This window comes from Pseudomonas sp. CBS (assembly GCF_024734645.1).
In the GTDB taxonomy this organism is placed as follows: domain Bacteria; phylum Pseudomonadota; class Gammaproteobacteria; order Pseudomonadales; family Pseudomonadaceae; genus Aquipseudomonas.
On the sequence record NZ_CP102929.1, the window covers coordinates 4,867,019 to 4,924,541 of the forward strand.

Here is a 57,523-nt window from a genome sequence, read left to right on the forward strand (position 1 = left end):
CTCAACGGCGCCCACAGGGTGAGGGCGGCGGCGAGCAGGCCGTTACACAGGAAAAACACACTCCACACCACGGTGACCTTTCGGGTGTACACAACGGCTTTTTCGGGCAGTTGCGGCTCGGTCATGCGTGCCAGGCGCTCAACCATCGGCGGCCCGTATTTCAGGCTCAAGCCGAACAGGGCCAGCATGAACGCGCTGACCAGGCTCGGGTACCAGCGCAGCATCTGCGGGTTATCGAACCAGGCGAGCAACAGGCAAAAGACGATGATCGCCGCCGCCATCCAGCGGCTGCCCGGGCGCCTGGCGCCGGTCAGGGCGCGCAACAGCCACAGGCTGCCCAGCAGCAGGCCAAATTGCCACGGGGCAAAATGTTCCGTGCCGTAATACACCGCAAAAGGGTACAGCAGCCCCGCCAGCAACAGGCCAAGGCCGATCAGCCGGCTCATGCGGCCGGTTGAACCAGACGGTACACCGCCTCAACCACGTCGTTCACGGTGCGCACGGCCTTGAACTCTTCGGCAGCGATTTTCTTGCCGGTCTGGCGCTTGATGTGGTCGATCAGGTCCACTGCATCAATGCTGTCGATTTCCAGGTCCTGGTACAGGTTGGCGTCAAGCGTGACGCGTTCCGGTTCCAGTTCAAACAGTTCCACCAGGGCGTCGCGCAAGGTGTTGAAAATATCGTCACGAGTTTGCATGGTACGGTCTCAAGCTGCCTGTCGGGCCGTGACGAACGCCGCGAGGCTGGCCACGTTGGTGAAGTGATTACGGGTGTCCTTGGCGTCGGCATCGATCTTGATGCCGTACTTTTTCTGGATCGCCAGGCCCAATTCCAGGGCGTCGACTGAATCCAGGCCAAGGCCTTCGCCGAACAGGGTTTGCTCGTTGCCGATGTCGCTCTCGCTGATGTCCTCCAGGCCCAGGGCCTCGATGATCAGCGTTTTTATGTCGTGCTCAAGGCTGTGTGGGTTGCTCATCTTCGGCGAGCTCCTTAATAAAATACTGGTGCAGGTAATCGTTGAGCTTGCGTGAAGCCTGGGGCGCGGGCCCTTGTGCGGCAAACGCCTGTGGTTCTATATCGGCACCCACGCGCAAACTGAAGTGAAAGCGGCGATTCGGGATGCGATACCAGGGTTCGGCCTTGGTCAGGGTGGTGGGGCTGACCTTGATCACTACCGGAGTGATGATGCTCGCACCGCGCAGGGCAATGGCGGCGGCGCCGCGATGAAAGGTCGGTGCCTGGCCCGGTGAGGTGCGGGTGCCTTCCGGGAAAATGATCAGGGTCTGGCCGTCTCGCAGGGCATCGGCAGCGGCATCGAGCATGTCGGCGCTGCCATCGTTGCTGATGTAGCCGGCGTCGCGCACCGGGCCCCGGGTGAACGGGTTCTGCCACAGGCTCTGCTTGACCACGCAGTTGGTCTGGCGCATCTGGGCGATCAGGAACACCACGTCCACCAGCGATGGGTGGTTGGCGATGATCATCTGACCCGGGCGGCCGAGCTTTTCTGCGCCTTCGACGCTGTAGGTCAGGATGCCCAGGCGCATCATCATGCGGATAAACAGCCAGAACAGGCAGCTGATGGTGTGGCGGGCGCGTCGCTGATGCTGTTTGGCATCACCCGGCAGGCAACTGAGCAGCGGGAACACCAGCACACGCAGGCACAGGCCGCCGAGGCCAAACAGGGCGAAGGCGGTGGCAGTGGCGAACAGGCGCCAGTAGTAGGCCTTCCGGGGCTTTTCGGTCAGGGCTTGCGTTGCCAGTTCCATACTCGGTTCTTCCAGGCATGTTGGCAGGCGCCCTGTTCGTTCAGCAGGGTGCGCAGCAGGTTCAGGGCGTGGGGCCACTGGGCTTTGGTGGTGGGTTGGACAGCGGCTGTATTCAGTTCCAGCTGCCACTCGTCGCCCGGTGTCAGCAGCAGGCCGAGGGCGTAGGGGAAGGGCACGTCATCGATCCAGCGCGCATAGGTTTCGGGCGGCTGTTCCTCGGTAATGATCAGCAATACAGCCGGTGCGCCTTCATTCAGAAGGGCGGCGGCCTCGAGCATGCCGTGTTCCAGGCCGTCGCCGGCAGCGGCGAGGGCGGTCATTTCGCTGGTTTCATTGCGCAGGATCGACCACAGGCCAATCACCGCGTTGTGCACCGACAGGCTGAACTGGGTCGGCGACAGTGGCTCGTCGTTGGCCAGGTCGCTGAGAATCTCGAGGGTGCGCGGGGTTTCGCCGTGACGGGAGACAAACACCAGCGGAAGTTGTTGCAAACCTTCGGCCAGGGGCCAGCCCACGCTGAAGGCCATGCGCGCCAGGCGGCTCAGGCGTCGGCGCTGCATGGCCGGCAGGAACGACACGTCGGGGGCCGACTCGCTTCGGGGGAGCACGGTCGGCTGCTGGCACCAGGTGCGCCAGTCGTCCGCGCTTTCGAGCCCGGGAGCCCAGGCACGCCATTGGGCAATGTTGAAATTGATCACTGAGAAGTTATCCCGCCCCTGCGGGCTTCCTTGTGCGGCCATTGGCCCCGAATACCGGGACAGGGAGCAATCGCCGAGTGGCGCGCATTATCCCGGTGCTGCAGGGTTCTAGCAAACTTTGGTAAAGAATTGTTCACGACTGATTACAAATTCGTTGAAATGAATTACTGATTGTCCGTCGTGGGGGTGGGGCACCGGGTGTCAGGTATTTCCTACTTTGTCAGGTTGGTGGGAAATTCTTGTGCGAGATAGAGCCTCTGATGCTGTAGTACAGAAGCGAACGAGGTAGCGAACCGGCGCTTTTGCCCTCTACACTCGGTCATTCATTGATACACGGAGGTTTTTCCATGCGGCGCGTGGTGTTCAACCAAAAAGGCGGTGTTGGCAAGTCCAGCATTGCCTGCAACCTGGCGGCGGTCAGCGCCAGCGAAGGCTATCGAACCCTGTTGGTGGACCTCGATGCCCAGGCCAATTCAACCCAGTACCTCACCGGGCTGACCGGCGACGATATCCCTATGGGAATCGCCGATTTCTTCAAGCAAACCCTGTCTTCCGGGCCGTTTTCGAAGAAGAACCAGGTGGATATCTACGAAACCCCGTTCGACAACCTGCACGTCATCACCGCCACCGCGGAACTGGCCGACTTGCAGCCCAAGCTCGAGGCCAAGCACAAGATCAACAAGCTGCGAAAGCTGCTGGATGAATTGAGCGAAGACTACGACCGGATCTACCTGGATACCCCGCCGGCGTTGAACTTTTATGCCGTTTCAGCGCTGATTGCCGCTGATCGCGTGTTGATCCCCTTCGATTGCGACAGCTTCTCCCGCCAGGCGCTGTATGGCCTGCTGGCAGAGATTGAAGAATTGAAGGAAGACCACAACGAAGGGCTGGAAGTGGAAGGGATCGTGGTCAACCAGTTCCAGGCCCGGGCGAGCCTGCCGCAGCAGATGCTGGATGAATTGATTGCCGAAGGGTTGCCGGTACTGCCGGTGTACCTGACCAGCTCGGTGCGCATGCGTGAATCGCACCAGGCGAACATGCCGCTGATCCACCTGGACCCACGGCACAAGCTGACACAGCAATTTGTGGAGTTGCATAACCTGCTGGAAAACGCGTGATCCAGCAGTCGTTCGCCCCCTGTAGGAGCGAGCTTGCTCGCGAAAGACGTCAACGATTACGCGGGCTGCCTGGATGAACGCGGCGCTCTCGGGTTCTTCGCGAGCAAGCTCGCTCCTACAAATAGCCTATCGTCTTGCGCCGTTGCCTACAGTTACGCCAGAATCCGCCGGCTTGTGCGTCTGGATGGGCGTCTCTAAGGTTGCTCGGTCGCTGAATTCTCAGTGATCGGGTTTAGTAGCCCGAGTGTTTGTCGTTAAGTGCATAAGCTTCATCTTTCAGGCGCTGAGTCTGTGCTTGATGGTAGCTGTGCGTAGGGCGTCTTCGGGCGCGCCGGCTTCGACATTTCCCGGTCTACTAACCTGCGTACAGCTGCCACCCTAATTCGTTTAGTAGCGATCAGATGGCGGCTCCAATCAGGAATGTCGACCATGTTTAAAGCTACTCCAAATCCCCCGTCGTACCTTTTTACAGTCAGCCCCGGCCAAGCCACCGAAACCCTGATCCTCAACACCTACGAAACCTTCTCCTCAGTCACCACCCTCTTGCTCGACCTTTCCGACGACCTCACCGGCAAGCAGCGCGATGTCGCGTTGGCCATTCATGAGTTGAGCGAATTGGGCGTATTGCTGATGGGGCAAGTGATGGACCGGGGTGTCCCGTTACCTCAAACGCCCTGACTGCGCAGCCAGCTCATCAACTGCGGCAACGGAAAAGCTCCGCTCTGACGCGCCACTTCCCGGCCATTCTTGAACAGGATCAGGCTGGGAATCGAGCGAATCCCCAACTGAGCGGATAACTGCTGATTGGCCTCGCTATCGAGCTTGGCCAATCGGCACTTCCCGGCCAACTGCCCGGCGGCCTGCTCAAACACCGGCGCAAACGACTTGCACGGCCCACACCATTCGGCCCACACATCCACCAACAGGGGTAAATCGCCTTTGATCTGGCTGGCGTAATCGCCCTGTTTCAGCTCAAAGGGTTTGCTCAGCAGCACCGGTTGCTTGCAGCGCCCGCACTTCGGCGCATCGCCCAGGCGTTCATTGGGGATGCGGTTAAGACCGTTGCAGTGGGGGCAGGGAATTACTAGAGAGTCGGACATGCTGGGCTCCGTGAAAGTGGCCAATGGGTTCTATTTGGAGCCGGGAAGGGTGTTTATCAAGGTTCGACGCCAGTGACGTACGCGTTCACATTTTTGGTGGTGACTTCTATCGCGGCGTATCTAGGCTGTTGAAGGGTGCTTGGAATTGCGCCACTGGTCCGCCAAGGAATATCGCAGATTGCGATATTTTTTCGGCAAGACTAACCTTCATAGCAAGATGCGATAAGGATGTTGCATGCGAGTGATCAGCGAAAAAAGGATATGGGAAGCGAAAGAAAGATGGCCGCATTCAGCCACGGCACTGGATGAGTGGTATCGCAGAATGAAACGCAACAGTCCCGCCGACTTTGCGTCGATGAAAGGAATGTTCCCTGCAACAGACAAAGTCGGGCAGTTCCATGTGTTTGACATCGGGGGCAATAAGCTGAGGTTGATTGCCTTCGTGCATTACCAAGTACAACGAATTTATATCAAGTACCTGTTCGATCACCGTGAATATGAGCAAGGTAAATGGAAGGAGAAAATCAGATGAGCGCACTCATCAAGCAGGCTGCCGAACACTGGCAATTTGTTTCGCCATTGCTGCGCAAGCCAAGAAACGAGGCGGACTACGATACCTTGGTCAGCGCCCTCGACGAATTGCTGGACCTGATAGGCGAAGATGAATCCAGCCCGCTCATGAGCCTGGTGGATATCCTCAGTGACTGGATCGAGGCCTACGATCTCGAGCACCGGCCGATGCCCGTTGCCAGTGGCGTTGAAGTGCTACGTTCAATGATGCGAGAGCATGGCTTAACCCAAAGTGATCTCCCGGGCGTTGGTGCGCAGTCGGTTGTCTCTGAAGTACTTAGTGGCAAACGCCAGCTCAACCTGCGGCAGATTCGTTGGCTGGCGGAGCGCTTTGGGGTTTCAGTGGAGACCTTTATCTAGGTCGCGCTATGAAGAACAACTAATCTCCAAATGCTTCCCCCAATCCGGCGGCCGCTGGGCGTATGGTTCCATCCCCGGCTGCTCTTCAAACGGTTTGGTCAGCACTTCATGCAGCCGGCGCACTTCGCTGTAATCCCCAAGCTCTGCCGCCTGGATGGCGTTCTGCGCCAAATAGTTGCGCAGGATATAAAGCGGATTCACCCCATGCATCCGCTCACGTCGCTGTTCTTCTGTGCCGCTGGCGTCGCGCTCCACACGGGCTTTGTACAGGTCCGCCCACTCATCAAACCCCTTGAGGTCGACAAAGTCGTCGCGCAACCGCGCCACGGCCAACGCGGCTGATTCATCCCCCAGCCGGCGGAAGAACAGGGTGTAGTCGACGCCGCTGTTCTGCATCAGTTGCAGCAGGCGCTCCACCAGTTTTTGATCGTCATCTTCGGCGGTGGTGAGGCCCAACCGGCGGCGCATCAGGTCCAGGTAGTGGGCCTGGAACAACGGCAGATACAGCCCCAGCGTTTCCCGCAACGCCTCGACGCTGATAAACGGCGTCAACGCCTGGGCCAGTGCGCTCAGGTTCCACTGCCCGATCGGCACCTGGTTGCTGAAGGAATAACGCCCTTCATGATCCGAATGGTTGCAGACGAACTGCGCATCGAAATCGTCCAGAAACGCAAACGGTCCGAAGTCGAAGGTAATGCCGAGGATCGACATGTTGTCGGTGTTCATCACTCCATGGCAGAAGCCATAGGCCTGCCATTTGGCGATCAACTCGGCATTACGCTCGACAATTTCTCGGAACATCGCCAGGTACGGCTCCGGCTGTTCCATGCATTCGGGGAAGTGCAGGGACAGCACGTGCTCCGCCAATTGCTTCTGCAATTCGGGCTTTTTGGTGTAGTAGAAATATTCGAAATGCCCAAAGCGCACGTGGCTGTGGGCCAGGCGCAGCACCATGGCGGCGCGCTCCTGTTTCTCGCGCCATACCGGCGTGGTGGAACCGATTACACACAGTGCACGGCTGCTGGGAATGCCCAGTGCATGCAACGCTTCGGACGCCAGAAACTCGCGAATCGACGACCGCAGCACCGCCCGCCCATCGCCCATGCGCGAATACGGGGTTTGCCCGGCGCCCTTGAGGTGCAGGTCCCAATGTTCGCCGGCTTCGTTGTAAACCTCGCCCAGCAGCAATCCACGTCCATCACCCAGTTGCGGGTTGTAGGAGCCAAACTGATGCCCGGAATAGATCATCGCTCGCGGCTCGGCCTCGGCCCATAGCTTGTGCCCGCCGAACAGCTCGGCAAATACCGGCGTTTCGGCCACGGCAGGCTCGAGATCCAGCAGCGCCATGGCCGCTTCGCTCGCGACCACTAAACGCGGTTCGTCGATGGGTTCGGGCAGCACGTGGGTTGAGAAGCCGTCGCCCAGGCGGGCGAAGCGGTTGTCGAAGGTCAGTTCGTCGAGGGCTTTCAACGGCCATCTCCCAGCAGAATGTCCGACCATTCTGCTGGGGATAGCGCGTTTAGTCGAGTTTGGCGGGCGGCGGCTCGGGCAGGTCCTGGTCCTTGGCGAGGGGCAGGATGGTTTTGTTTTCTTCTTCTACCGGAACCAGTTTGTATTCCTGGCCATGCAGGTTCTTCAAGTACACCTCCATCTGCCGGAACGAGATGTTGATGTGCTCTTTCTTGAACTCGCGATTGATGAAGCGGTTGACCTCATCGATCACCGGGTTGCGGTCGCCCAGGTCGCGTACGTGCATGCGCAGTTCGTGGTCCAGGGTGCTCTCGCCGAAGTTGAGGAAGTACACATGGGGTTCCGGGTCTTTCAGCACGCGGGGGTTTTCCCGGGCGGCCTTGAGCAGCAATTCCTTCACCCGATCCAGGTCCGAGCCGTAGTCCACGCCCAGTTTCAGGGTGACCCGGGTGATGGTGTCGGTCAGCGACCAGTTGATCAATTGCCCGGTGATGAACGTCTTGTTCGGGACAATGATGTCCTTGCGGTCGAAGTCGGTGATGGTGGTGGCGCGGATGCGGATCTTGCTCACCGTGCCCGACAGGTTGCCGATGGTGATGGTGTCGCCGATCCGTACCGGGCGCTCGAACAGGATCATGATGCCGGAGATGAAGTTGGCGAAGATTTCCTGCATCCCGAAGCCCAATCCCACCGAGAGCGCGGCCACCAGCCATTGCAACTTGTCCCAGCTCACGCCGAGGGTCGACAGGGTGGAAACAAAGCCCACACCGGCAATCACGTAGGACAGCAAGGTGGTGGTGGCGTAGGCGCTGCCCTGGGCCAGGTCCAGTTTCGACAACACCAATACTTCCAATAACCCGGGCAGGTTGCGCGCCAGGGCAAAGGTAATGCCGATGATAATCAGCGCCCCCAGCAAGTCGCCGATGCTGATGGGCACCATGCTGATATTGGCGCCGGTGCCGCTGGTGTATTCGTAGAGGGTGACGTTGTCCAGGTAGGAAAATACCGAGATCAAGTCAGACCACACCCAATACAGCGCGGCGATAAAGCCGCCGAGCAGCGCCAGGCGAATCAGGCGCATCGACTGTTCGTTGACCTGTTCGATGTCCAGGGTCGGTTCTTCGATCACCGCTTCGCCATCACCCGCCTCCTTGGCGGCCTGGCGTTTGGCCAGGGCTCGCGCGTAGGCCAGGCGCCGTGCGGCAACCCCCAGGCCACGGACGAAGGTGGCTTCGATCACCAGCCAGAACATCAGCAGGTACAGGGTGTTGATCAACCGGTCGCTGAGCTTGAGGGCGGTGTAGTAGTAGCCAAAGCACACGGCAATAAACAGCGCGACCGGCAGCGCGGTAAACATCAGGCCGACGGCTTTGCGAAACAGCGAGGCTTTTTCATGGGTCGGGCTATTGAGCAGCAGGCGCCCGAGCAGCCACGCCATCAGTGCGTAGCAGGTCAGTACCACGCCGATGCCCAGTACGTCGTCTGCCAGTGCCGCTGGCTGATGCTCGGCGATGGCCACCACGGCCACCAGTGCCAGCACCACCAGCCCGAGCTTGCGTATCCAGCCCTGGAGGAATTCCACCTGGGGTTTTTCCCAACGGAAATGCAGTTCGGCGACGCCGCCGGGCGCGAGGATCCGATAGGCGGTGTAGAACACCAGCCATGCCTGGGCGATCTGCAGCAAGGCGGCGCCGAGGTTGGCGTTTTGCCCGCGGGCATCGATCTGCAACGCATAACCGCACAGTGCCAGGCCCAGGGCCACCGGCATTGCCAGGGCGATATTCACCAGGATCGCCACCGGCGTGTGCCATTGGCTGTCGCGTTTGAAGTGGCCGATGTCCTGGTGGATTTTTTTCAGGCGCTCATACAGGTAGCTACGACGCCACAGCAGCGCGCCGATCAACAGCAGCAGGGGCAGGAACAGCAGCGGGCGCTGGGTCAGGCCGTCATACAGTTCGCTGACGCTGGAAGCCCAAGGCAAGGTGGTGACCTGCTTGCTCAGGTGCGCCGGTACGGTTTCCAGCCATTCGGTGTCCAGCGGCTTGTTGCTGGGAATCCAGAACATCTGCTCGTCGAGGGTCGCCCGCAACGTGCTGGCGGTACTCAGCAGTTGTTTCTGGTTCAGTTGCAGGGTGATGGATTCGTTGAGCAGTGCGCTCAGCTCGCGGCTGAGGCGCTCCAGCAAGTCGCTGCGGGTGATCGCCAGTTCCAGCAGGGTGCGGCGCAGTTGGGGTGTGATCTGGTCGGCCGGTTGACTGGCCAGCAGGTTTTCGACGTAGGTGCTCGGGGTGCTGATCAGTTCGCGCTGTTGATTGACCTCGAACTGGTACAGGCGAATGTTGGCGATGTCATCTGCCAGGTCGCGGTCCACGGTCAGGCGCGGGAGGGCCTGCTTCTGTTTGTAGAGGATCTTGGACAGCAGCAGGCTGCCCTTGAGTACGTTGATCTGTTCGTCCAGCGCCGAGTCGCTTTGGGTCACGCTGTCCAGTTGCTGCTTGGTTTGCAGGTTTTTCTGGGTCAGTTCGTTGAGCCGGTCGGTGCTTTTGAGCAGGTAGTCGGACAGTTTCAGGTTGGCGGCGCTTTCCGTGGCAAGCAGGCTGCTGCCACCGGCCTTTTGGGCTTCGATGGACTGCTGGGTCACGGTTTCCTGGGACTGGGCCAGGCGTTTCTGGTTGATCAGGGTTTGCAGGTCCTGGATTTCCTGCTCCAGGCGCGCGGTTTTTTCCAGGACCAGATCGTGTTGGCTGTTGCCCAGGTCTTGCAGTTGGCTGTTGCCGGCCAGCTCCTGGCGGCGCAATGGAATCAGCGCATTGAGGGCGGCCAGCTCGGCGTTCAACTGGTTGCGCTGGTCGCCACTGAGGGCCTTGCCATTGTCTTTGCCGGCCTTGAGGATCGAGTTGATCTGCTGGATGCGCGTCTGGCTGCTGCTGATTTCGGTCTGGGCGCGTTCCGGGCGGGTCTGGGCGGCGATGCTCAGGCTGTTGGCGTCGGCCAGTTCCTTTTGCAGGTCGCCTTGCTGGGTGGTGCGTTGCACGAGCAGTTGTTCAAGCTGCGGCACCGGCAAGGTGGCGTAGCGTTGGGCGACCGGAATCACCTTGGTAGCTTTGAGCCGGGTCAGCTCGCGCTGGTTCTCGGCGCTCTGGCGCGGCGCGTTTTCCAACTGGCGCTTGAGGTCGACCAGGCGCTGTTGGTAATCCTGCTGGTTGCCGAGGAAGGTGAGGGTCTGCTGCAGGATGCTTTGCAGCGCTTTCATGTCGGCGTCGGGCAGCTTGCGGTCTGGCAGCTTGTCCAGGGTTTGCTGGACGGAGTCGATGCTGGGCGGGTCGGCAGCGTGTACGGTGCCGACGCAGAGAGTCAGGCCAAGCAGGGCAGTAGCGAGAAAAGTGCGCAGGGTTGTCATAGAGACCGGTCGAGCAAGGTGATAAATAGGGGGCGTCCCGACATCGACTGGCGCGCCGTCGCCCCGCAGTTTAGAGGAAGAGTCCGGGGCCCGGGCGACTTCCTTCGGGGAATCTGACGCCGACTTTGCCGATCTTGTTCCCGTCCATGACCGCGACGGTCCAAATGGTGTTGTTCCATTCCACCTGGTCGCCGACCACGGGTGCCCCGCCGACTTTCTGGGTGATGAAACGACTCAGTGGCATGTCCGGGTCGATGCCCTCGAGCTTGAGCCCGTACAGCGCCGAAACCGCGCCCAGCTGGGCGTCGCCTTCCAGAACGAAGTCGCCGAAGAAGCGCAGGTCGAGGCCCCGTTGTGGTGCCTGGCTGAACAGTTTGCCGAGGGCCGGCAAGTTGTGTTCATGGCCGATCACACACAGCAAATCATCGACCTCCAGCACCGTACTACCCGACGGATGGAGCAGTTGCTGGCCACGAAACAGTGCAGCGATCCGTGTGCCTTCGGGCATTTTCAGCTCCCGAAGGGCGGCGCCGATGCACCATTTCTCGGCGCCCAGGCGGTAGACGAACAGCTCCCACTCGCTGGTGACGTGTACTTCCAGGGCCGCCCGGGAGATTGGCGCAGGCTCGGGCGGTACTGTCACCTTCAACAGTTTGGCGACCCATGGCAGGCTCGTACCTTGCACCAGCAGCGACACCAGCACGATAAAGAACGCCAGGTTGAAGTACAGCTGTGCGTGGGGCAGGCCAGCCATCAGCGGGAACACCGCCAGAATGATCGGGACCGCGCCGCGCAGGCCGACCCAGGCGATAAAGGCTTTCTCTCGACCGTGGAAGGCCTTGAACGGCAGCAGGCCGACGATCACCGACAGTGGCCGTGCGAAGAGAATCATCCACAGCGCCAGGCCCAGGGCTGGCAGCGCGATGGGCAGCAGATCGTGGGGCGTGACCAGCAGGCCCAGCACCAGGAACATGCCGATCTGCGCGAGCCAGGCCATGCCGTCGAGCATATGCAAAATGCCATGCCGGCTGCGCACCGGGCGGTTGCCGATCACCAAACCGCACAGGTACACCGCGAGGAAGCCGCTGCCGTGCAAGGCGTTGGTCAGGGCAAACACGAACAGGCCGCCGGAAATCACCAGGATCGGGTACAGGCCGTTGGCCAGGTTGATCCGGTTGACCATCTGCAGCATCAACCAGCCGCCGCCCAGGCCAATGATGCCGCCGATGCCGAACTCGCGGATCAGGTGGCCCAGCAGGCTCCAGTGCAGGCCGGTCTGGCCGCTGGCGAGCATGTCGATCAGGGTGACGGTGAGGAACACCGCCATCGGGTCGTTGCTGCCGGATTCGATCTCCAGGCTGGCGGTGACCCGTTCGTTCAGGCCCTTGCCGCCCAGCAGCGAGAACACCGCCGCGGCGTCCGTGGAGCCGACGATGGCGCCGATCAGCAGGCCTTGAATGATGTTGAGGTTGAACAGCCAGGCGGCTGCCATGCCGGTGAGACCGGTGGTGATCAGTACCCCGACCGTCGCCAATGACAGCGCGGGCCAGAGAGCCACGCGAAAACTCGCCACCCGTGTTCGCAAGCCGCCATCGAGCAGGATCACCGCCAGGGCGAGGTTGCCCACGAGGTAGGCGGTCGGGTAGTTGTCGAAGATGATGCCGCCGCCGTCGACGCCGGCGATCATGCCCACGGCCAGGATGATCACCAGGATCGGGATGCCCAGGCGGGACGAAAGAGAACTCACCAGAATGCTCGCACCTACCAGCAACGCGCCGATCAAGAACAGGCTGTTGATGGTCGTCGCATTCAAAGGCAGTACTCCATGAGCGGGAAAGACGAGGCGCAAACTGACCATGCAGTCTGCGTGCCAGCGATTCTAACCTGTTGAATTGCTGTGCTGTCAAAAAGGTTTTGAATGGCTGGCGCATATTCAATGTGAGAGCGGGCTTGCTCGCGAATGCGGTGTGTCAGTCGCCTTATGCACAGCTGATCCACCGCTTTCGCGAGCAAGCCCGCTCCCACATTTAGAGCCTGAACCGCCCCACCATCCCGTTCAAATCCACCGCCAATCGCGACAGCTCGCCGCTCGCCGCACTGGTTTGGCTGGCGCCGGTTGCCGATTGCACCGACAAATCACGAATGTTCACCAGGTTGCGATCCACTTCCCGCGCCACCTGCGCCTGCTCTTCAGCGGCACTGGCGATCACCAGGTTGCGCTCGTTGATTTCAACGATGGCGGTATTGATGGTATCCAGCGACATCCCCGCACCCTTGGCGATATTCAGCGTCGACTCTGCGCGTTCGGTGCTGTTACGCATTGAATTCACCGCATGCTCGGTACCGGCCTGAATGCTGCCGATCATCCGCTCGATCTCGCTGGTGGACTGCTGGGTGCGATGGGCCAGGGCCCGCACTTCATCCGCCACCACCGCAAAACCACGCCCGGCTTCACCGGCACGCGCCGCTTCAATCGCCGCGTTCAAGGCCAGCAGGTTGGTCTGGTCGGCCAGGCCACGAATCACGTCCAGCACCTTGCCGATGTCCCGGGACTCTTCCGCCAGGTTGCCGATCAAGGTCGCGGTGGCTTGCACGTCACTGCTCATGCGCTCGATGGCGCCGACGGTTTCCTGCACAAGGTCACGGCCATCGCCGGCCGAGGAGGTGGCGTTTTTCGAAGCTTCGGAGGTGCTGACCGCGTTGCGGGCCACTTCTTCAACCGCACTGGTCATCTCGTTCACCGCCGTGGCGGCTTGTTCGATTTCGTTGTTTTGCTGGGTCAGGCCACGGGCGCTTTCGTCGGTCACGGCGTTCAGCTCTTCCGCTGCGGAAGCCAGCTGGGTGGCCGAGCCGGCGATGCGTTGCAAAGTGTCCTTCAACTTGTCCTGCATCTTGGCCATCGCCAACAGCAGTCGGCCGGCTTCGTCGTTGCCTTCGACCTTGATCGGACGCGTCAGGTTACCTTCGGCAATTTCTTCGGCGGCGTCCAGGGCCTGGGCGATCGGCAGGGTGATGCTGCGGGTCAGCAACCAGGCGAACAGCATGGTCAGCGCCGTGGCCAGGATCAGCAGGATCACCACCAGCTCAAACGCCATGTCGTACTGGTCGGCGGCTTGCTGGTTGGTGGCGGTGGCCATCTTGTTATTGATGTCCAGCAGGCGGTTCAGCACGGCGTTGACCTGCTCCGAGTTGCTCAGCAGTTCGGTGTTCAGCAGGGTGCGCAACTCGTCCATCTGATTGGCCCGGGACAGGCTCTTCATGCGCTCTTCGATCTGGTGGTACTGGCCCAAAAGACGCACGTACTCGTCATAGGCAGCACGCTCTTCGCTGCTGTCGATCAGCTTCTCGTAGACCGCCTGGGCGGTACGAATCTGCTGATTGCGCACATCAAACGCTTCGAGGGTCTTTTGCTGGACGTCGGGCTCGCGGTTGGTCAGCAGGCGATAGGACAGCACCCGCAGGCGCAGGGTCAGCTGGGTGAACTCGTCCAGGGCGCGAATGCTCGGCACGCTGCTCAGGGTGATGTCTTCCGTCGCCGCGCGAATCTTGCTCATCTGGTTCAACGCGAACACGCCGAGAAACAACATCAGCGCGCCAATCAACGCGAAGCCGAGGAAGGCCCCGCGGCGCGATATTCATATTACGAAGAGACATGCTGTGATCCTGGGGAGAAGCGCGATCCATGCGGGGTTTGGGCGGGGTGTCCATGACCTATCGGTCATACGACTAAAGTCTTGAGGGGGTGCGCGCTTTTGTCGCAGAGCGGGACGGTCCGACGGGATTCAGGAACCAGATGCCATAAATGCAGTCACTAAGGCTCGAAAGCGTGGCCTGCCCTGTAAAATCAAGGCCCCGCGCCGGGGATAACCCTGGCATCCGAGGTGATTTTTCTTTATCGTCACCGCCCTTTGAAAAAGCCCGAGAAATCAAAATGTTAGAAGCATCCCTCAGCCAATTGGAACAACTGGTCAGTGACTTGGTACAGCAGAATCAGGATCTGCTGGGCACCAACGAATCCCTCAAGGCCGAACTGGCTCGCGCCAAGGATGAAAACGACAGCCTGCAACTGAACCTGATGGAACAGGAAGAGAAGCAGGGCGCCACTGCAGCTCGTATCCAGGCGTTGGTTGAGCGTGTGAGCGCAGGTCCTGTCAGCGCATGAATGAAGGGATAAAGGTCGTTTCGATTCTCGGTGAGGATTACTCGATCAAGGCTCCGGAAGGGGAAGACAACACCCTGATGAGCGCCGTGACGATGCTCAAGGCATCCCTGGCCACCACCAAGAAAAAGTACCCGACGCTGATCGGTGACAAGCTATTGGTGCTGGCGGCGCTGAACCTGTGCGCCGAGCAGATCGAAATGCAAAAGCACCACCAGCAGGAACTCGACCGTTACCAAGAGCAAGTCAGCGCCACGGTCGAAGTGATTTCCAAGGCGATCGGACAGCCTTAGAACCACTCATCCTGCATCCCCAGGCACGTGTCATCGCGTGCCTCGAGAATCGCCAGTTCATGATGGCAGCCCGGTATTTCCCACGTCAGGAAGTACCGGGCGGCCTGGAGCTTGCCCTTATAGAAGGCGACATCGGCTGCATTGCCCTTGGCCAGCCCTTCCTCGGCGCGAATCGCCTGTTCCAGCCAGCGCCAGCCAATCACCGTATGCCCGAACACTTTCAGGTACAGCGCCGAATTCGCCAGGCTGCTGTTGACCTTGCCTTGGGCGAGATCCGTCAGCAGGCCGAGGGTGACTGCTTGCAGGCGCGTTACCAGTTGTTCCAGCGGTTCCCGCAAGGCAGTCAGTGATGGGTATGCCTGTGCCCGCGCGCCGGTCTCGGCGATCAGGCGGATCAGTTGTTTCAAGCCCGCACCGCCGTTCTGCGCCAGCTTGCGCCCGAGCAAATCCAGCGACTGAATGCCGTGGGTGCCTTCATGGATCGGGTTCAGGCGGTTGTCGCGGTAGTACTGTTCCACCGGGTATTCACGGGTGTAGCCGTGGCCGCCGAGGATCTGGATCGCCAGTTCGTTGGCTTTAAGGCAAAACTCCGACGGCCAGGATTTGACGATAGGCGTCAGCAGGTCCAGCAGTTCGTGGGCCTGTTTGCGCGCCGCTTCGGTTTCCAGGGTGGTGGTGTCATCGAACAGGCGTGCGGCGTACAGACCAAGGTCGAAGGCACCTTCCACGTAGGCTTTTTGGGTCAACAGCATGCGCTTGATGTCGGCGTGCTGGATGATCGACACCGGCGCAGTGTTCGGGTCCTTGCTGTCCGGCAGGCGGCCTTGCGGACGCTCGCGGGCGTATTCCAGGGAGTACAGGTAGCCGGCGTAACCGAGCATCACCGCGCCCATGCCCACGCCGATCCGCGCTTCGTTCATCATCTGGAACATGCAGCTCAGGCCTTGGTGCGGTTTGCCCACCAGGTAGCCGACACACTCGCCGTTATCGCCGAAATTCAACGCGGTGGAGGTTGTGCCGCGCCAACCCATCTTGTGAAACAGCCCGGCCAGCAGCACATCGTTGCGCTTGCCCAGGCTGCCGTCGTCGTTGACCAGGAATTTGGGCACGATAAACAGCGAAATGCCCTTCACCCCGGCAGGCGCGTCCGGCAGCTTGGCCAGCACCATGTGCACGATGTTTTCCGACAGCGGGTGATCGCCGCCGGAGATGAAGATCTTGTTGCCCTTGAGGCGATAGCTGCCGTCAGTTGCCGGCTCTGCGCGGCTACGAATATCAGACAGCGACGAACCCGCGTGGGGCTCGGTCAAGGCCATGGTGCCGAAGAAGCGGCCTTCGATCATGGGTTGCAGGAAGCGTTGTTTCTGCTCCTCGGTGCCGAAGCTCTCGATCAGGTTGGCGGCGCCCATGGTCAGGAACGGGTAGGACGTGGATGCGGCGTTGGCCGACTGGAAGTGGGCGAAACACGCCTGGGAGAGCAGGGTGGGCAGTTGCATGCCGCCGGCTTCGAAGCTGCGGGCAGCGTTGAGAAAGCCGGCTTCAAGGAAGGCATCCACCGCCGGTTTCACTTCAGGAATCAGAATCGCCTGACCGTTCTCGTAGCGGGGTTCATTCTCGTCGCCTTTGCGGTTATGCGGGGCGAAAAACTTCTCGGCAATGCTGCGGGCGGTGCCGATGGCGGCGTCGAAGGTTTCACGGTTGTGTTCGGCAAACCGCTCGCGCTGGGTCAGGCCCTCGGCATCGAGGACTTCGTACAGCTCGAAAGCCAGATTGCGGGAACTGAGCAGCGTCTCGGACATGGCGGCTTACCTGTGTGGGAATGGGCCGAGTCTAAGTGCGCAAATAGAGGCTGGATAGCAAGATTGATCTGGGTGATGGAGGGGCAAAACGCGGCTCGAAGGTGGAACGCGGTCAATGTGGGAGCGGGCTTGCTCGCGAATGCGGTGGATGAGTCAGTACATCCGGTGACTGACACTCCGCATTCGCGAGCAAGCCCGCTCCCACATTTTGACCGCGTTTCTTCAGTTAGCCGATGGTCATCAGGCTGGCGTTGCCACCCGCCGCAGCGGTGTTGACGCTCAACGCCCGCTCGATCACCAGACGCTCCAGGGCAATCCCGGTTTCGCCCGAAGACAAACCGTGAACCCCGACAATCGCCCCGCCACGCTTGGCCACTTGCTGGCAAACCCCGCGCAGTTGGTCGGAATCGCCGTGATGCAGCACGGCATCAAATACGGTTTCATCCTTGGTCCAGTCAGCCACCAGCTTGACCTTCGCCTGAAGCTCCTTCGGCAAACGTGCGAACACGGCCTTGGTCAATTCAGTTTCCGGCCATACCGCCGAGCCGCCGACTGCGAGTACCGCTGCCAGTTGCGTCAGCAGGTCGCCTTCCACTTCCGCCAGGCACAACACGTGCTCGCGGGGCAGGATGGCGTAGCTGTTGCGCTCGCCGGTCGGGCCGGCCAGTTGGCGGGTGATACCGCTTTGGGATTGCGCGGCGAACTGCACGCACAGGGCGCTCAAGTCGCTGAGCTTGTTGCTGTCGGCCCAGGCTTGCAGGGCAGTCAGAGGCTTGCTCATGGCATCCCGCAGGCGAACATCCGGTGCTGTCACAGCATCACCGCGCACGAAGGATTGCTCGATGGCATCCGTAGGGCGGGTCGACAGCAGGCGGTACAGGTACAGCGGACCGCCGGCTTTAGGGCCGGTACCCGACAAACCTTCGCCGCCGAACGGCTGCACGCCCACCACGGCACCCACAATGTTGCGGTTAACGTAGACGTTACCGGCGTGGACGTTGTCGATCACCTTGGCGATCGTCTCGTCGATACGGGTGTGCACGCCCAGGGTCAGGCCGTAGCCGGAGGCGTTGATCTGGCCGATAAGCTGGTCGATCTCTTTGCGCTTGTAGCGCACCACGTGCAGCACCGGGCCGAAGATCTCCCGTTGCAGTTCGTCGAAGCTTTCCAGTTCGATCAGGGTTGGCATCACGAACGTGCCGCGCTTGATCTCTTCGCTATCGGCAATCGCGACCTGGTAAACGTTGCGGCCTTTGTCGCGCATGGCCTGGATATGTTTCTCGATGCCAGCCTTGGCTTCGGCGTCGATCACCGGGCCAATGTCCACCGACAGGCGCTCCGGGTTGCCGAGGCGGCATTCAGCCATGGCACCTTTAAGCATTTCGATGACACGATCAGCAGAATCTTCCTGCAAGCACAGCACGCGCAGGGCCGAGCAACGTTGGCCGGCACTGTCGAAGGCCGAGGACACTACGTCGATCACCACTTGTTCGGTGAGTGCCGAGGAGTCGACGATCATCGCGTTCTGGCCACCGGTTTCGGCGATCAGCGGAATCGGACGACCCTGTGCATCCAGGCGGCCGGCGACACTGCGTTGCAGCAGACGCGCGACTTCGGTGGAGCCGGTGAACATCACGCCCTTGACGCGATCATCACCCACCAGGCGAGCACCGACGGTTTCGCCCTGGCCCGGCAGCAGTTGCAGCACGCCTTCCGGAATCCCGGCTTCCAGCAACAGGCGCACGGCTTGTGCGGCCACCAATGGTGTTTGCTCGGCAGGCTTGGCCAGCACCGGGTTACCGGCGGCCAGTGCAGCAGCGACCTGGCCACTGAAGATCGCCAGCGGGAAGTTCCACGGACTGATGCACACCACCGGGCCCAGCGGGCGGTGGGCATCGTTGGTGAAATCGTTGCGGGCCTGCACTGCGTAGTAACGCAGGAAGTCCACGGCTTCGCGCACTTCGGCGATGGCGTTGGCGAAGGTCTTGCCGGCTTCACGGGCCAGCAGGCCCATCAGTGGCTGGATCTCGCCTTCCATCAGGTCGGCGGCACGTTCCAGGATCGCGGCGCGTTCGGCGGGCGGGGTGGCCTGCCAGATTGGCGCAGCGTTCAGGGCGCACTGGATCGCGTTGTCGACGTCTTCGACAGTTGCTTCCTGTACGTGGCCGACCACGTCACGCAGATCGGACGGGTTCAACACCGGTGCGGCCGCTTCGTTGCTGGAAGCGCAACCGAGCATCGGCGCGGCTTTCCAGTTGTTGTGAGCGGTGGCCAGCAAGGCGCAGGACAGCGACGCCAGACGGTGTTCGTTGGCCAGGTCGATACCGGCGGAGTTGGCGCGCTCGGCACCATACAGGTCGCGGGGCAACGGGATACGCGGGTGCGGCAGGCCGAAGCCGCCTTCCTGCGTCGCCATCTGCTCGATGCTGGCCACTGGATCGGCCACCAGCTCCTGGATCGAGATGGATTGGTCGGCGATGCGGTTGACGAACGAAGTGTTGGCGCCGTTTTCCAGCAGACGACGTACCAGGTAAGCCAGCAGCGTTTCGTGAGTGCCGACCGGTGCGTACACGCGGCACGGACGGTTCAGCTTGCCTTCGGAGACCTTGCCTACAACCTGCTCGTACAGAGGTTCGCCCATGCCGTGCAGGCATTGGAACTCGTACTGGCCGGGGTAATAGTTCTGACCGGCAATATGGTAAATCGCCGACAAGGTGTGAGCGTTGTGGGTAGCGAACTGCGGGTAGATAACTTCCGGAACCGAGAGCAGTTTGCGTGCACAGGCAATGTAGGAAACGTCGGTGTACACCTTGCGGGTGTACACCGGATAGCCTTCCAGGCCTTCGACCTGGGCGCGCTTGATTTCGCTGTCCCAGTACGCGCCTTTTACCAGGCGGATCATCAGGCGATGGCGGCTGCGGCGTGCCAGGTCGATCACGTAGTCGATCACATACGGGCAACGCTTCTGGTAAGCCTGGATCACGAAGCCGATACCGTTCCAGCCCGTCAGTTGCGGCTCGAAGCACAGGCGTTCCAGCAGGTCGAGCGACAGCTCCAGGCGATCGGCTTCTTCGGCGTCGATGTTCAAACCGATGTCGTATTGCTTGGCCAGCAGGGTCAGCGACAGCAGGCGCGGGTACAGCTCGTCCATCACGCGCTCGTACTGCGCACGGCTGTAACGCGGGTGCAGGGCCGAAAGCTTGATGGAGATGCCCGGACCTTCATAAATCCCACGACCGTGGGATGCTTTGCCGATCGAGTGGATGGCTTGTTCGTACGAGGCCAGGTACTTCTGGGCGTCGTGTTCGGTGAGTGCGGCCTCACCGAGCATGTCGTAGGAATAGCGGAAACCCTTGGCTTCGAACTTGCTCGCGTTGGCCAGGGCTTCAGCGATGGTTTCGCCGGTGACGAACTGCTCGCCCATCAGGCGCATGGCCATGTCGACGCCCTTGCGGATCATCGGCTCGCCGCTTTTGCCAATGATGCGGCTCAGGGACGACGTCAGGCCGGCTTCGTTATGGGTGGCGACCAGTTTGCCGGTCAGCAGCAAGCCCCAAGTGGCGGCGTTGACGAACAGCGACGGGCTGTTGCCCAAGTGCGGGTGCCAGTTGCCGGTGCTGATCTTGTCGCGGATCAGTGCGTCGCGGGTGCCTTTGTCGGGGATGCGCAGCAGCGCTTCGGCGAGGCACATCAGCGCTACGCCTTCCTGGGACGACAGGGAAAATTCTTGCAGCAAGCCCTGGACGATGCCTGCACGGCCGCCGGCGCTTTTCTGATTGCGCAGTTTCTCGGCAATCGAAGAGGCGAGCTTGTTGGTGGCTTCAGCCATTGCCGCGGGCAGACGGGCCTGCTCGATCAGCATCGGTACCACTTCCGGTTCCGGGCGACGGTAAGCGGCGGTGATCGACGCGCGCAGTACCGATTGCGGCAGGATGCTCTCGGCGAACTCCAGGAAGCACTGGTGGGCGTGGTCGGTCTGGACCTCGCCGGCTTCTTCTGCGTCCTTGCTGCCCAGGCCGTTGAGCTCGGCCAGGGTTGCACCACCCTCGAGTTTCTCCAGGTAATTGAAAATCGCCTGCTTGATCAGCCAGTGCGGCGTGCGATCAATGGAGGTCGCGGCCGCCTTCAGGCGCTCGCGGGTCGGGTCGTCAAGTTTGACCCCAAGGGTGGTCGTAGCCATCTTTTTATCCTCATGGGTGCCACTACTGCGTGGCATCAGCTGGCGGCAAGATTAGCTTCGCGCCGTGAGAGGTGCAACCGGGTGCAACCCTTTTTATCCATGAAATTTTTGATGCTGATCGGGAAAAATTATCGGCGCAGCCGAATCGGCTGTGCCTTGGTGCATTTGCTTCTGACTTTGGCTGCGCTTGCTCCGAAAAGGAGCAAAAAAACGGTGTTTTTCGCAAAAAACATCAAGGTGCAACTTATTCTCAAGAAACTGGTTGCACCTTATTTGCTTTGTTGAATAGCATTCGCGCCCAAGGTGCAACCTCTTACGGACGGTTCATCGGCTGATGGCTTTCCTGGGGAAACGTCAGTCATAAATGCGCGGCGCCAGGCTTCGTCTATCCACTAGCTAAGTGGGTGGCCGTCCGGACAGACCGCCGCTACATAAAAACAATGCCAGGGCGTAACTCAATGAGCGTAAGTAATCCTACCCTGATCACATTTGTGATCTATATCGCTGCCATGGTGCTGATCGGCTTCATGGCCTATCGCTCCACCAACAACCTTTCCGACTACATCCTCGGCGGTCGCAGCCTCGGCAGCGTGGTCACCGCGCTCTCGGCCGGCGCCTCGGACATGAGCGGCTGGTTGCTGATGGGCTTGCCCGGCGCGATCTACATGTCTGGCCTGTCGGAAAGCTGGATCGCCATCGGCCTGATCGTCGGTGCCTATCTGAACTGGCTGTTTGTTGCCGGTCGCCTGCGAGTGCAGACCGAGCACAACGGCGACGCCCTGACCCTGCCGGATTACTTCTCCAGCCGTTTCGAAGATAAAAGCGGCCTGCTGCGGATCATCTCTGCGGTGGTGATCCTGGTGTTCTTCACCATCTACTGCGCTTCCGGCATCGTTGCCGGCGCCCGCCTGTTTGAAAGCACCTTCGGCATGTCCTACGAGACTGCGCTGTGGGCCGGTGCTGCCGCGACGATCGCCTACACCTTCGTGGGTGGTTTCCTGGCGGTGAGCTGGACTGACACCGTACAAGCCACGCTGATGATCTTCGCCCTGCTGCTCACGCCGATCATCGTGCTGCTGGCCACCGGTGGCGTCGACACCACCTTCCTGGCGATCGAAGCGCAGAACCCTGACAACTTCAACATGCTGAAAAACACCACCTTCATCGGCATCATTTCGCTGATGGGCTGGGGCCTGGGTTACTTCGGTCAGCCGCACATCCTCGCGCGTTTCATGGCGGCGGATTCGGTGAAATCGATTGCCAATGCCCGTCGCATCTCCATGACCTGGATGATCCTGTGCCTGGGCGGCACCGTAGCGGTGGGCTTCTTCGGTATCGCCTACTTCTCGGCGCACCCGGAAGTCGCCGGTCCCGTGACCGAGAACCACGAGCGTGTGTTCATCGAACTGGCCAAGCTGCTCTTCAACCCATGGATTGCCGGTGTGCTGCTGTCGGCCATCCTGGCTGCCGTGATGAGTACCCTGAGCTGCCAGTTGCTGGTGTGCTCCAGCGCCCTGACCGAAGACTTCTACAAAACCTTCCTGCGTAAAAACGCCTCCCAGGTCGAGCTGGTATGGGTAGGTCGTGCCATGGTGCTGTTGGTGGCGCTGATCGCCATCGCCATGGCCGCCAACCCGGAAAACCGCGTACTGGGCCTGGTGAGCTACGCCTGGGCCGGTTTCGGTGCTGCGTTCGGTCCTGTGGTGCTGATCTCGGTCCTGTGGAAAGGCATGACGCGTAATGGCGCACTGGCCGGCATCCTGGTGGGGGCGATCACCGTGATCGTGTGGAAGCACTTCAACCTGTTGGGCCTGTACGAAATCATCCCGGGCTTCATCTTTGCCAGCCTGGCGATCTACTTCGTGAGCAAGATGGGCGCTCCGACGGCTGGCATGCTTCAGCGGTTTGACGCGGCCGAGGCGGATTACAACCTCAACAAGTAATCGGCGGGGGCTTGAATGCCCGCTGAAGTGAAAACGGCCCGCATCTTTTTTGGATGACGGGCCTTTTCTATGGGGTTAAAAAATCGCAGTTTTTACAGTTTCAGGTAGTAGCAAAGGTAGAAGGTTAACGCCGATATTATCCACAGCAGTCCGAAAATAGCTGTGCAGTGAAGTAGGCATTTCATGCCTTTCGGAAAGTCTCGTACTTGCTGTACATCGATGATGCCGCGTCTTGCGTTTCGTTTGGTAAACATGAGTGCCGCATAGACCGCGCTGAGTCTTAGCATTCTGCCTCGCGGTGAGCTTCCCCAGAAGTCACTATGGAATTCCACAAGGCGACACTTGTTTAGATGGCGCTCCATTACCTCAAGTTTTCGGTACGCAAGGAAAAATCCGAAAGTGCCGTAAGCAATCATCAACAAGGAGGAGCCTATTAGTATCAGGTCTTTCAAGGGTTGCTGGAGGACGTAGTCAATGTTCATACAATAGATCTCCCATTTCTTCGCCAGCCATCCCAAGCAGACTTCCTCCGGCAGCTCCCCCTACACCGCCAGCTATCAATAGGCAGCCTAATGACCCAGGACCTGTTGTGGGAGCCAATACGAGAAAGCACTGGCAACCATATCTCGCGTTTTGTTTTCACAGGTTCAGATGATCACTGAAGTAAACGGCTATCCAGCCTGTCACCCCGGTTATGCCAAAAAAGCTCATCCCGCTGAAGATGGCTTTCAGGCCGCGCGGAAAAGCTTGGACCTGCCGCAAGTCAATAGCGCCGCGTCTTGCGTTCCATCCTGGCAGCGCAATGGCCACATGGACGACGCATAGTCTGATCATTCGCCCTCGCAGGGAGTTGGCCCAGAAGCGTCGATGGGCGGCTACCAAGCGGCAGTTATCCAAAAGGCCCTCCATGAACTCCAGTTTTCGGTAGGCCAGGAATACACCGATAATGACGCAAGCAATGACTGCAAGGCACGAGCCCATCGCTAGCTGGGTTTTCACTGGAAGATTGAGAAAGTAGTCAATATTCATAAATGGCTTCCCCTATCCTGGTGGGTGCGATCACTGTGATCATGTGGAAGCACTTCAACCTGTTGGGCCTGTACGAAATCATCCCGGGCTTCATCTTTGTCAGCCTGGCGATCTACTTCGTGAGCAAGCTGGGCGCTCCGACGGCTGGCATGCTTCAGCGGTTTGACGCGGCCGAGGCGGATTACAACCTCAACAAGTAATCGGCGGGGGCTTGAATGCCCGCTGAGGTGAAAACGGCCCGCATCTTTGGATGACGGGCCGTTTTTTTCACCGCTGCTGGTCAGTCAAAATAAACAACGATCATTCCTAGCAGGCCGGTCATGCCAACAAGAACCGTTGTGTGTAGCAGAAGTTTGGTATTGCGCGGAAATGCTTGTACCTGCTGAAGGTCTACAGCACCACGCCGTGCATTTAGCCTGGGGAGTGCAACGGCTACGTACACTGCACAAAGTCTCATCATTCTTTCTCGTGGAGAGGTTCCCCAATAGCCGCTGTGGAAGGTCACCAGGCGACTTCTGTTTAAGAGGATTTCCATAGTCTCAAGCTTTCGGTAGCACAAGAATATGCCGAGAATGTTGGCAATGATTATCAGCAGGAATGAGCTGATTACAATCAAGGACTCTGCAGGGAGATTTAAAAAGTAATCAATATTCATACAACAGCTCTCCTGCCTTTTCGCCACCGATGCTGACGTAATGTCCCCCTGTCGCCCCACCAACTCCTCCGCCAATCAAGTTGGTGGTGGGAGTATTCAGGGCGTGATGGTTGTTGCATGCCATGTATGCGGTCCTTTCCGAACGGAGATGGCACCGCAATTTAAGGGCTCGCCTTGTGACTGTGAGCGTTGAATGTGAGGTGGTTTATATACTTTGGGAAAAGGGCTACAAGCTACCGTCAGCTATCTGACAGTAGTTTGTGAAAGGGCATCCACCGATTTCGAATTCGTGGTTTTTCAGTCGTGGTCAGTGTCCGGCTGGTTGAGAAAAATCAGCACACCCAGGATCGCCATATAAAACTTGAACGCAGCTTCCTGACCGTTCCACTGATGGGATTGCCACATCAGGAACCACTCGCCGCCGATCACCATAAATCCGAAGAACCACACGACAAAACCGAGGGTCAGTCCTGCAACTGCGCATTTCTTTGCGAGGTTGAATTCGGTGCCAGTAGCACGACGAGCCCGCCACAAGGCCAGTGCGCCACGCGCCAGCAGGGCGGCCGTCAGGGCTTCACCGGCGATGATCAGCCAGTACGCACCGTGCCACAGCCATGGGGTGGTGATGGCGCGATACATCGCGGCGTTGCCGGGGAAGGTGGTGTCCATGCTCAGCACATGTTTGACGAAGGCGAAGTTGGAGCCGTAGTCAGTGATGTTGTTGAAGGCGACGAGTGTGGCGAAGGCTGCCAGGGCAAGGGTCAGAACGATTTTTGCGTAGCGGGTGGCCATGGTTTTTTCCGTTGTGATGCCGATGAGGTGGGTCGTAACGCTAGCACGCTCATGACGGTTGCTCGACGTTTGAGACATGAAGAATTGGGCACCTGGGATGTAAGGATTTACTGATTTGCCGGCAGCGCACTCAGCTCGGCAAACAGCTGGTGCAGAATCGGCCACCCACTACTCGCAGAGAAACACCGGATGTTCGCTCCTGCCAATCAAAGTGCCTTTACCCTGACTCTCGACGGCGTGCCCAGTGATCTCAAGGTACGTGAGTTCACGGGCGATGAATTCATCAGCCTGCCCTATCGTTTTGACCTTGAACTGGTCAGCGAGCAACCCGACCTTGACCTGGAAAGCTTGATGCATCGCCAGGCGTTCCTGGGGTTTGATGCGCATGGCCATGGTATCCATGGCCAGGTCTATCGGGTGGCGCAAGGCGACTCGGGCAAGCGCCTGACGCGTTATCAGATCACGCTGGTTCCGCAGTTGGCTTATCTTGAGCACAGCGCTCACCAGCGGATTTTCCAGAACCGGACGGTGCCGCAGATCCTTGCACTGGTGCTGGAGGGGCAGGGCATCCAGGGGGATGCCTTCTCGTTTCAACTGAGCGGGGTGTACCCCAAGCGTGAGTACTGCGTTCAGTTTGGCGAAACCGATCTGGAGTTCATTCAGCGGTTGTGCGCCGAGTCGGGCATCCACTATCACTTCCAGCACCATCCGGAGCGCCATCTTTTGGTGTTCGGCGATGACCAGACCGTGTTCGTCCAGCCTGATCAAGCAACCCAGTACGCTGCAGGTTCCGGGATGGTTGCCGACACACCGGTGATCAAGCGTTTTATTGTGCGGCTGAAGACCCGTACCACCGGTGTGAACCTGCGGGATTACGACTTCAGAAAACCCCGTCTGGCGCTGGAAAGCGTGGCATCCGGTGGCCAGCTTCCCACTCTGGAAGACCAGCGTTATCCCGGGCATTTTACGGATCGCGCTCATGGTAAATACCTGGCGCAACGTGTTTTGGAGCGCCACCGCGGCGACTTTCGCCAGGCCAACGGTCATAGCGATCAGCCGGCTCTGCTCAGCGGCCGCTTCCTGAAGATGGCCGGGCATCCTCGTCAGGAATGGAATGATTTGTGGTTGGTCACCCAAGTGACGCATGTAGGGCGCCAACCTCAGGCGCTGGAGGAGTCAGCCGCTGACGCTGTCAGTGATGAATTGTCTCAGGGCTATAGCAATGACTTTGTTGTAACACCATGGGACGTGCCGTTTCGAACGCCGTTGCTGGTGCCTCGGCCGCCGATGTCCGGCTACCAGAACGCCGTGGTCACTGGCCCCGTCGACAGTGAAATCCATTGCGACGAATACGGCCGGGTCAAGGTGCAACTGGCCTGGGATCGCGTCGGGGAAAACAATGAGCATTCCAGCTGCTGGCTGCGAGTGGCCAGTGGCTGGGCCCATGAGCATTACGGCGCGGTGTTGATCCCGCGAGTAGGCATGGAGGTGCTGGTGGGCTTTGTCGATGGCGACGCCGACACGCCGCTGGTGGTCGGCTGCCTGGCCAATGCGGCGACGCCAGTGCCGTTGGACCTGCCGGCGGACAAGACCCGCAGCATCTTCCGCAGCCAGACCAGCCCCGGCGGCGGTGGCTACAACGAGCTGCGCATCGAGGACCGCAAGGGCGCCGAGGAAATCTACCTGCGTGCCCAGCGCAACTGGACCCAGCATGTGCTGCACGACCAGCATGTGCAGGTCGACAACCAGCGCAACGTGATCGTCAAAGGCCTTGATCGTCACGAGCTTCAGGGCGAAGAACAGCGCACCACCCACGGCAACCGCCTGACCGAACTCAAGCAGGACGATCATCTGACGATCACCGGCTCCCAGCAGGTGCGTGCCGGGTTCACCGTTCACATCGGCGCCGGGCAAAGTATTGTTATCGATGCAGGCGCCAGCGTGACCCTTCAGGCAGGCGGGCACTGGATCAATGTTTCAGCGGACGGGATTTTCAGTAGCACAGAGGTCCAGCTTGGCGGCTCGCCGGCATCGGCGGGAGCGCTGCTGATGCCGGGCCTGCAAGAAAAGTTGCTGGCTGTCATACCGGCACCGTTGAGTGCTGTGCAGGTGTCCAGCCTGAAACGCAGTGCGCCCTTTTGCGAAGAGTGCGAACGCTGCAGGAATGGCGCGTGTAATACGCGTCTGCACCGCAACGCATCACTGGCCGGAGGTACGCCATGACTTCCCCCGAGCAGTGGCTTGAGGCTGCACCCTTGCAGGAGGGCGAGCAGTTGTTTGCAGTGTTGGGCAACGCCAGTGACTGCAAGCCGCTTGAAGCCTGGCGTCGTACCAGTGGTGGCTCGCTCAGTCCAATCTGGGCGGGCAGCGAGTATGCGACATGGGATGAGGTCATGCCCTGCGTTGCGGTGGTTGCGGTTGAAAGTGCTTTTCTGAAGTGGGCCGCCGAATGCGACGGTACCGATTGGGGATGGCTGGCCGTGTCGTCTTGTTCTGTGCAAAGCGTCGTCGAGCACCTGCGCAGCCTGACCAAGGTCATCTTGCCGGAAGGGCAGGCGGTGTTCTTTCGTTTCTGGGACGGCGCTTATGTCCTGCCTGTCTTGCAGGCGCTGGGACCGCAGGCGAAGGCGTTGCTCCCGGTATTCAGTCGCTACTGGATCAATGGTCGCCAGCATGAGGTAGCGGTTACAACGGCGGGAGCGGCAAAGCCAAGCCCGTGGTGGCAAGTGCCGCCGCAGGTTCTCCAGCACTTGAGTGAGCAATCGAGCGTTACGCTGGTGGATAACTTGCTGCAATGGCTGGAAGAACAGCGCCCGGACCTGCACAGTGCCTTTGCGCCGGCGACCTTGAAGCACAAGGTCGCTCACTTCGTGCACCGGCCGGATGTCAGTCATCAGGCGCTGGCTGCCTGGCTGGGCTCAGAGTTGGGTTGAAGCCAAAGACTGCTGCAAGTCCTCGATCAGGTCCTCAATCGCCTCAATGCCGACTGACAGGCGAATCATCTCCGGCTTCACCCCGGCCTTCGCCTGCTCTTGTTCATTCATCTGACGGTGGGTGGTGGACGCCGGATGACAGGCCAGGGACTTGGCATCGCCGATGTTCACCAGGCGTTTGAAGATTTGCAGTGAGTCATAGAAACGTACGCCCGCCTCATAACCGCCCTTCAGGCCGAAGGACAGGATCGCCGACGGTTTGCCCTGCATGTATTTCTGCGCCAGATGATGGTGTGGGTGATCCGGCAGGCCGGCGTAGCTGACCCACTCCACCAGCTCGTGGTCTTGCAGGAAGTAAGCAATCTTCAAGGCGTTTTCGGTGTGGCGCTCCATGCGCAGGGCCAGGGTTTCCAGACCTTGCAGCAGCAGGAATGCATTCATCGGCGCCAAGGCCGCGCCGGTGTTGCGCAGGGGCACGGTGCGGGCGCGGGCGATGAACGCCGCGGGGCCGAATTTTTCGGTGTAGACCACACCGTGATAGGCCGGCTCGGGCTGGTTGAGGCCGGGGAATTTCTCCGGGTATTGAGTCCAGGGAAAGGTGCCGCTGTCGACGATTACACCACCCAGCGAGTTGCCATGGCCGCCGACGTATTTGGTCACCGAGTGCACGACGATGTCCGCGCCGAACTGGATCGGCTTGCACAGGATCGGCGTGGCCACGGTGTTGTCCACCATCAGCGGCACACCTCGAGCGTGGGCGACGTCGGCGAGGGCTTCGATGTCGATGATATTGCCTGCCGGGTTGCCGATGCTTTCGCAGTACACCAGCTTGGTGTTGTCATCGATCAGCTCGGCGATGGCGGCGGCAGAGTCGTCACGGGCGAAGCGCACGTCGACGCCGAAACTCGGCAGCAAATGGGCGAACAGGGTGTAGGTGCCACCGTATAGCTGGGGAGTGGTGACGATGTTGTCACCGGCACGGGTCAAGGTCTGGATTGCATAGTGAATTGCCGCGCTGCCGGCCGACACCGCCAGGGCCGCGATGCCGCCTTCCAGTGCCGCGATGCGTTGCTCCAGCACGTCGTTGGTGGGGTTCATGATGCGTGTGTAGATATTGCCGGGCACGTCGAGGTTGAACAGGTCGGCGCCGTGCTGGGCGTTATCGAATTCGAAAGCGACGTTCTGGTAGATCGGCACGGCGACGGCCTTGGTGGTCGGGTCCGACTTGAAGCCGTGGTGCAGGGCGATGGTGGCGTCTTTCATGAGTTTTTATGACCTCCATGGATAATTGCTCGCCACAATAAATCCGCTTTCGTACCGGCAATTAGACTATTTTCGGCGGCGCCCCTGTGTTTGCGGCATAAGCACCACCTGACGCGCAGCCCTGCACCTTTGCCTGCGTAAAAGGTAAACTTCGCCCCCTGCGCAGGAGCAACCATGAATTATCGTCACGCCTTTCACGCCGGCAACCACGCCGATGTCTTCAAACACCTGACCCTGACCCGCCTCATCGCCCTGATGTCGCGCAAGGAACAGCCGTTTGCCTATCTCGACACCCACGCCGGCATTGGTCTGTACGACCTGCAGGGCGACCAGGCGAACCGCACCGGTGAGTACCTGGAGGGCATCGCCCGCCTGTGGGGCCAGACCGACCTGCCGCCGCTGACCGCCGACTACATGCGCGTGCTGCACGAGATGAACCCGGATGGCGAGTTGCGCTACTACCCGGGCTCACCGGAGCTGGCGCGACGCCTGACTCGCCCTCAGGACCGCGTGTTGCTCAACGAGAAGCACCCGGAAGACGGCCTGCTGCTCAAGGACAACATGAAGGGCGACCGTCGGGTGAAAGTGCACCTTGGCGAAGGCTGGCACGTGCCCCGCGCATTGCTGCCGGTGCCGGAAAAGCGCGCACTGATGCTGATTGACCCGCCATTCGAAAAGCTCGACGAGATGCAGCGCTGCGCCGCGTCCCTCAAGGAAGCCGTGAGCCGGATGCGCCAGACAGTGGCCGCGATCTGGTACCCGGTGAAGGACCAGCGCATGTTGCGCCGCTTTTACCAGGACCTGGCCGGTACCGGTGCGCCGAAGTTGCTGCGGGTGGAATTGCTGGTGCATCCGCTGGATACGCCGAACACCCTGACCGGCTCGGGCCTGGCGATTGCCAACCCGCCGTGGGGTTTGGAGGAAGAGTTGCGCGAGCTGCTGCCGTGGTTGTCCAAGCAGCTTGGGCAAACCCAGGGTGGCTGGCAGATGGATTGGCTTATCGCCGAGTAACTGATCGTTCCCACGCTCTGCGTGGGAACGCATCCTGTGACGCTCTGCGTCACGAATTTCAGAGCGGACGCGGAGCGTCCAGAGCGGCATTCCCACGCAGAGCGTGGGAACGATCTGGTGCAATCAGATCGGGCAGGTCACGCCGGTGCCGCCAATCCCGCAATAGCCCTGCGGATTCTTCGCCAGGTACTGCTGGTGATACGCCTCGGCGAAGTACACCGTCGGTGCTTCTTCGATTTCTGTGGTGATGGTGCCCAGGCCGGCCTTGGTCAGTTCAGTCTGATAAGCCTGTGCACTGGCCTTCGCCGCTTCCAGATGCTCCGGTTTGACCGCATAGATCACCGACCGGTACTGGCTGCCGATGTCATTGCCCTGGCGCATGCCCTGGGTTGGGTTGTGCAGTTCCCAGAACATCTTCAGCAGTTCTTCGTAGCTGATCTTGTCCTGGTCAAACACCACCAGCACCACTTCGCTGTGGCCCGTCAGGCCCGAGCAGACTTCTTCATAGGTCGGGTTCGGCGTGTAGCCACCGGCATAACCCACCACTGTGCTGACCACGCCGTCGCGCTGCCAGAACTTGCGTTCCGCACCCCAGAAACAACCCAGGCCGAAGATCGCAAACTCTACGTTGTCGACAAACGGGCCGAGCAGCGGGTTGCCGTTGACGAAGTGAGTCTCGGGCAGGGACATCGGGGTTTCACGGCCAGGCAAAGCTTGTTCTTGAGTAGGAAGCACGTTTTTGTTCACCAGAATTTCCGAGCGCAAGGCCATATCAGTCCTCTCAGTCAGATTGAGTTACAAGTAAGCATTCAGACTGCCAGTTTGCCCGAGTGTTACCGCGCTGTCAGGCGATTGGCCCGCGAGGGTAGCGTTTAAGCTTCTCGATCAGCTCGGACCCCGGGATTGGCCGGTCGAACAGGTAGCCCTGGCCGACGTCGCAACGGTGACGGCGCAGGAACGCCAGCTGTTCGGCGGTCTCGATGCCTTCGGCCACCACCTTGAGCTTGAGGTTGTGAGCCATGGCGATCACCGCCGAGGTGATTTCCATGTCGTCCTGGTTGTCCGGGATTTCATGAATAAAGCTGCGATCAATCTTGATGATGTCGATCGGGAATTTTTTCAGGTAGCTGAGCGACGAGTAACCGGTGCCGAAGTCATCCATGGCCAGGGTCAGGCCAAAACTCTTCAGTTGGTCGAGTTGCAGGCGGGTGTCTTCGGTGGCTTCCAGCAGCAGGCCTTCGGTCAGCTCCAGTTCCAACAGGTTGGCGGGCAGCTGTTCTTCCTTGAGGATCGTGGCAATCGAGGCCACCAGGTCCGGGTCGGAAAACTGCTTGGGCGACAGGTTGATTGCCACTTGCAGTTTGCCCAGGCCCGCAGCGGTCAGTTGTCGGCTCATGCGGCAGGCCTGGCGGGCGATCCATTTGCCGATGGGGATGATCAGTCCGGTCTCTTCAGCCACGCTGATGAATTGGTCGGGGCGGATCATGCCCTTTTCCGGATGGTTCCAGCGCAACAAAGCTTCCATCCCCAGCAGGCGGCCGCTGCGCAGGCACAGCTTGGGCTGGTAGAACACGTCCAGTTCGTTCTGGGTCAGGGCGCGGCGCAGGTTGTTTTCCACGAACAGCTTGTAACTGGCCTCGGCGTTCAGCGCCTCGGTAAATACCTGGACCTGGTGTTTGCCGTTGGCCTTGGCCTTGTGCAGCGCCAGGCCTGCGTTGCGCATCAGGGTCTGCGGGTCGCGACCATGCAGCGGCGCGCAGGCGAGGCCCACGGAGCCGGTGACGCTGATCAGCTGGTTGTCGACGAACATCGGCTTGTCGAGGGTGGCCAGCAATTGGCTGGCGACCTGCTGGCCGGTTTCAAGGTCGGTATCGTCCAGCAGCACGGCAAACTCGTTACTGGCAAACCGCGCCAGGCTACCGCTGGCCGTCAGGCTGTTGCGCAGGCGCCGGGCCAGGCTGATCAGCAGCTTGTCGCCGGTCTGGTGGCCGAGGCTGTCGTTGATCCGCTTGAAGTTGTCGATGTCCACCAGCAGCAGGCTGATGGGGCTGTCGCTGTCCCGGGCAAAGCGTTCGTCCAGGTTGCGGATGAACGCCGGGCGGTTGCCCAGGTTGGTCAGGTTATCGGTGTAGGCCAGGCGCTCGATGCGCTGCTGGGCCAGCTTGGTCTGGGTGATGTCTTCGTAGATGCCGATGTAATGCGTCAGCTCACGGTTGTCGCCATAGACCTTGGAGATCGACAACTGGCCCCAGTAGGGTTCGAGGTTTTTGCGCCGGCTCTTGAACTCGCCTTGCCAACTGTTGCTCTTGGCCAGGCTCGACGGCGCGTCGAACAGCAGCTCGCTGAGGTTCTCCAGCGCCGGCAGTTCCGACAGCTGGTGGCCGTGGACTTCATCGGTGCTGTACTGGGTGATCGCGGTAAAACTGGGGTTGACGTATTCCACCACGCCGTCGCAATTGACCAGCAGGAACGCATTGGCGCTTTGCTCCACGGCCCGCTGGAACAAGTGCAGGGCGCTGGTGGCGGTGCGGCGGTTGTGGTTGTTGATCACCTGGGCGAACTGGTCGGCCAGCTCGCCGGCAAAGGCGATCTCGTCGGACTGCCAGACGCGGGTGCTGCCACTTTGCTCCAGGCACAACACCCCGACCACGTTGCCATCGACCCGGATGCTGGCGTCGAGCATCGCGTGGATGTCCCGCGGGCGCAGGCTCTCGACCATTTCCCGGGTGCGTGGGTCGCGCAGGGCGTTGTTGGCATCGATGGCGCGGCTGGTTTGCAGGGCTTCCAGGTAATCCGGGAAGCCGCTGGCATCGATAGGCTCTGGCAGGTGGTGCTGCTGATCGGCACGGTGATAGGCGGAAATCGGCACCAGGTGCTGGTTTTCGAGGTTCCAGATACTGGCGCAGTCGATCTGATAGATATCGCAGGCACTGCGGGTGATCAGCTCGGCGGCTTCTTGCAGGGAGTTGTTGGTGCTGTAGCGCTGACGGGCCAGCAACAGAATCAGTTCCTGCTGGGCGCGCACCCGCTCAAGGTGTTGCAGTTGTTCCTGCTGGGCGCGCTGGTTGAGTTCCAGGGCGATCTGCAAGCGGCTGTTCTGGCTTTCGAGATCCACGGCAGGGGCCAGCGAAATATCACTGAACAGGCCATCGACCACCATCAGGTAGCCACGCAGCAGGTGGCGATTGTGCTGTTTGTAGGCCTCACCCAGCTCCAGCAGGCTTAACGGGCCGTCATTGGTGTGCAGCGTGTAGCGCACCAGGTAGTGTGGGCTGATGGTCAGCTGTTGCTGGATCGCATCATGCAACTGGTAGCGTGCCTGGGGCTCCATCAGGCTGGCGTAGGGCGAGCCGATCAGGGCGCACAGTTCAACGGCGGACAGGCCGAATTGGCGTTCGCAATTGGGGTCGAGGTACAGCAGGGCCCAGCTTGCCTCATTAAGCCGCTCGAAACGCAGCATACCGAGGCGCGAAGGCACCGGTAATTGCGTCACTACCTCGGCCGCCGTACGGGCGACATCGGGTTGGCTTTTCATGGGGGAACTCGCTTGGAAAAATGCGCTTCGCGCCGGGCTCACGCCCTCTTTACTGTTGCCTGCGGCAAGGTTGCATCATGCGGCACGGGCTGACAAGAGAGGATGAAGGCTAAGTGCTATAAGTGGGTTATCGGCCAGCGAACGGTTTTCTACAACCGGGGTGACCGATGGCTTTTTCAACGCCAGATACGACCCCAACTGTAGGAGCGAGCTTGCTCGCGAAAAACGTCCAGGCACCGCGTTCATTCAGGGTGCCAGCGTTAATGTTAAGGATTTTCGCGAGCAAGCTCGCTCCTACAGAGGAACAGGAAAAGCAGGCAAAAAAAGCCCCGCCAATTGGCGGGGTTGAGGTACGAGCGTGGCGCTCGGAAATCGGTGAAGCCAGGTCTCCTGCGTGTGCAGGAGACCTGTTGAGGCTTAAAGCAGAATGGTACGGATGTCGTTCAGCAACTGGCTCAGGCGCTGGGTGAAGCGTGCGGCAGCCGCGCCGTTGATCACGCGGTGATCGTAGGACAGCGACAGTGGCAGCATCAGCTTCGGCTGGAACGCTTTACCGTCCCACACAGGCTGGATAGTGGCCTTGGAAACACCCAGGATCGCCACTTCCGGCGCGTTGACGATTGGCGTGAAGCCAGTACCGCCAATGTGGCCGAGGCTGGAGATGGTGAAGCACGCGCCCTGCATGTCGTCCGGGGTGAGCTTCTTGTCACGGGCCTTGGCAGCCAGTGCAGCAGCCTCAGCGGCAAGCTGCAGCAGGCTCTTCTGGTCGACGTTCTTGATGACCGGTACCAGCAGGCCATCCGGAGTGTCGACGGCAAAGCCGATGTGCACGTACTTCTTGCGAATGATCGCCTTGCCGCTTGGCGCCAGCGAACTGTTGAAGTCCGGCAGTTCCTTGAGCAGGTGCGCGCAAGCCTTGAGCAGCAGGGGCAGCACGGTCAGCTTCACGCCGGCCTTCTCGGCCACGGCTTTCTGCGCAACGCGGAAAGCTTCCAGGTCGGTGATGTCGGCCTGGTCGAACTGGGTCACGTGCGGAATGTTCAGCCAGCTGGCGTGCAGGCCGGCCGCGCCGATTTGCATCAGGCGGGTCATCGGCACTTCTTCGATTTCGCCGAAGCGGCTGAAATCGACAGTGCGGATCGGCGGAATGCCCGAGCCACCGGTAGCAGCGCCGGCAGCCGGGGCTTCCTTGGCTTTCTGCATCATGGATTTGACGTAAACCTGCACGTCTTCCTTCAGCACGCGACCGTGAGGACCGCTGGCAGTTACCGCGCTCAGCTCGACGCCGAATTCACGGGCCAGTTGGCGCACGGCAGGGCCGGCATGAACCTTGGCACCGCTTGGCGCAGGTGCAGCCGCCGGAGCCGGTGCGGCCTCGGCTTTTGCAGCAGGCGCAGGCGCGGCAGCCGCTGGTGCGGCTTCTGCCTTGGCGGCCGGAGCGGCGGCGGCTGGAGCGGGTGCGGCAGCAGGAGCCGAAGCGCCTGCTACTTCCAGCTTGAGGATGAAGTCGCCAGTGCCGACTTCGTCTTCCAGCTTCACGGCGATGCTTTCCACCACGCCGGCAGCCGGCGAAGGGATTTCCATGGAGGCCTTGTCGGACTCCAGGGTGATCAGCGACTGGTCAGCTTCGACGGTGTCGCCGACCTTAACCAGCAGCTCGATGATCTTGGCCTTGCCCGACGAACCGATGTCCGGAACATGAATGTCCTGGACTGTTTCGGCGGCAGGTGCAGCGGCCGGAGCCGCAGGGGCCTCGGCAGCAGCGGCAGGCTTCTCGGCGGCAGGAGCCGGGGCAGCAGCAGGAGCGGCCGCCGCAGGGGCCGCATCAGCGGCACCTTCGATTTCCAGCTCAAGCAGTTCGTCGCCTTCTTTCAGGCGATCGCCCAGCTTCACTTTCAGGCTTTTGACCACGCCGGCTTTGGGAGCAGGGATTTCCATGCTCGCCTTGTCCGATTCCAGGGTCAGGATGCTTTGGTCGGCTTCGACGGTGTCGCCGACCTTCACAAACAGTTCAATTACTTCACCTTCACCGCTGCCGATGTCAGGTACGCGAATGAGTTCGCTCACAGAAAGTCTCCTCAGCAGTCCAGTGGGTTGCGTTTTTCCGGGTTGATCCCGAACTTGACGATAGCGTCTGCTACCACCTTGGGTTCGATTTCACCACGGTCAGCCAAGGCTTCCAGGGCTGCCAACACCACGAAGTGACGGTCGACTTCGAAGAAGTGACGCAGCTTTTTACGGCTGTCACTACGGCCGAAACCGTCGGTGCCCAGGACTTTGAATTCCTTGGACGGTACCCACTGACGAATTTGTTCAGCAAACAGTTTCATGTAGTCGGTAGAGGCGATAACCGGACCTTTACGGCCAGCCAGGCACTCTTCGACGTAGGTCAGCGCAGGCTTCTGGCCTGGGTGCAGACGGTTGCTGCGCTCTACGGCCAGGCCGTCGCGACGCAGTTCGTTGAAGCTGGTAACGCTCCATACGTCAGCACCGACGTTGAACTCTTCACGCAGGATTTTTGCAGCTTCACGCACTTCGCGCAGGATGGTGCCGGAGCCCATCAGTTGCACGTGGTGAGCGGCTTCCTTGGTGTCTTCTTCGAGCAGGTACATGCCCTTGATGATGCCTTCCTCGACACCGGCCGGCATGGCTGGCTGCTGGTAGGACTCGTTCATCACGGTGATGTAGTAGAAAACGTCCTGCTGCTCTTCGGTCATCTTCTTCATGCCGTCCTGGATGATCACCGCCAGCTCATAGCCGTAGGTTGGATCAAAGGTGCGGCAGTTCGGGATGGTGCCCGCCAGGATGTGGCTGTGGCCGTCTTCGTGTTGCAGGCCTTCGCCGTTCAGCGTGGTCCGGCCGGCAGTACCGCCGATCAGGAAGCCACGGGTACGGCTGTCGCCTGCTGCCCAAGCCAGGTCGCCAATACGCTGGAAACCGAACATCGAGTAGAAGATGTAGAACGGCAGCATCGGCTGGTTGTGGCTGGAGTACGACGTACCGGCAGCGATGAAGGAGCTCATGGCGCCCGCTTCGTTGATGCCTTCTTCGAGGATCTGGCCCTTCTTGTCTTCCTTGTAGAACATCACCTGGTCTTTATCGACTGGCTCGTAGAGCTGGCCGACGGAGGAGTAGATGCCCAACTGACGGAACATGCCTTCCATACCGAAGGTACGGGCTTCGTCCGGGATGATCGGCACGATACGCGAGCCGATTTCCTTGTCCTTGACCAGCTGCGCGAGGATCCGCACGAAGGCCATGGTGGTGGAGATTTCACGGTCGCCCGAGCCGTCCAGGATAGCCTTGAGGGTATCCAGTGGCGGAGTCGGAATGTTGAAGCTCTTGGCGCGGCGCTGTGGCACGAAACCGCCCAGTGCAGTGCGACGCTCGCTGAGGTAGCGGGCTTCGGCGCTGTTTGGCTCCGGCTTGAAGAACGGCAGGTTCTCCAGCTCTTCGTCCTTGACCGGGATGTCGAAGCGGTCGCGGAACAACTTCAGGCTGTCGACATCGACTTTCTTGGTGTTGTGCGCAGTGTTCTTCGCTTCGCCGGCACCGGTGCCATAACCCTTGATGGTCTTGGCCAGGATGACGGTCGGTTGTTCTTTGTGGTTGACCGCTTCGTGGTACGCCGCGTAGACCTTGTACGGGTCGTGGCCGCCACGGTTGAGTTTCCAGATTTCGTCGTCGGACAGATCAGCAACCATCGCCTTGAGTTCTGGCGTGTTGAAGAAGTGTTCACGTACGAACGCGCCGTCTTTGGCTTTGTAGTTCTGGTACTCGCCGTCGATGACTTCGTCCATGCGGCGTTGCAGGATGCCGTCGACGTCTTTGGCCAACAGTGGATCCCAGAAACGGCCCCAGATGACTTTGGTCACGTTCCAGTGAGCACCACGGAACACGCCTTCGAGTTCCTGGATGATCTTGCCGTTGCCGCGAACCGGGCCGTCGAGGCGCTGCAGGTTGCAGTTGATGACGAAGATCAGGTTGTCCAGCTTCTCGCGGCCGGCCAGGGAAATGGCGCCCAGGGATTCCGGCTCGTCACACTCGCCGTCGCCCAGGAAGCACCAGACTTTCTGCTTGCCTTCAGGGATGAAACCACGGGCTTCCAGGTACTTCATGAAGCGTGCCTGGTAGATCGCCTGGATCGGGCCCAAGCCCATGGATACCGTCGGGAACTGCCAGAAATCAGGCATCAGCCAAGGGTGCGGATAGGACGAGAGGCCCTGGCCGTCGACTTCCTGGCGGAAGTTGTTCATTTGTTCTTCAGTGATGCGGCCTTCCATGAACGCACGGGCGTAGACGCCTGGCGAGGTGTGGCCCTGGAAGTAGATCAGGTCGCCGCCGTGTTCTTCGGTCGGGGCCTGGAAGAAGTAGTTGAAGCCAATGTCATACAGGGTTGCGCTGGAAGCGAAGCTGGAGATGTGACCGCCCAGGTCAGAATCTTTCAAGTTCGTGCGCATTACCATCGCCATGGCGTTCCAGCGTACCAACGAGCGAATGCGGCGTTCCATGAACAGGTCGCCAGGCATGCGTGCTTCGTGGGTTACCGGGATGGTGTTGCGGTACGGCGTGGTGATGGCGTAGGGCAGTTGCGAGCCGCTGCGGGTCGCGAGTTCGCCCATACGGGTCATCAGGTAGTGAGCACGGTCTTCGCCTTCTTTGTCGAGAACCGATTCCAGGGCGTCCAGCCATTCCTGGGTTTCGACGGGATCGAGGTCTTGCATGGCTTGCTCCAGGGCGGAAAGGCTACCAGAATCGGTTGCCTGAAGTTTGCGACTGGCCTTGTGGGCAGACGACATAAATTCTTGGATGGCCGAAGGTTGCTTCGGCGTCCTGTAGTTTTACTACAAATCGTCGGCCATTTCAGCCTTTCGAATGTATATACGAGTAGTAAAACTACACAAGACTGAGCGGATTGCTCGGTCTAGCTGGCGAGCATAATCGTTATTGTTGATCTTTTGCGAACAAGAAAGGGTAGAGATTTGATGTTGACTGCCAAAAAAGAAAAATTTTCAGCTATTTCTAACCTTTGTTCGACAGTCCTTCACCGAGCGTGGTTCTTGCGTTCACAGCTACAAGCCCTTTACGCGCCGATCAAGGATAGACCATGAGCCTTCCAATGCAGGCCGAACTACCGGCCATCCTGCTTCCATTTGCCAAGCGGGCCGAGCAGTCATTTCGTGACGCCGTGGCCGGATTGGACGGCGATAATGGCCTTTCTGAGTGGACGCCGCAACGTTGGGCTGACTTCGCCCGTGTGTGCGCCGCCAGTGATTTCGTCATTGAACAGAGTGTTCGTGACCCTTTGATGTTGCTCGAACTGGTGGCCTGGGGCGAACTGGACCGCAGCTTTGCGCCCGGCGAGCTGTGCGGGCAGATTGCAACGGCCGTGCAACAAGCCGAGACAGAAGACGAACTGGGCCGCGTTCTGCGCCGCCAGCGCACCCGCCAGCAAGTGCGGATCATCTGGCGCGACCTGACCCGACAGGCGGACCTGGTGCAAACCTGCCGTGATCTATCGGATATGGCCGACGCCAGCATCGACCAGGCGTATCAGTGGTTGTACCAGCGCCACTGCGCCTTGTTCGGCACGCCCACCGGCCGTCGCAGTGGCGAACCGCAGCACATGGTCATCCTCGGCATGGGCAAGCTCGGCGCCGTGGAGTTGAACCTGTCGTCCGATATCGACCTGATCTTTGCCTACCCCGAAGGCGGCGACACGGTCGGCGTGAAGCGCTCGCTGGACAACCAGGAGTTCTTCATCCGCCTTGGTCAAAAACTGATCAAGGCCCTGGACCCGATGACCGTCGACGGCTTTGTGTTCCGCGTCGACATGCGTCTGCGGCCCTACGGTTCAGCCGGGGCGCTGGTGCTCAGCTTCAATGCGCTGGAGCAGTACTACCAGGACCAGGGCCGCGACTGGGAACGCTATGCCATGATCAAGGCGCGGGTAGTGGCCGGTGACCAAGTGGCCGGCGCGCAACTGCTCGACATGCTGCGACCGTTTGTCTACCGGCGTTACCTGGACTTCTCCGCCATCGAAGCGCTGCGCACCATGAAGCAGTTGATCCAGCAGGAAGTGCGGCGCAAGGGCATGGCCGAGAACATCAAGCTGGGCTCGGGCGGCATTCGTGAAGTTGAATTTATCGCCCAGGCGTTCCAGCTGATCCACGGGGGCCGCGACCTGAGCCTGCAACAACGCCCGCTGTTAAAAGTGCTGGGCACCCTGGAAGGTCAGGGTTACCTGCCACCGGCGGTGATTGCCGAGCTGCGCGATGGCTATGAATTCCTGCGCTATACCGAGCACGCGATCCAGGCGATTGCCGATCGCCAGACGCAAATGCTCCCGGACGGTACCGAAGACCAGGCGCGGATTGCCTTCATGATGGGCTTCCCGGACTGGACCGCGTTCCATGAGCGCCTGATGTACTGGCGTGGGCGAGTTGACTGGCATTTCCGCCAGGTGATTGCCGACCCGGATGAAGAAGAGGGCGAAGAGAGCGAGTTCGTGGTGGGCGGCGAGTGGTTGCCGTTGTGGGAGGAGTCCCAGGACGAAGAAGCGGCTTGCCGACAGTTGCAGGAGGGCGGTTTTGCCGACGCGCCCAAGGCCTTGAAAGCCTTGGCCGGCCTGCGCAGCAGTCCACAGTTGCGTGCCATGCAGCGATTGGGTCGCGAGCGCCTGGATGCGTTTATCCCACGTCTGCTGGCCCAGGCTGTCGAGCACGCCAACCCGGATCTGGTGTTGGAGCGCGTCCTGCCTTTGGTCGAGGCCGTCGCCCGGCGTTCCGCTTATCTGGTGCTGCTGACGGAAAACCCCGACGCCCTGCGTCGCCTCCTGACCCTGTGCGCCGCCAGCCCGTGGATTGCCGAACAGATCACCCGCTTCCCGCTGCTGCTGGACGAATTGCTCAACGAAGGCCGCCTGTTCAAGCCGCCGCTGGCGCCGGAACTGGCCGCCGAATTGCGCGAGCGCCTGACGCGTATTCCCGAAGACGACCTTGAACAGCAGATGGAAGCCCTGCGTCACTTCAAGTTGGCGCACCGCCTGCGGGTGGCCGCCTCGGAAATCGCCGGCAGCCTGCCGCTGATGAAGGTCAGCGACTACCTGACCTGGCTTGCCGAAGCCATCCTTGAACAAGTGCTGGCCCTGGCCTGGCGCCAGACCGTCGCCCGTCACGGTTCGCCGCAGCGGGTGGACGGCACCTTGTGCGATCCTGGCTTCATCATTGTCGGTTATGGGAAAGTCGGCGGCATTGAATTGGGGCATGGTTCGGACCTGGACCTGGTGTTTATCCATGACGGTGATCCCCAAGCGGAAACCGACGGCGCCAAGCCGATTGACGGCGCGCAGTTCTTTACCCGGCTGGGCCAGCGGATCATTCACCTGCTGACCACCCAGACCAACTCCGGGCAGTTGTATGAGGTGGACATGCGCCTGCGGCCTTCGGGCGCATCCGGTTTGCTGGTGAGTTCCCTGGGCGCCTTTGCGCGCTATCAGGAAAACGAAGCCTGGACCTGGGAGCACCAGGCATTGGTACGTGCGCGGGTGCTGGTGGGCAGTCAGGATGTCGGTCGTGCTTTCGAGCAGGTGCGGGCGCAAGTGCTGGGCCGCGCGCAGGACCTGGACAAACTGCGCCAGGAGGTCAGCGAGATGCGCGCCAAGATGCGCGACAACCTCGGCACCAAGTCCACGGCGGCGGGAACGGCGGCGAATGCTTTCGAACCCACGGTGGCGTTCGACCTCAAGCAGGACGCCGGAGGTATCGTCGATATTGAATTTATGGTGCAATACGCGGCTTTGGCGTGGTCTGCGCAGCATCCAACGTTGCTGCGCTACACCGACAATATCCGCATTCTGGAAGGGCTGGAGCAGGTCGGGTTGATGCCCGCCGCCGATGCCCATTTGCTGCGCGAGGTGTATAAAGCCTACCGTTCCGCCGCTCACCGCCAGGCCTTGCAGAACGAGGCCGGGACAGTTACCGGGGACCAGTTCGCTGACGAACGGCGCCAGGTGCAGCGAATCTGGCATGAACTGGGGTTAAGCTGAACATTATATAAGGCGGGGAGGCATGAGCCTCCCCGTATCGTTTGTGGAAACTACATGAATATTCTGATCGTTGGGCCCAGTTGGGTCGGTGACATGGTGATGGCACAGACACTGTTCCAGTGCCTGAAACAACGCCATCCCGACTGCCAAATCGACGTGCTCGCCCCCGAGTGGAGCCGGCCGATTCTTGAGCGTATGCCCGAGGTGCGTCAGGCTTTGAGCTTCCCGCTCGGCCACGGCGCGCTGGAACTGGCGACCCGTCGACGTATCGGCAAGTCCCTGGCCGGCCAGTACGATCAGGCGATCCTGTTGCCCAACTCAATGAAGTCGGCACTGGTGCCGTTCTTCGCCGGTATTCCCAAGCGCACCGGCTGGCGTGGCGAGTTTCGCTATGGCCTGCTCAACGACGTACGCAAGCTCGACAAGGCCCGTTACCCGTTGATGATCGAGCGCTTCATGGCCCTGGCCTACGCGCCGGGTGCCGAGTTGCCGACGCCTTATCCGCGTCCGAGCCTGCAAATCGACCCGGTCACCCGGGATGCGGCCCTGGCGAAGTTTGGCCTGGAGCTGGACCGTCCGGTGCTGGCGCTGTGCCCTGGCGCCGAGTTTGGTGAGTCCAAGCGCTGGCCGTCGGAGCATTACGCCAAGGTCGCGGAGATGAAGATTCGCGAAGGCTGGCAAGTCTGGCTGTTCGGCTCGAAAAACGATCATTCGGTGGGCGAGGATATTCGCCAGCGCCTGATCCCGGGCCTGCGGGAAGAAGCCGTCAACCTCAGCGGCGACACGTCCCTGGCCGAGGCCATCGACTTGCTGTCCTGCGCCGACTCGGTGGTGTCCAACGACTCCGGCCTGATGCACGTGGCCGCGGCGCTGAACCGCCCGCTGGTGGCGGTGTACGGCTCGACATCTCCCGGGTTTACCCCACCGTTGGCCGACAAGGTCGAAGTGGTGCGTCTGGGCCTGGATTGCAGCCCTTGTTTCGACCGTACCTGCCGTTTTGGTCACTACAACTGCCTGCGCCAATTGCTGCCGCAACCTGTCAGCGACGCGTTGCAGCGGTTGCAGGGCGACGTGGTCGAGGTTCACTGAGTTGCGGGTTCTGGTAATCAAGACCTCATCCCTGGGCGACGTGATTCATGCCTTGCCGGCGTTGACCGACGCGGCGCGGGCGATCCCGGGCATTCGCTTTGACTGGGTGGTGGAAGAAGGCTTCGCCGAGATTCCCACCTGGCACCCGGCGGTGGACAAGGTGATCCCGGTGGCGATCCGCCGCTGGCGCAAGAACCTCTGGCAGACCTTCAAGAGTGGCGAATGGCGGCGCTTCAAAAAGAGCGTGCAGTCGACCAAATACGACTTGGTGATCGATGCCCAGGGCTTGCTGAAAAGCGCCTGGCTGACCCGCTACGTACGCGCCCCGGTGGCCGGTTTCGACAAGCAGTCGGCTCGCGAACCGTTGGCGGCGCACTTCTATTCCCGGCGTTTGGCCGTGGCCCGTGGGCAGCATGCGGTGGAGCGTTTGCGCCAGCTGTTTGCCGTCGCACTGGGCTACGACCTTCCCAAGGGCTTGGGCGACTACGGCCTCAGCGTCGACAAGCTGCTGGGCCTGCCGCCGAAAAAACCGTTTGTATTGCTGCTGCACGGCACCACCTGGGACACCAAGCACTGGCCGGAAGCCTACTGGCGCGACCTGGCCGAACGCATGGACCGCTTCGGTGTGGACGTGAAATTGCCATGGGGCAATGCCGCCGAAAAGGCTCGGGCTGAACGCTTGGCCAGCGGCCTGAAGAACGCTGAAGTGCTGCCCAAGCTGAACCTGGCGGGCGTGGCGCGAGTGCTGGCGAGTGCCAAGGCGTGTGTCGCAGTCGACACCGGTCTTGGTCACCTGGCGGCCGCGCTGGATGTACCGACGATTTCCCTGTTCGGCCCCACCAATCCCGGCCTGACCGGCGCCTACGGCAAGGCTCAGGTCCACCTGGCCAGCGATTTCCCGTGTGCGCCGTGCCTGCAAAAGAAATGCACTTATCAACCGACGGCTGAAGACCAGCGTCGGTTTGATCTCAAGCGCGAGTGGCCCCTGTGCTTTACTCGCCTGAACCCTGAGCGTGTCGCAACGCGATTAAGCACGTTGTTATTGGCTGAGGAACACTGATGCAACTGGCTTTTGTCCTCTACAAGTATTTCCCCTTTGGTGGCCTGCAGCGCGACTTCATGCGCATTGCCCTCGAGTGCCAGCAGCGCGGCCACAAGATCCGCGTCTACACCCTGATCTGGGAAGGTGACGTGCCGCCGGGCTTCGAAGTGCTGGTGGCGCCGGTCAAGGCGTTGGTCAACCATCGGCGCAATGAAAAGCTCTACGCCTGGATCCAGGCCGACCTGGCCAAGCGCCCGGTGGACCGCGTGGTGGGCTTCAACAAGATGCCGGGGCTGGACCTATACTTCGCCGCCGACGGTGTGTTCGAAGACAAGGCACAGACCCTGCGCAACCCGATGTACCGCTGGTTTGGCCGATACAAGCACTTTGCCGAATACGAGCGCGCGGTGTTCGACAAGCACGCTAAGACGCAGATCATGGTGCTGTCCGAGCACCAGCAGCAGCTGTTCACCCAGTATTACGGGACCCAGGCCGAGCGTTTTCACTTGTTGCCGCCGGGTATCGCCCGCGACCGCCGCGCGCCGCCCAACGCTGCCGAGATCCGCGCTGAGTTTCGTCGCGAATTCGGCCTGGCCGAAGATGATTTGCTGCTGGTGCAGATCGGCTCGGGCTTCAAGACCAAGGGCGTCGATCGCAGCCTCAAAGCCGTGGCCGCGCTGCCGTCGAACCTGAAGAAACGCACCCGGCTATTTGTAATCGGCCAGGACGACCCCAAAGTATTCCAATTGCAGAGTGCTGCGCTGGGCCTGGGCGACCAGGTGCAGTTCTTCAAGGGGCGCAGCGATATCCCGCGTTTTCTGCTGGGCGCGGACTTGTTGATTCACCCCGCGTACAACGAGGCGGCCGGCATGGTGCTGATCGAAGCGGTGGTCGCCGGCCTCCCGGTGCTGGTGAGCAAGGTCTGCGGTTACGCGTTTTACATCGACAAGGCCCAGAATGGCCGGGTGTTGGACGAGCCGTTCGAGCAGGCCCAGCTCAACCAGTACCTGGTGGATATGCTCGACGATCCACAAGCGCGCGCGGCCTGGAGCCGCAATGGTCTGGCCTTCGCTGAGACGGCCGACCTCTATAGCATGCCGCAGTACGCTGCGGACCTGATTCTGGCGGAGCCAAACCGATGAAGTTGATTCTTGCCGAACCGTTCAAGACCCTGTGGGCCGGACGCGATGCGTTCGCCGAAGTCGAGAAGCTGGACGGCCAGGTGTACCGTGAACTGGATGCCCGCCGTACCTTGCGTACGGAAGTGGACGGCCACGGCTTTTTCGTGAAGATCCACCGGGGGATCGGCTGGGCCGAAATCCTCAAGAACCTGATCACCGCCAAGTTGCCGGTGTTGGGCGCGGGCCAGGAATGGCTGGCGATCCAGCGCTTGCAGGAAGTGGGCGTGCCGACCATGACCGCCGTGGCTTACGGCGAAAAGGGCAGCAACCCGGCGGACCAGCACTCGTTCATCGTCACCGAAGAGCTGGCGCCGACCGTCAGCCTCGAAGACCTGAGCATGGATTGGGTCAAGCAGCCGCCGGCGCCTGTGATCAAGCATGCGCTGATCGCCGAAGTGGCGCGCATGACCGGCATGATGCACCGCGCCGGGGTCAACCACCGCGACTGCTACATCTGCCATTTCCTGCTGCACACCGACAAGCCGCTGGTAGCCGATGACTTCAAGTTGTCGGTGATCGACCTGCATCGCGCCCAGGTACGTTCCAAGATCCCGCTGCGCTGGCGCAACAAGGACCTGGCCGCGCTGTACTTCTCGGCTCTGGACATTGGCCTGACCCGCCGCGACAAACTGCGCTTCCTCAAGGGTTACTTCCAGCAGCCCCTTCGCCAGATTCTCGCTGAAGAAGCCGCGTTGCTGGGCTGGCTGGAACGCAAGGCGGCCAAGCTCTACGACCGCAAGCAACGCTACGGGGATGCGCTCTGATGGCGGGTTGGAACCTGGAACCCGCTTACGCCGCCCTGGCGGATGACTTTGGTAGCCTGGAAGCCGTGTTCGCCCTGCAAGGCGAGCGGCTGACCCGTGATCCACTGTCCGAAGTGATTCGCGTGGAGCGCGGCGGGGTCAACTATTACGTCAAGCGCTACGTCGGTGCGGGCAAGGGGCTGCGGCGCTACCTGGGAAAGCCACGGGTCAAGTCTGAATGGCAAAACCTCAAGCGCTTCGCCAAGTGGGGTATTCCCACCGCCGACGTGATCGCCTGGGGCCTGGAACGCAAAGGCCTGGCTTATCACCGTGGGGCGATGATCACGCGCGAGCTGCCCAAGACCGAAGATTTGTCGGCATTGGCCGAGCGCAATGACCCGCAACTGTCCGACCCGGTGTGGGTCAACAAGATCAGTCGCCAGCTCGCTGAATACACGCGGACCATGCACGACAACCGGTTTACCCACAACGATTTGAAGTGGCGCAACTTGTTGGTGGACGACCAGCAAACCCTGTACCTGATCGATTGCCCCAACGGCGATTTCTGGCGCGGGTTCTGGCTCAAATACCGTATCACCAAGGACCTGGCCTGCCTGGACAAGGTCGCCAAGTATCACTTGTCGGCCACCCAGCGCCTGCGCTTCTACATGCAATACCGTCAGCGCAAGCACCTGAGCGCGGCGGACAAACAGCGAATTCGCCACGTGGTGAAGTTTTTCGAGGGGCGAGAATGAGTGATTTCCTGGCGGCCGAAGATCGAGCATTGCTTGAGCGCCACGGCCTCGGCACTTTCGACGCGCTGTGGGCCAAGCAACTGGACGCGGTGGACGAGCCCAATACCAGTCGTGGCGGCTGGAGCAGCGTGTTTCGCCTCGAACTTGAAGGCCAGGGCTACTACCTCAAGCGCCAGAGCAACTACCTGACGCGCACCTTGCATCGCCCGTTTGGCGAGCCGAGCTTTGCTCGCGAATTTCGTAATATCAGCCGCTATCGGCAATTGGGTATTCCGGCATTGCAGGCGGCGTTTTTCGGTGAGCGCAAAGTGGCCGGAGAGCATCGGGCGATGTTGCTGACCCGGGCGCTGGATGGTTGGAATGACCTGGATTCATTGCTGGAGCAATGGTCTGAGTTGAGCGACATGCAGCAGCGGGCAATCCTGCTGGCCTGCGGTCAGCTTGCTCGTCAGTTGCACAGTGTGGGCCAGGTGCATGGCTGTTTTTATCCCAAGCATATTTTCCTGCAGGCCACCGGCGACGGGTATGCGGCACAGTTGATTGACCTGGAGAAAACCCGCCCGCTGCTGTTCGGCTGGCGTGACCGGGTCAAGGATCTGGAGCCGCTGCTGCGCCGTACGCCGCAATGGTCGGACGATCAGGTGCGCCAGCTGTTGGCGGCGTATCTGGATCAGCCGCAGGACAGCGCGTTGGTCGCTACCTGGCACCAGCGCCTGGCGGCCCGCCGCAGTCACAAGGAGAACCGCTGATGCGTTTGTCCGGACTGAAAAATGCCGGCCGTACACCCAGCCTGCCCTTGAGCATCGAGCTGGCAGACGCTGCCGGGCCTGGGCAGTTGCAATTGCTCAGTTTGCTGCGGGTATTGCCGGGCCAGCGCTATGTCGGCGCAGCCGTGTGGCGCGGGCGCCCGGTGCTGGCCAAACTTTTGGTGGGCAGCAAGGCGGCGCGGCATTTTCAGCGTGAACTCAGGGGCGTGCGGTTGTTGGCCGAACAAGGCCTGACCACGCCGCTGTTGCTGGCCGATGGTCTGCAAGAGGGTGAGGGCGGTTGGCTGCTGTTCGAGTTTCTGGAAGGCGCCGATAGCCTGGCTGATGCGTGGCAGGCTGTTGAACACTTGCCGCCGCTGGCTGACGAACAGCAAGCGGTGCTCGCCGAAGCGCTGGGTGCGATTGCGCAGATGCACGCCAAGGGCCTGTGGCAGGAAGACCTGCACCTGGACAACCTGCTGCGCCAGGACGGCAAACTGTATTTGATCGATGGTGCCGGGATCTGCGTTGAAGAGGCGGGTAAGCCGCTGTCGCGTAACCGTGTGCTGGAAAACCTTGGGGTGTTTTTCGCGCAGTTGCCGAAAAACCTCGAGCCGTTTACCGAAGAGTTGCTGGTGTATTACCTGCTGAGCAATGGCGAACACGCGTTGCCGCTCGAAGCGTTGCAGAAGCAGGTACGCAAGGTCAGCGTCTGGCGCTTGAAGGATTTCCTGAGCAAGGTTGGCCGGGAGTGCACGCTGTTCAGCGTAGTGCGCGGGCCGTTCGCCTTGCGCGCGACTCGTCGTGAGGAAGAAGCGGCCATGCTGCCGGTGCTGGAGCAGGCTGACGCGCTGCTGGATCAGGGCCACCTGTATAAAACCGGCGGGGCGGCCAGTGTCGCCAAGGTCGAGGTGGGTGGTCGGCCGCTGGTGATCAAGCGCTACAACATCAAGGGATTTGCCCATTGGCTCAAGCGCTTCTGGCGCCCGAGCCGGGCCTGGCATTCGTGGCGCGAAGGCAATCGCCTGGCCTTCCTCGGCATCGCCACGCCCAAGCCCCTGGCGTTGCTGGAAAAGCGCTTCCTGTGGCTGCGCGGCCGGGCTTACCTGGTGACCGAATACTTGCCAGGGCCGGACATCATCGAGCGGTTTGCGCCGTACGTTGAAAGTGGCGAAGCGCCCGAGGCCGAATTACAGGCCCTGGATTACTTGTTTGCAGAGCTGATTCGCGAGCGCATCAGCCATGGGGATTTCAAGGGGCATAACCTGTTCTGGCATGAGGATCGCTGGGCACTGATCGACCTGGATTCGATGTGTCAGCATGGTTCCTTGAGCAGCTTCGCCCCGGCCTATGTCAAGGATCGGGCGCGGTTTATGCGCAATTGGCCTGAGAGCAGTGCGTTGTATCGGGTGATTGATCAGCGGTTGCCAAAGGCAGTGGGCTAGGGGTTTAGGGCCGCTGCGCGGCCCAACGGGAGCAAGCTCCCTCGCCACAAGTTCGATGGTCAGTTTCTAAAATGTGTACTCGGCGCCTGCGCCGGCGTACCACGAGCGTCCCGGCGCTGCTTCGTAATAGCGGCCGTTGCCGTCTCCGACGATGACCGACCCTACGTACTGGCGGTCCAGCAAGTTATCCAGGCGCAGGGTCTGGTGAAAGGTCCAGTGCTCCACCTTCTGCTCAAACCGCGCGCGCCAGTTGAATACGCTGTAGCCCGGTGCTGCGTGCTGCTGGTTGGTGTCTTCGACGTAGACCTTGCTGCGGTACATGCCTTCCAGGGCGGTGCTGACCCAGTCCCGAGGTTTCCAGTTGAGTTCGGCGAATAGCGTGGTTTGCGGTACGCCGGGGAGGTAGTTGCCTTTGTCCACGGGTTTGCCGCCGCCGACGAAGTCGCTGTCGTAGGTGGCTTGCAGGCGGGTGTAGGCGATGTTGGTGCTCCACTGTTCGCTGAGCTGGCTTTCGATGCCCAGTTCGAAGCCGCGACGCAGGGTGCGACCTGCGTTCTGGTAGCTGGTGCGGCCGCCGATCGATTGATCCACCACCAGCTCATCCTCGGTGGTGATCTGGAAGACAGCGGCGTTGACTCGGGTATCGTTCAGCTGTGCCTTCAGGCCCACTTCATATTGCGTGCTTTCAGACGGCTTCAGGCCGAAGTTGAACCCTTCGATATTGCCTGGTGCATAGGCCAGTTCCGCCTGGGTCGGCGTCTCGAAACCCTTGCCGGCACTGACGTAGGCGTGCAGTTCGGGCGTGAAGGCATACATCACGCTCACGGACGGCGTGTTCTTCTGGTAGGTCTTGTTGCCGCTGGAGTCGCCGTTGCTCAGGAACTGGTCGTCGACGTCCAGTTCCATGGTGCTGTGGCGCACCCCGGCTTGCAGGGTCCAGCGGTCGATGGCCCAGTTGGCCTGGATGTAGGGGTCGAGGCTGCGGGCGGTGTCGATTTCATCCCGGCGTAGCTGGCCTTTTACGCCAAGGGTAGTGCCGCTGTAGTTCTGATAGCCGTGGCGGCTGTCTTCGCTCTGATCGAAATCCAGGCCGGTGATGATCATCAGCTCGCCCGGCACGCTGTCGATCGGTTGCATCCAGCGCACGGAGCCGCCGTAGAACTTGCGGTCGAACTGCACCACGCCGCCGCCGCGTTCGTTGGCGGGCGTTCCCTTGGGAATCGACAAATACTGAATCACGCTCCGCCGCCCGGTGTAGGCATTCACCTGCAGCGTCGCTTCACCAAAATACCGCTCGTAGTTCATCCCCAGTTGCTGGTGGTCGATGCTTTTGCGGGTGTTGTACAGCTCTGCTGCGGTACTGACCGAGCGCGGGTCAGCCTTGTATGCATCCCACGCCTGCCCCAGCGGATCCTGGGTGCCGTTCTGTTCCAGGCTGCTGTAGATCAGCGCCAGTTTGCTGTCTTCATCCGGCTCGAAATTGAGCTTGGCAAAGGTCTGGTCGCGGCGGGCGCTGCTGTGGTCGCGGTAACCGTCGGTGTCCATGCGTGACGCGTCCAGCACAAAGCCTGCGCCGTCTGTCGCGCCTTCGGCGGTCAGATGGTTCTTGCTCAGGCCGTCACTGCCCACCAGCGTCTCGGCGCCGATGCGCGGCGGGCCTTCGCCGTTGCGGGAAAACATCTGGATTACGCCGCCCGCATTGCTGCCATAGAGCGTAGCGGCCGGGCCGCGCAGGACTTCGATGCGCTCGGCGGTGTCGAGGTTGAACGTGGCGGCCTGGCCCTGGCCGTCCGGGGTGCTGGCGGGGATGCCGTCGGCGATCAGCTTGATACCGCGCACCCCAAACGCCGAGCGGGCACCGAAGCCACGGGAGGAAATCTGCAAGTCCTGGGCGTAGTTCTGGCGGTTTTGAACCACCAGGCCAGGCACTCGGGACAAGGCTTCGGAGGCATTGATGCCCAGTTGGCCGTCGCTGATTTGCTCACGGCTGATGCTGTCCACGGAATAAGGCAGGTCAAACGACGGGCTGGCGCTGCGCGAGCCGGTGACCACGCTGGGGTCGAGGACCAGCGGAGCCTCGTCGGCCTGGGCGCCGTTACACAGGCCCAGAAGGCCGGGAAGCAACAGGGCGAAGCGTTTGGGGGCAACAACTTTCATGAGTAAACCAGCATCCATGACGCACAAAAGTGCGCGAGTTTAACGATTCAGCCAGCTTTTACCATTTCGGAATCCTCCTACATGGCGCGGCGGTGCACGGGGTCTGGGGCACGAACAGGGCCGATGTTAGCGTTGCTGACCATTCAGAGGGCTGGCCATGACGCTAAAAATGACTGCTGCGCTAAGCATTGGAATCCTTGTGTTGAGCGGCTGTGGAACGGCCAATACGGTATTGCGCGAGGATGCGGCAGCGGCGCGTGAACTCAGAAAGCAAAAAACCTATTGTCAGTCGATTCCTCGTGTCTACAGTGGCGTCGCCTTCGATTTCTGCCTGCTGCATGCCGTGCCGGACCCTACTGGAATACTGGTGCCGTTCGTTCTATTGGATATAACGGTCTCGGGCATTGTTGATACAGTGGTCCTGCCCTACACGGTTTATCGCCAAGGTACCGATGGCAACATCAGTATTTATTGGCGCCCGGGTTCATAAGCGGATCCAGTAGGGGTGTATGGGCCAGGGATGAATGCCCACACTTATGCCAAATGGAGTTGTCCGTGAGTCTTGCAACCAGATTTCTTCTCGCCGCTGTACTGGTATCCACCACCGGTTGCGGCACCATCAACACGGTGTTTCGCCCGGACGCCGTTGCCAGCCAGAACCTCAAGGAATCGCGCAGTTATTGTGAAAACGTGCCGCGTATCTACAGTGGGGTGATCTACGGTTTTTGCACATTGAATGGCGCTCCCGACACTACCAAGGAGCACACCCGCGATGCCTCCGGCTCCCTGCCGATCTTCGCCGCCGAGCTCGTGGGCTCCGGCTTGCTCGACACCCTTGTGCTGCCCTACACGGTCTACCGTCAGAACAGGGACGGCAGCATCGAGATATTCCGCTAGGCCTGCAGTGACAACCGGTCGCCACAATCCCTAGATCATCCCGCGCCGTGTTTACGCTATAATCCCGCCCTTTAGCTGTTTCTCGCCCAGGCGGGGAGCACACTTTTTTCAGGCGTGACGCGCCTGCATGCAGACTAAAAGAGGCTAGACCCCTGTGGCATTGACGATTCTTGGCCTGTCCGGCGCCCTTAGCCATGATCCTTCCGCAGCCTTGTATATCGACGGCAAGCTGATCGCTGCCGCCGAAGAAGAGCGCTTCGTACGCGACAAACATGCAAAGAACCGCATGCCCTACGAGTCGGCGAAGTTCTGCCTGGAACAAGCCGGTATCAAGCCTTCCGACGTTGACGTGGTCGCGATCCCATTCGCTCCCATCAGCCTGTTCGGCGAGGCCCGCTGGCACTATGCCAAGCGTTACTGGTACGCCCCGGACCGCGCCCTCGATGCGATCCTGATGGGCAACCGTCGCTACAAGCGCTACCGCAACAAGATCGTCTGGTGCCTGGAGCAACTGGGTTTCGATCCGAAGAAAATCAAGATCGAACCGGTTGAACACCACTTGGCCCACGCCTCCAGCGCCTATCACTGCTCGGGCTTCCAGGAGAAGACCGCGATCCTCGGGATCGACGGCAAGGGCGAGTACGCCACCACCTTCTTCGGTTACGGCGAAAACGGCAAGATCCACAAGATCAAGGAATTCTACGATCCGGACTCCCTCGGCGGCCTGTATGGCGCGATCACCGAGTTCCTCGGTTTCGAGATGCTCGACGGTGAGTTCAAGGTCATGGGCATGGCGCCGTATGGCGATGCCAGCAAGTACGATTTCTCGCGCCTGGCGTCCTTTGAAAACGGCGAGCTGGTGATCAACACCGACTACGCCAACGTCATCGGCCTGCGTCGCTACAAAGAGAAGGGCAAGGGGTTCTACTTCTCGCCGAAGCTGATCGAGTGGCTGGGTCCGAAGCGCGAAGGCGATATCGCCGACGAGCCGTACATCCACTACGCGGCCAGCATGCAGGCGCTGTTCGAGAAGCTGGCGTTGCAGATGATCGACCATTACCTGGGCGACATCCTTAAAGATACCGGCAAGCTGGCCTTCGCCGGCGGCTGTGCGCTGAACGTCAAGCTGAACCAGAAGATCATCGCCCGTGACGACGTCAAGGAGCTGTTCGTGCAACCGGCGTCCGGCGATGCCGGTACTGCGGTGGGTGCAGCCGCCTACGTGTCTCACGCCCGTGGCGTACCGGTTGAGAAGATGGAACACGTCTATCTCGGCCCGTCTTACAGCAACGAAGACGTGATCGCCGCGTGCGCCAAGCACCCAAGCAAGCCGGTATGGCGCCAGATCGAAAATACCCCGAAACGCATCGCCAAGATCATGGTCGACGGCAACCCGGTGGCCTGGTTCCAGGGCCGCATGGAGTTTGGCCCACGTGCCTTGGGCGGTCGTTCGATCATCGGTTGCCCAAGCGCCACCGGCGTGGCTGACCGGATCAACCACCAGATCAAGTTCCGCGAGCGTTGGAGGCCTTTCTGCCCGTCGATGCTCGACACCGTCGCGCCGCAGATGATCAAGGTCGATCACCCAGCGCCGTTCATGACCTTCACCTTTGAAGTGTCGGAAGAGTGGAAAACCCGCGTGCCGGAAGTGGTCCATGAAGATGGTACCTCCCGTGCCCAGGTGCTCAAGCGCGAATACAACCCGCGCTACTACGACATGATGAAAGAGCTGGAAGTGCTGACCGGCAACGGCGTGTCGCTGAACACCTCGCTCAACCGTCGTGGTGAAGCGATGATCTGCTCGCCGACTGATGCGCTGAACATGTTCTTCGGTTCCGACCTGCAGTACTTGATCATGGAAGACATCCTGGTGGTCAAGGACGGCGTGGACCCTTATGACGCTGTGGTTTAAATGCTGAACCGCTTCCAGGGCTGGCGTGAACGTGGCTGGACGCCTGTCGAGGCCGAGGTTTACGCCCAGGCCTGGCAGCGTTTTGGTGGCAGCGTGGCAACCCATCCGCAGATCGTCGAGCGGCTGGCGCACCTGGCGCAGATTCCGGTGCGTTACCTGGGCTGGGAGCAGGACGGCGAGCTGAAGGGTGCAATTGCTACCTGGGGGCGCGACCTGGCCCTGTCCAAGGACGTGCTCAAGCGCAAAGGCAAAAAAGGCCTGTTTGATCTGGGTAATGCCGAGATCATTCTGCCGATTGCCGCCGATGCGCAGGTGCCATTGCGCCATCGCGCGCGTTATCTCTCTGCACTGAATGAGGGGCGCGTAAGCACCCTCAAGCCCCAGGTCGAGCAGTTGGCCATGGCGCGCACGCCGGAAGAGCTGTCGAAGAAGTTTCGCTACAACCAGCGCCGCGAACTGCGTTTGCTGGAAGAGGCGGGCGGCGTGGTGCGGGCGGTCAGCGAGTTTTCCAGCAGCGAACTGGCGGCGATTTATTGCGACCTGTTCCAGCGGCGCTGGGGTTTCCCGGCCGCAGGGGCCGAACGTCTGGCCGAAGTGCTGGAGCTGCTCAAGGAGTTCCTGTTCGGCTCGGTGCTGTTTCTCAATGACGCTGCGATTGCCGTGCAACTGGTGTATCAGGTGCAGGCGCCGGAATGGGTCAGCGCCGAGTACGTCAACGGTGGTGTCGACCCGGAAACCAAGGCATTCAGCCCTGGCAGCGTGCTGAGCTTCCTGAATACCCAAAGTGCCTGGGAGCAAGCGCGGGCCAGTGACAAGCCGCTGCGTTTCTCCTTCGGGCGTTCCGATCGTGAATACAAGGAGCGCTGGTGTAATCCAGTGCCGGTGTTCAGCGTATGAGTCGCAAACAGCAACTGCTCAAGCAGCATCGGCGCAACAAGCGTATTGCGTTGTTGGTGGGACTTTTGCTGTTGGTGGCCGTCGGTGTGCTGGTGGCCTGGTGGTTGCCGCTGCTGCTGGCGGTGGTGCTGTGGGCCGCGCATGAAGCCTGGTTTGCCGACCATCTGTTCTACTCGCCTAAAGACGACTATGAGTACGCGTTTCCTGAAGGGAGCGAGTGCGCGGGGCTGCGTCTTGAAGCAGGGCGCCTGCTGTTGGACACGCCCTTGGTGGGCGATGAAACCCTGATCGTAGGGGTTGAGCTCAAAAGCTCGTGGCTGGGGCGTTTTTTCGATCCTGCGGTGGAGGTATCGGGCCTGGATGCACCAGACCGGCAAGTCTTCGAGCGAGGTGTCGCAGGGCGGCGCTATCTCAACCTGACAGGCATGGGCGAAGCGCTGTCCGGAGGTAAACTGCGCTTGCGCGGGCGTTTCTGCCGGATCAAGGGGCAGCCGACGCTGTGGTTGTTCCGCCAGCCGGATTACCGTCACCAGCGCGTGATGGTCATTGCGCCCCATGCCGACGATGCCGAGCTGGCCGCCTTCAGCCTCTACAGCCAAGCCGATGAGAGCTGGATCGTCACTCTGACGGCGGGCGAAATCGAAGCCGATCACTATCAACAAATGGGCATGCCCAAGGCCGATGCCGCACGGCTTAAAGGCCGCCTGCGTGCCTGGGACAGCGTCACCGTGCCGCGTTGGGCGGGCGTACCCGAGGCGCAGTGCGTGCAGTTGGGCTACTTCTGCATGCAACTGCCGGCGATGCAGGCTGCGCCGGATCAGCCCCAGGCCTCCCGGGAAGCCCAGTTGGACGATACGCGGCTGTTTCGCCAGTTCAATGCCCTGGCCTTGCCCGGGGATGTGGACGGTGCCCCGACCTGGAAAAACCTGATTGCCGACCTCCGGGCGTTACTGCTCAAGGCGCGCCCTCAGGTCATCGTGTTGCCAACGCCGCTGCTGGATCCGCACCCGGATCACATCTGCGCCCACGCCGCGATCCTCGAAGCCTTGCAAGGCCTGGAGTGGCAGCCGGGTACATTGCTCGGCTACGCCAACCACCTGCATGATAATGATCGTTGGCCCATGGGCGACTCGGGCGCTGGTGTGGCCTTGCCGCCACGCTTTGATGCCACGCATGAACTGGTGCCTTGCAGCTTGCCGCTGACGCTGAACCAGCAGCAAGACAAGGCCATGGCGCTGGGCATGATGCACGACTTGCAGCCGCGGGCGCCGTTCAAGCGCCGCGTGCGCAGGTGGTTGCAGCAATTATTGGCGGGCCGTAGTCCATCGCCTTACGGAGAGAATGAATTCTTCCGCAAGGCGGTGCGCCGCCATGAATTGCTCTGGGTTTTAAAGCAGGATTGAGACCTTATTGAAGGCAGGCTTGCAGGGCCTGCCGCCCCTTTTTCGCCGGGCTGCGTGCCCGCAGCCAGATTGCAGCATGGAGAGTTATGAAACCTCGTTTCAAGGTTTTGCAGTTACAGCCGGACTACAACGTCAAGACCCACGACTTTGCCGACCTCGGCGAGCAGATCGTCAAGGCCTTGCCGGCTGAACGTTTCGAGGTCACATCCGGGTTCCTCAGCGGCCGTCCGCTGCCCGGCCAGCCCCTGAGCGTGGCTGAACACTCCCATTACTTCGAGCTGCCGGAAAAGTCCCTCAAGGGCATCCGTTTCGGCGCCATGTGGCAGATCTACAAATATTGCCGCGAGCAGAAATTCGACGTGGTCATCTGTAACCGCTTCAAGTCGGTCAACATGATGCTGTCCCTCAACCGCTGGTTGAAGATTCCCTTGTGCATCGGCATCTCCCACGGTTTCGGCGAGTACGCCCGTGGCTACCGCCGCCGCCAGACCCAGAAGTGGGTCAGCCCGGCGTGGCGATTTGTCGGGGTGTCGGCAGCGGTCAGGGATTACCTGGTGGACCTCAACTGTGGGTTCACCCGTGAAAACACCACCTTCGTCACCAATGCCATCGACATTCCCCAGGCCGAAGCCTTGCAGTTGCCGCGGGATGAAGCGCGCAAGGCCCTGGGCCTGCCGCTGGATGCGCGGATGATTGGCGCCCTGGGCCGCCTGGTGCCGATCAAGGGGCACACCCATTTGCTGCAAGCCTTCGCCACCCTCAAGGACAAATACCCTGAGGCTCAGGTGGGCATCATCGGCTCTGGCCGCGCCGAAGCAGACCTGCGCGCCGACATCGAGCGCCTGGGCCTGACCGGCCGTGCACACCTGCTGGGCTTTCGCGAAGATGGCATGAAGTACGTGCGCGGTTTCGACATCTGGACCATGCCGTCGCTGTTCGAGGGTCTGGGCCTGGCGCTGCTGGAAGGCATGAGCGGCCATTTGCCGGTCATCGCCTCCAACGGCCCGGCAATGTTGCCGTTGGTGGAAGGTGCAGGCGGCCTGTCCCATGACCCGGGCAACGTCGAGCAACTGTCGGCGGCGCTGGACACTTACCTGGCGTTGAGCGACGAGCAGTTGCGTGCCAAGGGCGAGCA

Annotated in this window: 47 protein-coding genes and 2 pseudogenes (2 of these 49 cut by a window edge); 26 read left to right on the top strand and 23 right to left on the bottom strand. The window is 60.7% G+C overall.

Annotation, left to right across the window (positions count from 1 at the left end):
- The 5 genes in view from NVB75_RS22275 to NVB75_RS22295 are tightly spaced (at most 9 nt apart) and all read right to left on the bottom strand, a layout consistent with a single transcriptional unit that may run on beyond the window.
- On the bottom strand, positions 1–446 hold the 5' portion of the coding sequence (locus NVB75_RS22275; protein ID WP_076015477.1) for a hypothetical protein. Its footprint begins 100 nt before the window's first position; only the first 446 of its 546 coding nucleotides appear in the window; the start codon lies at positions 444–446; its stop codon lies beyond the left edge, outside the window.
- Positions 443–697, bottom strand: a complete 255-nt coding sequence (locus NVB75_RS22280) for an acyl carrier protein (protein ID WP_003209389.1) — start codon at positions 695–697, stop codon at positions 443–445. The genes NVB75_RS22275 and NVB75_RS22280 overlap by 4 nt, the downstream gene beginning before the upstream one ends.
- Before the next feature lie 9 nt (positions 698–706).
- On the bottom strand, positions 707–976 hold the full coding sequence (locus NVB75_RS22285) for a phosphopantetheine-binding protein (RefSeq protein ID WP_003209392.1): 270 nt from the start codon (positions 974–976) through the stop codon (positions 707–709).
- Positions 954–1,766, bottom strand: coding sequence for a 1-acyl-sn-glycerol-3-phosphate acyltransferase (locus tag NVB75_RS22290; RefSeq protein WP_258343349.1), 813 nt, complete (start codon positions 1,764–1,766; stop codon positions 954–956). The genes NVB75_RS22285 and NVB75_RS22290 overlap by 23 nt, the downstream gene beginning before the upstream one ends.
- The gene (locus NVB75_RS22295) at positions 1,742–2,464 is read right to left on the bottom strand and encodes a beta-ketoacyl synthase chain length factor (protein ID WP_258343350.1); all 723 of its coding nucleotides are present in this window, start codon (positions 2,462–2,464) and stop codon (positions 1,742–1,744) included. The genes NVB75_RS22290 and NVB75_RS22295 overlap by 25 nt, the downstream gene beginning before the upstream one ends.
- 347 nt (positions 2,465–2,811) lie before the next feature.
- Here NVB75_RS22295 and NVB75_RS22300 point away from each other — a divergent pair, with 347 nt between their 5' ends.
- Positions 2,812–3,582: a ParA family protein gene (locus tag NVB75_RS22300; protein ID WP_003209397.1), complete on the top strand. Its 771-nt coding sequence runs from the start codon at positions 2,812–2,814 to the stop codon at positions 3,580–3,582.
- A 429-nt stretch (positions 3,583–4,011) separates the two neighbouring features.
- A complete protein-coding gene (locus tag NVB75_RS22305; protein ID WP_258343351.1) occupies positions 4,012–4,260 on the top strand; it encodes a DUF6124 family protein in 249 nt (82 codons plus the stop codon).
- On the opposite strand, the gene trxC is transcribed toward NVB75_RS22305, so the two are convergent.
- A complete protein-coding gene (gene trxC, locus NVB75_RS22310; protein ID WP_003209402.1) occupies positions 4,248–4,682 on the bottom strand; it encodes a thioredoxin TrxC in 435 nt (144 codons plus the stop codon). The two genes, NVB75_RS22305 and trxC, sit on opposite strands and share 13 nt — an antisense overlap.
- 235 nt (positions 4,683–4,917) lie before the next feature.
- Here trxC and NVB75_RS22315 point away from each other — a divergent pair, with 235 nt between their 5' ends.
- Together NVB75_RS22315 and NVB75_RS22320 are read left to right on the top strand one after the other, a co-directional pair.
- The gene (locus NVB75_RS22315; RefSeq protein ID WP_093202502.1) at positions 4,918–5,214 is read left to right on the top strand and encodes a type II toxin-antitoxin system HigB family toxin; all 297 of its coding nucleotides are present in this window, start codon (positions 4,918–4,920) and stop codon (positions 5,212–5,214) included.
- The gene (locus NVB75_RS22320; RefSeq protein WP_258343352.1) at positions 5,211–5,612 is read left to right on the top strand and encodes a type II toxin-antitoxin system HigA family antitoxin; all 402 of its coding nucleotides are present in this window, start codon (positions 5,211–5,213) and stop codon (positions 5,610–5,612) included. The genes NVB75_RS22315 and NVB75_RS22320 overlap by 4 nt, the downstream gene beginning before the upstream one ends.
- Before the next feature lie 6 nt (positions 5,613–5,618).
- Here the strand turns inward: NVB75_RS22320 and selO are convergent, their stop codons facing one another.
- The 5 genes and pseudogenes from selO to NVB75_RS33465 form a co-directional block, all read right to left on the bottom strand.
- On the bottom strand, positions 5,619–7,082 hold the full coding sequence (gene selO / locus NVB75_RS22325; protein ID WP_258343353.1) for a protein adenylyltransferase SelO: 1,464 nt from the start codon (positions 7,080–7,082) through the stop codon (positions 5,619–5,621).
- 49 nt (positions 7,083–7,131) lie between these two features.
- Positions 7,132–10,482, bottom strand: a complete 3,351-nt coding sequence (gene mscK, locus NVB75_RS22330) for a mechanosensitive channel MscK (RefSeq protein ID WP_258343354.1) — start codon at positions 10,480–10,482, stop codon at positions 7,132–7,134.
- A gap of 70 nt (positions 10,483–10,552) precedes the next feature.
- Positions 10,553–12,295: a potassium/proton antiporter gene (locus NVB75_RS22335; protein ID WP_003209410.1), complete on the bottom strand. Its 1,743-nt coding sequence runs from the start codon at positions 12,293–12,295 to the stop codon at positions 10,553–10,555.
- Positions 12,296–12,509: 214 nt separating this feature from the next.
- A complete protein-coding gene (locus tag NVB75_RS33460) occupies positions 12,510–13,382 on the bottom strand; it encodes a methyl-accepting chemotaxis protein (protein WP_375378951.1) in 873 nt (290 codons plus the stop codon).
- A gap of 33 nt (positions 13,383–13,415) precedes the next feature.
- Positions 13,416–14,069: pseudogene (locus tag NVB75_RS33465) on the bottom strand (MCP four helix bundle domain-containing protein); the annotation flags it as partial.
- 344 nt (positions 14,070–14,413) lie between these two features.
- Between NVB75_RS33465 and NVB75_RS22345 the strand changes: the two are divergent.
- Both NVB75_RS22345 and NVB75_RS22350 read left to right on the top strand, forming a co-directional pair.
- Entirely contained in the window at positions 14,414–14,644 is a 231-nt protein-coding gene (locus NVB75_RS22345) for a hypothetical protein (protein ID WP_003209413.1), read from the top strand.
- Positions 14,641–14,934, top strand: coding sequence for a cell division protein ZapA (locus tag NVB75_RS22350; protein WP_017478279.1), 294 nt, complete (start codon positions 14,641–14,643; stop codon positions 14,932–14,934). Before NVB75_RS22345 ends, NVB75_RS22350 begins: the two co-directional genes overlap by 4 nt.
- Here the strand turns inward: NVB75_RS22350 and NVB75_RS22355 are convergent.
- Positions 14,931–16,733, bottom strand: a complete 1,803-nt coding sequence (locus NVB75_RS22355) for an acyl-CoA dehydrogenase (protein WP_258343355.1) — start codon at positions 16,731–16,733, stop codon at positions 14,931–14,933. The genes NVB75_RS22350 and NVB75_RS22355 overlap by 4 nt on opposite strands.
- 226 nt (positions 16,734–16,959) lie before the next feature.
- A complete protein-coding gene (gene putA, locus NVB75_RS22360; protein ID WP_258343356.1) occupies positions 16,960–20,913 on the bottom strand; it encodes a trifunctional transcriptional regulator/proline dehydrogenase/L-glutamate gamma-semialdehyde dehydrogenase in 3,954 nt (1,317 codons plus the stop codon).
- A 111-nt stretch (positions 20,914–21,024) separates the two neighbouring features.
- Between putA and NVB75_RS22365 the strand changes: the two genes are divergently transcribed.
- Both NVB75_RS22365 and putP read left to right on the top strand, forming a co-directional pair.
- Positions 21,025–21,198: a hypothetical protein gene (locus NVB75_RS22365; protein ID WP_258343357.1), complete on the top strand. Its 174-nt coding sequence runs from the start codon at positions 21,025–21,027 to the stop codon at positions 21,196–21,198.
- Positions 21,199–21,371: 173 nt separating this feature from the next.
- Positions 21,372–22,856 (top strand): sodium/proline symporter PutP, encoded by a 1,485-nt coding sequence (gene putP / locus NVB75_RS22370; RefSeq protein ID WP_258343358.1) that lies wholly within the window; start codon positions 21,372–21,374, stop codon positions 22,854–22,856.
- 92 nt (positions 22,857–22,948) lie between these two features.
- Here the strand turns inward: putP and NVB75_RS22375 are convergent, their stop codons facing one another.
- Positions 22,949–23,338 carry a hypothetical protein gene (locus NVB75_RS22375; RefSeq protein ID WP_258343359.1) on the bottom strand — a complete coding sequence of 130 codons (390 nt, stop codon included), beginning with the start codon at positions 23,336–23,338 and terminating at the stop codon, positions 22,949–22,951.
- A 157-nt stretch (positions 23,339–23,495) separates the two neighbouring features.
- Positions 23,496–23,885, bottom strand: a complete 390-nt coding sequence (locus NVB75_RS22380; RefSeq protein WP_258343361.1) for a hypothetical protein — start codon at positions 23,883–23,885, stop codon at positions 23,496–23,498.
- A gap of 14 nt (positions 23,886–23,899) precedes the next feature.
- Between NVB75_RS22380 and NVB75_RS22385 the strand changes: the two are divergent.
- Positions 23,900–24,085: pseudogene (locus NVB75_RS22385) on the top strand (sodium:proline symporter); the annotation flags it as partial.
- Between the two features lie 80 nt (positions 24,086–24,165).
- On the opposite strand, the gene NVB75_RS22390 reads toward NVB75_RS22385, so the two are convergent.
- Both NVB75_RS22390 and NVB75_RS22395 read right to left on the bottom strand, forming a co-directional pair.
- A complete protein-coding gene (locus NVB75_RS22390) occupies positions 24,166–24,540 on the bottom strand; it encodes a hypothetical protein (protein WP_226475807.1) in 375 nt (124 codons plus the stop codon).
- Positions 24,541–24,837: 297 nt separating this feature from the next.
- The gene (locus NVB75_RS22395; RefSeq protein WP_258343363.1) at positions 24,838–25,332 is read right to left on the bottom strand and encodes a DUF2165 family protein; all 495 of its coding nucleotides are present in this window, start codon (positions 25,330–25,332) and stop codon (positions 24,838–24,840) included.
- A 189-nt stretch (positions 25,333–25,521) separates the two neighbouring features.
- Between NVB75_RS22395 and NVB75_RS22400 the strand changes: the two genes are divergently transcribed.
- Entirely contained in the window at positions 25,522–27,555 is a 2,034-nt protein-coding gene (locus NVB75_RS22400; protein ID WP_258343364.1) for a type VI secretion system tip protein VgrG, read from the top strand.
- Positions 27,552–28,265 (top strand): DUF4123 domain-containing protein, encoded by a 714-nt coding sequence (locus NVB75_RS22405; protein ID WP_258343365.1) that lies wholly within the window; start codon positions 27,552–27,554, stop codon positions 28,263–28,265. The genes NVB75_RS22400 and NVB75_RS22405 overlap by 4 nt, the downstream gene beginning before the upstream one ends.
- On the opposite strand, the gene NVB75_RS22410 is transcribed toward NVB75_RS22405, so the two are convergent.
- Positions 28,251–29,528, bottom strand: a complete 1,278-nt coding sequence (locus tag NVB75_RS22410) for an O-acetylhomoserine aminocarboxypropyltransferase/cysteine synthase family protein (RefSeq protein ID WP_258343366.1) — start codon at positions 29,526–29,528, stop codon at positions 28,251–28,253. The two genes, NVB75_RS22405 and NVB75_RS22410, sit on opposite strands and share 15 nt — an antisense overlap.
- Before the next feature lie 174 nt (positions 29,529–29,702).
- Between NVB75_RS22410 and NVB75_RS22415 the strand changes: the two genes are divergently transcribed.
- The gene (locus NVB75_RS22415; protein WP_093202466.1) at positions 29,703–30,539 is read left to right on the top strand and encodes a 23S rRNA (adenine(2030)-N(6))-methyltransferase RlmJ; all 837 of its coding nucleotides are present in this window, start codon (positions 29,703–29,705) and stop codon (positions 30,537–30,539) included.
- Between the two features lie 123 nt (positions 30,540–30,662).
- Here NVB75_RS22415 and msrA read toward each other — a convergent pair whose 3' ends face one another.
- The 4 genes from msrA to aceE all read right to left on the bottom strand — a co-directional run bounded on the left by msrA (position 30,663) and on the right by aceE (position 38,798).
- Positions 30,663–31,310: a peptide-methionine (S)-S-oxide reductase MsrA gene (msrA, locus tag NVB75_RS22420; protein ID WP_258343367.1), complete on the bottom strand. Its 648-nt coding sequence runs from the start codon at positions 31,308–31,310 to the stop codon at positions 30,663–30,665.
- Between the two features lie 73 nt (positions 31,311–31,383).
- Entirely contained in the window at positions 31,384–34,074 is a 2,691-nt protein-coding gene (locus NVB75_RS22425) for a bifunctional diguanylate cyclase/phosphodiesterase (protein ID WP_258343368.1), read from the bottom strand.
- Between the two features lie 417 nt (positions 34,075–34,491).
- Positions 34,492–36,141, bottom strand: coding sequence for a dihydrolipoyllysine-residue acetyltransferase (gene aceF / locus NVB75_RS22435; RefSeq protein ID WP_258343369.1), 1,650 nt, complete (start codon positions 36,139–36,141; stop codon positions 34,492–34,494).
- Between the two features lie 11 nt (positions 36,142–36,152).
- Entirely contained in the window at positions 36,153–38,798 is a 2,646-nt protein-coding gene (gene aceE, locus NVB75_RS22440) for a pyruvate dehydrogenase (acetyl-transferring), homodimeric type (protein ID WP_258343371.1), read from the bottom strand.
- 383 nt (positions 38,799–39,181) lie between these two features.
- Between aceE and glnE the strand changes: the two genes are divergently transcribed.
- From glnE to NVB75_RS22480, 8 genes are read left to right on the top strand one after another with little or no spacing between them, the layout of a single operon-like run.
- Positions 39,182–42,121 (top strand): bifunctional [glutamate--ammonia ligase]-adenylyl-L-tyrosine phosphorylase/[glutamate--ammonia-ligase] adenylyltransferase, encoded by a 2,940-nt coding sequence (glnE, locus tag NVB75_RS22445; protein WP_258343373.1) that lies wholly within the window; start codon positions 39,182–39,184, stop codon positions 42,119–42,121.
- A 54-nt stretch (positions 42,122–42,175) separates the two neighbouring features.
- Entirely contained in the window at positions 42,176–43,210 is a 1,035-nt protein-coding gene (waaF, locus tag NVB75_RS22450) for a lipopolysaccharide heptosyltransferase II (protein WP_258343375.1), read from the top strand.
- A gap of 1 nt (position 43,211) precedes the next feature.
- Entirely contained in the window at positions 43,212–44,270 is a 1,059-nt protein-coding gene (waaC, locus tag NVB75_RS22455) for a lipopolysaccharide heptosyltransferase I (protein ID WP_017478297.1), read from the top strand.
- Positions 44,270–45,394, top strand: a complete 1,125-nt coding sequence (locus tag NVB75_RS22460) for a glycosyltransferase family 4 protein (RefSeq protein WP_063033426.1) — start codon at positions 44,270–44,272, stop codon at positions 45,392–45,394. Before waaC ends, NVB75_RS22460 begins: the two co-directional genes overlap by 1 nt.
- Positions 45,391–46,197, top strand: a complete 807-nt coding sequence (rfaP, locus tag NVB75_RS22465) for a lipopolysaccharide core heptose(I) kinase RfaP (protein WP_063033425.1) — start codon at positions 45,391–45,393, stop codon at positions 46,195–46,197. Before NVB75_RS22460 ends, rfaP begins: the two co-directional genes overlap by 4 nt.
- On the top strand, positions 46,197–46,931 hold the full coding sequence (locus NVB75_RS22470) for a lipopolysaccharide kinase InaA family protein (protein ID WP_258343379.1): 735 nt from the start codon (positions 46,197–46,199) through the stop codon (positions 46,929–46,931). Before rfaP ends, NVB75_RS22470 begins: the two co-directional genes overlap by 1 nt.
- Complete coding sequence (locus tag NVB75_RS22475) at positions 46,928–47,680, top strand: lipopolysaccharide kinase InaA family protein (protein WP_258343381.1); 753 nt, start codon at positions 46,928–46,930, stop codon at positions 47,678–47,680. The genes NVB75_RS22470 and NVB75_RS22475 overlap by 4 nt, the downstream gene beginning before the upstream one ends.
- Positions 47,680–49,122: a lipopolysaccharide kinase InaA family protein gene (locus NVB75_RS22480; RefSeq protein WP_258343383.1), complete on the top strand. Its 1,443-nt coding sequence runs from the start codon at positions 47,680–47,682 to the stop codon at positions 49,120–49,122. Before NVB75_RS22475 ends, NVB75_RS22480 begins: the two co-directional genes overlap by 1 nt.
- 66 nt (positions 49,123–49,188) lie before the next feature.
- Here the strand turns inward: NVB75_RS22480 and NVB75_RS22485 are convergent, their stop codons facing one another.
- Positions 49,189–51,279, bottom strand: coding sequence for a TonB-dependent receptor (locus NVB75_RS22485; RefSeq protein ID WP_258343384.1), 2,091 nt, complete (start codon positions 51,277–51,279; stop codon positions 49,189–49,191).
- A 157-nt stretch (positions 51,280–51,436) separates the two neighbouring features.
- Between NVB75_RS22485 and NVB75_RS22490 the strand changes: the two genes are divergently transcribed.
- From NVB75_RS22490 to NVB75_RS22515, 6 genes are all read left to right on the top strand, one after another.
- Positions 51,437–51,769, top strand: coding sequence for a YceK/YidQ family lipoprotein (locus tag NVB75_RS22490; protein WP_003209457.1), 333 nt, complete (start codon positions 51,437–51,439; stop codon positions 51,767–51,769).
- 53 nt (positions 51,770–51,822) lie between these two features.
- Positions 51,823–52,176: a YceK/YidQ family lipoprotein gene (locus tag NVB75_RS22495; protein WP_258343385.1), complete on the top strand. Its 354-nt coding sequence runs from the start codon at positions 51,823–51,825 to the stop codon at positions 52,174–52,176.
- Positions 52,177–52,330: 154 nt separating this feature from the next.
- Positions 52,331–54,088, top strand: coding sequence for a carbamoyltransferase (locus tag NVB75_RS22500; RefSeq protein WP_076015509.1), 1,758 nt, complete (start codon positions 52,331–52,333; stop codon positions 54,086–54,088).
- Positions 54,089–54,985, top strand: a complete 897-nt coding sequence (locus NVB75_RS22505; RefSeq protein WP_258343386.1) for an antimicrobial resistance protein Mig-14 — start codon at positions 54,089–54,091, stop codon at positions 54,983–54,985. It abuts the gene before it with no gap.
- The gene (locus NVB75_RS22510) at positions 54,982–56,388 is read left to right on the top strand and encodes a PIG-L deacetylase family protein (RefSeq protein ID WP_258343387.1); all 1,407 of its coding nucleotides are present in this window, start codon (positions 54,982–54,984) and stop codon (positions 56,386–56,388) included. Before NVB75_RS22505 ends, NVB75_RS22510 begins: the two co-directional genes overlap by 4 nt.
- A gap of 86 nt (positions 56,389–56,474) precedes the next feature.
- On the top strand, positions 56,475–57,523 hold the 5' portion of the coding sequence (locus NVB75_RS22515) for a glycosyltransferase family 4 protein (RefSeq protein WP_258343388.1). The gene runs 100 nt beyond the window's last position; only the first 1,049 of its 1,149 coding nucleotides appear in the window; its start codon is at positions 56,475–56,477; its stop codon lies beyond the right edge, outside the window.

Bases quoted from the DNA above. Each gene is read 5' to 3' on its own strand.
- NVB75_RS22280 (WP_003209389.1), bottom strand. From the start codon at position 697: ATGCAAACTCGTGACGATATTTTCAACACCTTGCGCGACGCCCTGGTG.
- NVB75_RS22285 (WP_003209392.1), bottom strand. From the start codon at position 976: ATGAGCAACCCACACAGCCTTGAGCACGACATAAAAACGCTGATCATC.
- NVB75_RS22290 (WP_258343349.1), bottom strand. From the start codon at position 1,766: ATGGAACTGGCAACGCAAGCCCTGACCGAAAAGCCCCGGAAGGCCTAC.
- NVB75_RS22300 (WP_003209397.1), top strand. From the start codon at position 2,812: ATGCGGCGCGTGGTGTTCAACCAAAAAGGCGGTGTTGGCAAGTCCAGC.
- NVB75_RS22305 (WP_258343351.1), top strand. From the start codon at position 4,012: ATGTTTAAAGCTACTCCAAATCCCCCGTCGTACCTTTTTACAGTCAGC.
- trxC (WP_003209402.1), bottom strand. From the start codon at position 4,682: ATGTCCGACTCTCTAGTAATTCCCTGCCCCCACTGCAACGGTCTTAAC.
- NVB75_RS22315 (WP_093202502.1), top strand. From the start codon at position 4,918: ATGCGAGTGATCAGCGAAAAAAGGATATGGGAAGCGAAAGAAAGATGG.
- NVB75_RS22320 (WP_258343352.1), top strand. From the start codon at position 5,211: ATGAGCGCACTCATCAAGCAGGCTGCCGAACACTGGCAATTTGTTTCG.
- mscK (WP_258343354.1), bottom strand. From the start codon at position 10,482: ATGACAACCCTGCGCACTTTTCTCGCTACTGCCCTGCTTGGCCTGACT.
- NVB75_RS33460 (WP_375378951.1), bottom strand. From the start codon at position 13,382: ATGGCCAAGATGCAGGACAAGTTGAAGGACACTTTGCAACGCATCGCC.
- NVB75_RS22345 (WP_003209413.1), top strand. From the start codon at position 14,414: ATGTTAGAAGCATCCCTCAGCCAATTGGAACAACTGGTCAGTGACTTG.
- NVB75_RS22350 (WP_017478279.1), top strand. From the start codon at position 14,641: ATGAATGAAGGGATAAAGGTCGTTTCGATTCTCGGTGAGGATTACTCG.
- NVB75_RS22355 (WP_258343355.1), bottom strand. From the start codon at position 16,733: ATGTCCGAGACGCTGCTCAGTTCCCGCAATCTGGCTTTCGAGCTGTAC.
- putA (WP_258343356.1), bottom strand. From the start codon at position 20,913: ATGGCTACGACCACCCTTGGGGTCAAACTTGACGACCCGACCCGCGAG.
- NVB75_RS22365 (WP_258343357.1), top strand. From the start codon at position 21,025: ATGCTGATCGGGAAAAATTATCGGCGCAGCCGAATCGGCTGTGCCTTG.
- putP (WP_258343358.1), top strand. From the start codon at position 21,372: ATGAGCGTAAGTAATCCTACCCTGATCACATTTGTGATCTATATCGCT.
- NVB75_RS22375 (WP_258343359.1), bottom strand. From the start codon at position 23,338: ATGAACATTGACTACGTCCTCCAGCAACCCTTGAAAGACCTGATACTA.
- NVB75_RS22380 (WP_258343361.1), bottom strand. From the start codon at position 23,885: ATGAATATTGACTACTTTCTCAATCTTCCAGTGAAAACCCAGCTAGCG.
- NVB75_RS22390 (WP_226475807.1), bottom strand. From the start codon at position 24,540: ATGAATATTGATTACTTTTTAAATCTCCCTGCAGAGTCCTTGATTGTA.
- NVB75_RS22395 (WP_258343363.1), bottom strand. From the start codon at position 25,332: ATGGCCACCCGCTACGCAAAAATCGTTCTGACCCTTGCCCTGGCAGCC.
- NVB75_RS22400 (WP_258343364.1), top strand. From the start codon at position 25,522: ATGTTCGCTCCTGCCAATCAAAGTGCCTTTACCCTGACTCTCGACGGC.
- NVB75_RS22405 (WP_258343365.1), top strand. From the start codon at position 27,552: ATGACTTCCCCCGAGCAGTGGCTTGAGGCTGCACCCTTGCAGGAGGGC.
- NVB75_RS22410 (WP_258343366.1), bottom strand. From the start codon at position 29,528: ATGAAAGACGCCACCATCGCCCTGCACCACGGCTTCAAGTCGGACCCG.
- NVB75_RS22415 (WP_093202466.1), top strand. From the start codon at position 29,703: ATGAATTATCGTCACGCCTTTCACGCCGGCAACCACGCCGATGTCTTC.
- msrA (WP_258343367.1), bottom strand. From the start codon at position 31,310: ATGGCCTTGCGCTCGGAAATTCTGGTGAACAAAAACGTGCTTCCTACT.
- NVB75_RS22425 (WP_258343368.1), bottom strand. From the start codon at position 34,074: ATGAAAAGCCAACCCGATGTCGCCCGTACGGCGGCCGAGGTAGTGACG.
- aceE (WP_258343371.1), bottom strand. From the start codon at position 38,798: ATGCAAGACCTCGATCCCGTCGAAACCCAGGAATGGCTGGACGCCCTG.
- glnE (WP_258343373.1), top strand. From the start codon at position 39,182: ATGAGCCTTCCAATGCAGGCCGAACTACCGGCCATCCTGCTTCCATTT.
- waaF (WP_258343375.1), top strand. From the start codon at position 42,176: ATGAATATTCTGATCGTTGGGCCCAGTTGGGTCGGTGACATGGTGATG.
- NVB75_RS22460 (WP_063033426.1), top strand. From the start codon at position 44,270: ATGCAACTGGCTTTTGTCCTCTACAAGTATTTCCCCTTTGGTGGCCTG.
- rfaP (WP_063033425.1), top strand. From the start codon at position 45,391: ATGAAGTTGATTCTTGCCGAACCGTTCAAGACCCTGTGGGCCGGACGC.
- NVB75_RS22470 (WP_258343379.1), top strand. From the start codon at position 46,197: ATGGCGGGTTGGAACCTGGAACCCGCTTACGCCGCCCTGGCGGATGAC.
- NVB75_RS22475 (WP_258343381.1), top strand. From the start codon at position 46,928: ATGAGTGATTTCCTGGCGGCCGAAGATCGAGCATTGCTTGAGCGCCAC.
- NVB75_RS22480 (WP_258343383.1), top strand. From the start codon at position 47,680: ATGCGTTTGTCCGGACTGAAAAATGCCGGCCGTACACCCAGCCTGCCC.
- NVB75_RS22485 (WP_258343384.1), bottom strand. From the start codon at position 51,279: ATGAAAGTTGTTGCCCCCAAACGCTTCGCCCTGTTGCTTCCCGGCCTT.
- NVB75_RS22490 (WP_003209457.1), top strand. From the start codon at position 51,437: ATGACGCTAAAAATGACTGCTGCGCTAAGCATTGGAATCCTTGTGTTG.
- NVB75_RS22495 (WP_258343385.1), top strand. From the start codon at position 51,823: ATGGAGTTGTCCGTGAGTCTTGCAACCAGATTTCTTCTCGCCGCTGTA.
- NVB75_RS22505 (WP_258343386.1), top strand. From the start codon at position 54,089: ATGCTGAACCGCTTCCAGGGCTGGCGTGAACGTGGCTGGACGCCTGTC.
- NVB75_RS22510 (WP_258343387.1), top strand. From the start codon at position 54,982: ATGAGTCGCAAACAGCAACTGCTCAAGCAGCATCGGCGCAACAAGCGT.